54 protein-coding genes and 2 pseudogenes (1 of these 56 only partly in view) are annotated in these 55,878 nt (G+C 56.0%); 25 read left to right on the forward strand and 31 right to left on the reverse strand.

Going from position 1 to position 55,878, the window contains the following annotated elements; translation table 11 throughout:
* Window positions 1-299: 299 nt before the first annotated feature.
* Window positions 300-665 (reverse strand): helix-turn-helix transcriptional regulator, encoded by a 366-nt coding sequence (locus ACR0LI_RS17510; RefSeq protein WP_480718980.1) that lies wholly within the window; start codon window positions 663-665, stop codon window positions 300-302.
* 42 nt (window positions 666-707) lie between these two features.
* Window positions 708-1,370: pseudogene (locus ACR0LI_RS17515) on the reverse strand (AraC family transcriptional regulator ligand-binding domain-containing protein); the annotation flags it as partial.
* A 93-nt stretch (window positions 1,371-1,463) separates the two neighbouring features.
* On the opposite strand from ACR0LI_RS17515, the gene ACR0LI_RS17520 reads away from it, so the two are divergent.
* The 4 genes from ACR0LI_RS17520 to ACR0LI_RS17535 all read left to right on the forward strand — a co-directional run bounded on the left by ACR0LI_RS17520 (window position 1,464) and on the right by ACR0LI_RS17535 (window position 6,267).
* Window positions 1,464-2,492 (forward strand): DUF1214 domain-containing protein, encoded by a 1,029-nt coding sequence (locus tag ACR0LI_RS17520; RefSeq protein ID WP_209834791.1) that lies wholly within the window; start codon window positions 1,464-1,466, stop codon window positions 2,490-2,492.
* Between the two features lie 227 nt (window positions 2,493-2,719).
* A complete protein-coding gene (locus ACR0LI_RS17525; RefSeq protein ID WP_480488402.1) occupies window positions 2,720-3,793 on the forward strand; it encodes an alpha/beta hydrolase in 1,074 nt (357 codons plus the stop codon).
* Window positions 3,794-3,864: 71 nt separating this feature from the next.
* Window positions 3,865-5,127: an MFS transporter gene (locus tag ACR0LI_RS17530; protein ID WP_480718946.1), complete on the forward strand. Its 1,263-nt coding sequence runs from the start codon at window positions 3,865-3,867 to the stop codon at window positions 5,125-5,127.
* A gap of 15 nt (window positions 5,128-5,142) precedes the next feature.
* Window positions 5,143-6,267 carry a calcium:cation antiporter gene (locus tag ACR0LI_RS17535; protein WP_171724798.1) on the forward strand — a complete coding sequence of 375 codons (1,125 nt, stop codon included), beginning with the start codon at window positions 5,143-5,145 and terminating at the stop codon, window positions 6,265-6,267.
* Between the two features lie 177 nt (window positions 6,268-6,444).
* Here ACR0LI_RS17535 and ACR0LI_RS17540 read toward each other — a convergent pair whose 3' ends face one another.
* Window positions 6,445-6,561, reverse strand: coding sequence for a LuxR C-terminal-related transcriptional regulator (locus tag ACR0LI_RS17540; RefSeq protein ID WP_480718981.1), 117 nt, complete (start codon window positions 6,559-6,561; stop codon window positions 6,445-6,447).
* A 1,008-nt stretch (window positions 6,562-7,569) separates the two neighbouring features.
* Between ACR0LI_RS17540 and ACR0LI_RS17545 the strand changes: the two genes are divergently transcribed.
* Together ACR0LI_RS17545 and ACR0LI_RS17550 are read left to right on the forward strand one after the other, a co-directional pair.
* Window positions 7,570-7,947, forward strand: coding sequence for a SnoaL-like domain-containing protein (locus ACR0LI_RS17545; RefSeq protein ID WP_171724799.1), 378 nt, complete (start codon window positions 7,570-7,572; stop codon window positions 7,945-7,947).
* An 88-nt stretch (window positions 7,948-8,035) separates the two neighbouring features.
* Window positions 8,036-8,881, forward strand: coding sequence for a universal stress protein (locus ACR0LI_RS17550; protein WP_480718947.1), 846 nt, complete (start codon window positions 8,036-8,038; stop codon window positions 8,879-8,881).
* 99 nt (window positions 8,882-8,980) lie between these two features.
* Here the strand turns inward: ACR0LI_RS17550 and ACR0LI_RS17555 are convergent, their stop codons facing one another.
* On the reverse strand, window positions 8,981-9,526 hold the full coding sequence (locus ACR0LI_RS17555; RefSeq protein ID WP_171724801.1) for a flavodoxin domain-containing protein: 546 nt from the start codon (window positions 9,524-9,526) through the stop codon (window positions 8,981-8,983).
* Window positions 9,527-9,862: 336 nt separating this feature from the next.
* Window positions 9,863-11,167 (reverse strand): ferredoxin reductase family protein, encoded by a 1,305-nt coding sequence (locus tag ACR0LI_RS17560; RefSeq protein ID WP_480718948.1) that lies wholly within the window; start codon window positions 11,165-11,167, stop codon window positions 9,863-9,865.
* Between the two features lie 364 nt (window positions 11,168-11,531).
* On the opposite strand from ACR0LI_RS17560, the gene ACR0LI_RS17565 reads away from it, so the two are divergent.
* Window positions 11,532-11,951: an Hsp20/alpha crystallin family protein gene (locus ACR0LI_RS17565; RefSeq protein ID WP_170697089.1), complete on the forward strand. Its 420-nt coding sequence runs from the start codon at window positions 11,532-11,534 to the stop codon at window positions 11,949-11,951.
* A 220-nt stretch (window positions 11,952-12,171) separates the two neighbouring features.
* Entirely contained in the window at window positions 12,172-13,764 is a 1,593-nt protein-coding gene (locus ACR0LI_RS17570) for a trypsin-like peptidase domain-containing protein (RefSeq protein WP_171724803.1), read from the forward strand.
* Here the strand turns inward: ACR0LI_RS17570 and ACR0LI_RS17575 are convergent, their stop codons facing one another.
* Both ACR0LI_RS17575 and ACR0LI_RS17580 read right to left on the reverse strand, forming a co-directional pair.
* Entirely contained in the window at window positions 13,765-15,381 is a 1,617-nt protein-coding gene (locus ACR0LI_RS17575) for an MFS transporter (protein ID WP_171724804.1), read from the reverse strand. It abuts the gene before it with no gap.
* Between the two features lie 43 nt (window positions 15,382-15,424).
* Window positions 15,425-16,645, reverse strand: coding sequence for an APC family permease (locus tag ACR0LI_RS17580; RefSeq protein ID WP_171724805.1), 1,221 nt, complete (start codon window positions 16,643-16,645; stop codon window positions 15,425-15,427).
* A 437-nt stretch (window positions 16,646-17,082) separates the two neighbouring features.
* Here ACR0LI_RS17580 and ACR0LI_RS17585 point away from each other — a divergent pair, with 437 nt between their 5' ends.
* Both ACR0LI_RS17585 and ACR0LI_RS17590 read left to right on the forward strand, forming a co-directional pair.
* A complete protein-coding gene (locus ACR0LI_RS17585; protein WP_171724806.1) occupies window positions 17,083-18,687 on the forward strand; it encodes a Na/Pi cotransporter family protein in 1,605 nt (534 codons plus the stop codon).
* A 160-nt stretch (window positions 18,688-18,847) separates the two neighbouring features.
* On the forward strand, window positions 18,848-19,255 hold the full coding sequence (locus ACR0LI_RS17590) for a c-type cytochrome (protein WP_171724807.1): 408 nt from the start codon (window positions 18,848-18,850) through the stop codon (window positions 19,253-19,255).
* On the opposite strand, the gene ACR0LI_RS17595 is transcribed toward ACR0LI_RS17590, so the two are convergent.
* Entirely contained in the window at window positions 19,256-20,428 is a 1,173-nt protein-coding gene (locus tag ACR0LI_RS17595; protein WP_171724808.1) for a cation:proton antiporter, read from the reverse strand.
* Window positions 20,429-20,628: 200 nt separating this feature from the next.
* Here ACR0LI_RS17595 and ACR0LI_RS17600 point away from each other — a divergent pair, with 200 nt between their 5' ends.
* The gene (locus ACR0LI_RS17600; RefSeq protein ID WP_171724809.1) at window positions 20,629-21,078 is read left to right on the forward strand and encodes a phasin family protein; all 450 of its coding nucleotides are present in this window, start codon (window positions 20,629-20,631) and stop codon (window positions 21,076-21,078) included.
* Window positions 21,079-21,135: 57 nt separating this feature from the next.
* The gene (locus tag ACR0LI_RS17605) at window positions 21,136-21,543 is read left to right on the forward strand and encodes a universal stress protein (RefSeq protein WP_171724810.1); all 408 of its coding nucleotides are present in this window, start codon (window positions 21,136-21,138) and stop codon (window positions 21,541-21,543) included.
* Between the two features lie 561 nt (window positions 21,544-22,104).
* Here the strand turns inward: ACR0LI_RS17605 and ACR0LI_RS17610 are convergent.
* The 4 genes and pseudogenes from ACR0LI_RS17610 to ACR0LI_RS17625 all read right to left on the reverse strand — a co-directional run bounded on the left by ACR0LI_RS17610 (window position 22,105) and on the right by ACR0LI_RS17625 (window position 24,813).
* A pseudogene (locus tag ACR0LI_RS17610) lies at window positions 22,105-23,252 on the reverse strand (IS3 family transposase).
* Window positions 23,253-23,346: 94 nt separating this feature from the next.
* Window positions 23,347-23,661: a DUF1244 domain-containing protein gene (locus ACR0LI_RS17615; RefSeq protein WP_152456994.1), complete on the reverse strand. Its 315-nt coding sequence runs from the start codon at window positions 23,659-23,661 to the stop codon at window positions 23,347-23,349.
* An 87-nt stretch (window positions 23,662-23,748) separates the two neighbouring features.
* Window positions 23,749-23,988, reverse strand: coding sequence for a DUF6868 family protein (locus tag ACR0LI_RS17620; RefSeq protein ID WP_171637671.1), 240 nt, complete (start codon window positions 23,986-23,988; stop codon window positions 23,749-23,751).
* A gap of 87 nt (window positions 23,989-24,075) precedes the next feature.
* The gene (locus tag ACR0LI_RS17625; RefSeq protein ID WP_171724811.1) at window positions 24,076-24,813 is read right to left on the reverse strand and encodes an N-formylglutamate amidohydrolase; all 738 of its coding nucleotides are present in this window, start codon (window positions 24,811-24,813) and stop codon (window positions 24,076-24,078) included.
* A gap of 142 nt (window positions 24,814-24,955) precedes the next feature.
* Here ACR0LI_RS17625 and pyk point away from each other — a divergent pair, with 142 nt between their 5' ends.
* Window positions 24,956-26,401 (forward strand): pyruvate kinase, encoded by a 1,446-nt coding sequence (pyk, locus tag ACR0LI_RS17630; RefSeq protein ID WP_171637669.1) that lies wholly within the window; start codon window positions 24,956-24,958, stop codon window positions 26,399-26,401.
* Between the two features lie 12 nt (window positions 26,402-26,413).
* Here the strand turns inward: pyk and ACR0LI_RS17635 are convergent, their stop codons facing one another.
* On the reverse strand, window positions 26,414-26,875 hold the full coding sequence (locus ACR0LI_RS17635; RefSeq protein ID WP_245218193.1) for an Lrp/AsnC family transcriptional regulator: 462 nt from the start codon (window positions 26,873-26,875) through the stop codon (window positions 26,414-26,416).
* Window positions 26,876-27,073: 198 nt separating this feature from the next.
* Here ACR0LI_RS17635 and ACR0LI_RS17640 point away from each other — a divergent pair, with 198 nt between their 5' ends.
* From ACR0LI_RS17640 to ACR0LI_RS17660, 5 genes are all read left to right on the forward strand, one after another.
* Window positions 27,074-27,511 carry a universal stress protein gene (locus ACR0LI_RS17640; RefSeq protein WP_171724812.1) on the forward strand — a complete coding sequence of 146 codons (438 nt, stop codon included), beginning with the start codon at window positions 27,074-27,076 and terminating at the stop codon, window positions 27,509-27,511.
* 13 nt (window positions 27,512-27,524) lie between these two features.
* Window positions 27,525-29,075: an alanine/glycine:cation symporter family protein gene (locus ACR0LI_RS17645; RefSeq protein ID WP_171724813.1), complete on the forward strand. Its 1,551-nt coding sequence runs from the start codon at window positions 27,525-27,527 to the stop codon at window positions 29,073-29,075.
* A gap of 183 nt (window positions 29,076-29,258) precedes the next feature.
* Window positions 29,259-29,459: a 50S ribosomal protein L35 gene (gene rpmI / locus ACR0LI_RS17650; protein ID WP_010443552.1), complete on the forward strand. Its 201-nt coding sequence runs from the start codon at window positions 29,259-29,261 to the stop codon at window positions 29,457-29,459.
* A 14-nt stretch (window positions 29,460-29,473) separates the two neighbouring features.
* Window positions 29,474-29,839, forward strand: coding sequence for a 50S ribosomal protein L20 (rplT, locus tag ACR0LI_RS17655; protein WP_008756009.1), 366 nt, complete (start codon window positions 29,474-29,476; stop codon window positions 29,837-29,839).
* Window positions 29,840-29,965: 126 nt separating this feature from the next.
* Entirely contained in the window at window positions 29,966-31,141 is a 1,176-nt protein-coding gene (locus ACR0LI_RS17660) for a S41 family peptidase (protein ID WP_480621577.1), read from the forward strand.
* 90 nt (window positions 31,142-31,231) lie between these two features.
* Here the strand turns inward: ACR0LI_RS17660 and ACR0LI_RS17665 are convergent, their stop codons facing one another.
* Window positions 31,232-32,623: an aminotransferase family protein gene (locus ACR0LI_RS17665; protein ID WP_480718949.1), complete on the reverse strand. Its 1,392-nt coding sequence runs from the start codon at window positions 32,621-32,623 to the stop codon at window positions 31,232-31,234.
* Between the two features lie 221 nt (window positions 32,624-32,844).
* On the opposite strand from ACR0LI_RS17665, the gene ACR0LI_RS17670 reads away from it, so the two are divergent.
* Window positions 32,845-34,473 carry an acyl-CoA synthetase gene (locus ACR0LI_RS17670; RefSeq protein ID WP_480718950.1) on the forward strand — a complete coding sequence of 543 codons (1,629 nt, stop codon included), beginning with the start codon at window positions 32,845-32,847 and terminating at the stop codon, window positions 34,471-34,473.
* Here the strand turns inward: ACR0LI_RS17670 and ACR0LI_RS17675 are convergent.
* From ACR0LI_RS17675 to hmgA, 7 genes are all read right to left on the reverse strand, one after another.
* On the reverse strand, window positions 34,452-34,805 hold the full coding sequence (locus ACR0LI_RS17675) for a DOPA 4,5-dioxygenase family protein (RefSeq protein WP_152457005.1): 354 nt from the start codon (window positions 34,803-34,805) through the stop codon (window positions 34,452-34,454). The genes ACR0LI_RS17670 and ACR0LI_RS17675 overlap by 22 nt on opposite strands.
* Window positions 34,806-34,891: 86 nt before the next feature.
* Complete coding sequence (gene maiA, locus ACR0LI_RS17680; protein WP_171120367.1) at window positions 34,892-35,530, reverse strand: maleylacetoacetate isomerase; 639 nt, start codon at window positions 35,528-35,530, stop codon at window positions 34,892-34,894.
* A gap of 11 nt (window positions 35,531-35,541) precedes the next feature.
* Window positions 35,542-35,739 (reverse strand): DUF2783 domain-containing protein, encoded by a 198-nt coding sequence (locus tag ACR0LI_RS17685; RefSeq protein WP_171637661.1) that lies wholly within the window; start codon window positions 35,737-35,739, stop codon window positions 35,542-35,544.
* A 5-nt stretch (window positions 35,740-35,744) separates the two neighbouring features.
* Complete coding sequence (locus ACR0LI_RS17690) at window positions 35,745-37,355, reverse strand: FAD-dependent oxidoreductase (protein WP_171637659.1); 1,611 nt, start codon at window positions 37,353-37,355, stop codon at window positions 35,745-35,747.
* A 134-nt stretch (window positions 37,356-37,489) separates the two neighbouring features.
* Window positions 37,490-38,440 carry an MBL fold metallo-hydrolase gene (locus ACR0LI_RS17695; RefSeq protein ID WP_039541551.1) on the reverse strand — a complete coding sequence of 317 codons (951 nt, stop codon included), beginning with the start codon at window positions 38,438-38,440 and terminating at the stop codon, window positions 37,490-37,492.
* Window positions 38,441-38,450: 10 nt separating this feature from the next.
* Window positions 38,451-39,707 (reverse strand): fumarylacetoacetase, encoded by a 1,257-nt coding sequence (gene fahA / locus ACR0LI_RS17700; RefSeq protein ID WP_480718951.1) that lies wholly within the window; start codon window positions 39,705-39,707, stop codon window positions 38,451-38,453.
* A 218-nt stretch (window positions 39,708-39,925) separates the two neighbouring features.
* Window positions 39,926-41,281, reverse strand: coding sequence for a homogentisate 1,2-dioxygenase (gene hmgA, locus ACR0LI_RS17705; protein WP_171232726.1), 1,356 nt, complete (start codon window positions 41,279-41,281; stop codon window positions 39,926-39,928).
* A gap of 57 nt (window positions 41,282-41,338) precedes the next feature.
* Here hmgA and ACR0LI_RS17710 point away from each other — a divergent pair, with 57 nt between their 5' ends.
* The gene (locus ACR0LI_RS17710) at window positions 41,339-41,791 is read left to right on the forward strand and encodes a MarR family winged helix-turn-helix transcriptional regulator (RefSeq protein ID WP_480718952.1); all 453 of its coding nucleotides are present in this window, start codon (window positions 41,339-41,341) and stop codon (window positions 41,789-41,791) included.
* Between the two features lie 60 nt (window positions 41,792-41,851).
* Window positions 41,852-43,102, forward strand: a complete 1,251-nt coding sequence (locus ACR0LI_RS17715) for an adenylate/guanylate cyclase domain-containing protein (RefSeq protein WP_171637654.1) — start codon at window positions 41,852-41,854, stop codon at window positions 43,100-43,102.
* Window positions 43,103-43,110: 8 nt separating this feature from the next.
* On the opposite strand, the gene ACR0LI_RS17720 is transcribed toward ACR0LI_RS17715, so the two are convergent.
* Both ACR0LI_RS17720 and ACR0LI_RS17725 read right to left on the reverse strand, forming a co-directional pair.
* Window positions 43,111-43,341, reverse strand: a complete 231-nt coding sequence (locus tag ACR0LI_RS17720; RefSeq protein WP_171637652.1) for a hypothetical protein — start codon at window positions 43,339-43,341, stop codon at window positions 43,111-43,113.
* A gap of 46 nt (window positions 43,342-43,387) precedes the next feature.
* Window positions 43,388-45,442, reverse strand: a complete 2,055-nt coding sequence (locus ACR0LI_RS17725) for an alkyl/aryl-sulfatase (RefSeq protein ID WP_480718953.1) — start codon at window positions 45,440-45,442, stop codon at window positions 43,388-43,390.
* A gap of 350 nt (window positions 45,443-45,792) precedes the next feature.
* On the opposite strand from ACR0LI_RS17725, the gene ACR0LI_RS17730 reads away from it, so the two are divergent.
* Window positions 45,793-47,457: a tetratricopeptide repeat protein gene (locus ACR0LI_RS17730; protein WP_480718954.1), complete on the forward strand. Its 1,665-nt coding sequence runs from the start codon at window positions 45,793-45,795 to the stop codon at window positions 47,455-47,457.
* Between the two features lie 334 nt (window positions 47,458-47,791).
* Here ACR0LI_RS17730 and ACR0LI_RS17735 read toward each other — a convergent pair whose 3' ends face one another.
* The gene (locus tag ACR0LI_RS17735; protein ID WP_152457022.1) at window positions 47,792-48,601 is read right to left on the reverse strand and encodes a division plane positioning ATPase MipZ; all 810 of its coding nucleotides are present in this window, start codon (window positions 48,599-48,601) and stop codon (window positions 47,792-47,794) included.
* Window positions 48,602-48,818: 217 nt separating this feature from the next.
* Here ACR0LI_RS17735 and ACR0LI_RS17740 point away from each other — a divergent pair, with 217 nt between their 5' ends.
* Together ACR0LI_RS17740 and ACR0LI_RS17745 are read left to right on the forward strand one after the other, a co-directional pair.
* Window positions 48,819-49,706 (forward strand): AEC family transporter, encoded by an 888-nt coding sequence (locus tag ACR0LI_RS17740; RefSeq protein ID WP_171637648.1) that lies wholly within the window; start codon window positions 48,819-48,821, stop codon window positions 49,704-49,706.
* 77 nt (window positions 49,707-49,783) lie between these two features.
* Complete coding sequence (locus ACR0LI_RS17745; protein WP_171637646.1) at window positions 49,784-51,391, forward strand: MFS transporter; 1,608 nt, start codon at window positions 49,784-49,786, stop codon at window positions 51,389-51,391.
* Here ACR0LI_RS17745 and ACR0LI_RS17750 read toward each other — a convergent pair.
* The 3 genes from ACR0LI_RS17750 to rplS all read right to left on the reverse strand — a co-directional run bounded on the left by ACR0LI_RS17750 (window position 51,388) and on the right by rplS (window position 52,407).
* Window positions 51,388-51,615, reverse strand: a complete 228-nt coding sequence (locus ACR0LI_RS17750) for a hypothetical protein (RefSeq protein ID WP_171637644.1) — start codon at window positions 51,613-51,615, stop codon at window positions 51,388-51,390. The two genes, ACR0LI_RS17745 and ACR0LI_RS17750, sit on opposite strands and share 4 nt — an antisense overlap.
* Window positions 51,616-51,790: 175 nt before the next feature.
* Window positions 51,791-52,012, reverse strand: coding sequence for a 50S ribosomal protein L31 (gene rpmE / locus ACR0LI_RS17755; protein ID WP_050605278.1), 222 nt, complete (start codon window positions 52,010-52,012; stop codon window positions 51,791-51,793).
* Between the two features lie 11 nt (window positions 52,013-52,023).
* The gene (rplS, locus tag ACR0LI_RS17760; RefSeq protein ID WP_152457026.1) at window positions 52,024-52,407 is read right to left on the reverse strand and encodes a 50S ribosomal protein L19; all 384 of its coding nucleotides are present in this window, start codon (window positions 52,405-52,407) and stop codon (window positions 52,024-52,026) included.
* Window positions 52,408-52,777: 370 nt separating this feature from the next.
* Between rplS and ACR0LI_RS17765 the strand changes: the two genes are divergently transcribed.
* A complete protein-coding gene (locus ACR0LI_RS17765; protein ID WP_480492334.1) occupies window positions 52,778-53,578 on the forward strand; it encodes a glycoside hydrolase family 25 protein in 801 nt (266 codons plus the stop codon).
* An 88-nt stretch (window positions 53,579-53,666) separates the two neighbouring features.
* Here ACR0LI_RS17765 and ACR0LI_RS17770 read toward each other — a convergent pair whose 3' ends face one another.
* The 4 genes from ACR0LI_RS17770 to rimM all read right to left on the reverse strand — a co-directional run.
* The gene (locus tag ACR0LI_RS17770; RefSeq protein ID WP_480718955.1) at window positions 53,667-53,999 is read right to left on the reverse strand and encodes a hypothetical protein; all 333 of its coding nucleotides are present in this window, start codon (window positions 53,997-53,999) and stop codon (window positions 53,667-53,669) included.
* Between the two features lie 133 nt (window positions 54,000-54,132).
* On the reverse strand, window positions 54,133-54,942 hold the full coding sequence (trmD, locus tag ACR0LI_RS17775) for a tRNA (guanosine(37)-N1)-methyltransferase TrmD (RefSeq protein WP_171724822.1): 810 nt from the start codon (window positions 54,940-54,942) through the stop codon (window positions 54,133-54,135).
* Entirely contained in the window at window positions 54,939-55,754 is an 816-nt protein-coding gene (locus tag ACR0LI_RS17780; protein ID WP_480718956.1) for a hypothetical protein, read from the reverse strand. The genes trmD and ACR0LI_RS17780 overlap by 4 nt, the downstream gene beginning before the upstream one ends.
* Window positions 55,754-55,878, reverse strand: the 3' portion of a protein-coding gene (rimM, locus tag ACR0LI_RS17785) for a ribosome maturation factor RimM (protein WP_171120329.1). 379 nt of this gene lie beyond the right edge of the window; the window shows 125 of its 504 coding nt (coding positions 380-504); its start codon lies off the right edge, out of view — the gene reads right to left on this strand; its stop codon occupies window positions 55,754-55,756. The genes ACR0LI_RS17780 and rimM overlap by 1 nt, the downstream gene beginning before the upstream one ends.

Genomic DNA, 55,878 nt, shown 5'->3' on the forward strand with positions numbered 1-55,878 from the left:
TGTAGTGGATACATGCGCCTGCCGAGTGACCGGTCGCTTTGCCGCTAGAGCAGACATTGAACCCAATACACCGAATGACCGCACCGAGCCCTAAGTAGACCTTAGGGACCAGCACAGCATTCGTCGTGAACGGGCGGAAAATGGACCTTCGCTGCAGGATGGACTAATGTCCGCTTGCGGCTACCTAAAGTGACCTGCAATTGCAGGTCTGTGTGCTTTCACCACGCATTCCAAAGATCAAAGAGGAGCCGCAGCAACTGCAGACACAGACTTCGATGAATTAATCGCTATGCCGCAGCTTAGCTGAATGCGCGAGAACGGTACTGTGTCGGCGATTGTCCAAACCAGGTGCGGAACGCGCGCCGGAAGCTGTTGACCTCGGAGAAACCAAGATAAAAGGCGATTTGAGACAGGTTCAGGTCGTTTTCACTCAAGAGCATCTTTGCCCGACTAACTTGTTCGGACAGCGCGATCTCCTTGAACGTCACATCTTCGATCCGAAGCTGACGCTGCAATGTCCGAACCCCGACCCCAAGCGCCGCCGCGACATCGTCGACCGCGGCGCTGCCGTTGTTGAGTTGCATGCGAAGCGCTTGGCGTACCGTTTCGGCATGTGTGCGGGGCGGGCGGTTCAACCGCAACCTCTCTATGCCTGCAGCCGTCATTTGCACGCGTCCGCCTTCGTCAAGGCGGGTCGGCGTCTGAAGTTGCGACATCGGAATTGCGATCCCCGGAAAATCTGCATTGGCCCGGACTTCTGTGCCGAGCAATCGTGCAAATGCAACTTTCTGAAGCCTGTGCTCAGCCGGAAGTTCGACCCAATCTGGCACCCAGCTTGTCCCAAGGTAGGGACGCACAAGAGCGATTAGGATCGAAGGAATTTCCTGCTCAAGCAATTGAGCCCCGATGCTCTTTTCAAATTGCACCCCGAAACTGAATACCAGACAATTTCCGTCGGTTCGTGTGCGAATTTGGGTCCCTCGTTGGAGAAAGGGCAGCGCCCGGGCGGCACGTTGAAGGGCGATGTCCAACCGAGAAGCCCCAAGCGCATAGCTCGAAAACGGATCAGGCCGGTTGAGAGAAGAGTAGGCAAAGTCTTTCGCCATGATCGCCCCGAGATGGCGCTCTCCAATTTTGCCGGAAATCGTTTCCAGAAGCTGTGCATGATACCGTATCGGCAGCGGAACCGGAGGGCCTTCAAGCACCGTGCGGGTTAACCCAACATCTTTGAGCGCACGTTCAACGAGCCTTGGGGACGCCATCTGGTCCAGGGCGTCGAGTGTCGGGAGTAAACCCCTTGAGTTCTGCATCGGGTCGCACACGCGCTCACTATGTCGTCGATTGATCACTTTGAGAAGTGTTTGGCCCATCCCAACGCCATTCTTGGCCGCCTACCTGAGGAATGAGCCAAACAAAGCGACCGAAATTGGAACGGTAGCGCTCTGACCCCAAAGGAGATTGAAATGAAAACGGTATCCTCTTTCCTTGCCATCGTTGCCGCCGCAGGCCTTGCCGTGCCTGCTTTTGCGGAGGCCCCGGTGACGGTGAATGTGACCAATTTTGTGCGAGCTGAGACCGACATGTATCATCAGCGCATTGTTGATCTGGGTGGCTTTGGTGGGTTGATGCATATCCGCGAACCGGTACCACTGGATGCGCAGGATGTGATCCGCATGAACCGTGATACACTTTATTCCGGCGTCGTGATCAATCTGACCGAGCCCGCCTCGATTGTGCTGCCAGACTCCGAAGGGCGCTTTATGTCCATGCTGATTCTCAACCAGGATCACTATGTGGTTGGCGTTGTACATGACGCGGGCACCTATCATTTCACTGAAGAGGAGGTCGGCACGCGTTATATGTCGGTCCTGTTCAGGACGTTCGCAGACGAGAATGACCCATCAGACATTGCCCTGGCCAACACGCTTCAGGACGCCATTGAAGTACATCAGTCTGACGCCGGAAGCTTTGAGGTACCAAACTGGGACGCCGCCTCCCGTGATTTGACACGCGAACTGCTGCTTCCGTTGGCGCAAGGGCTCAGTGGTAACACGTTTGAGGTGTTTGGGACGGCCGACGCCGTAAATCCAATCTCGCATTTGGTCGGCGCGGCGGCCGGATGGGGCGGCAACCCACCTGCGGCGGCGGTTTATGACGGCCAATATCCGGTGTTGGGCGATGGCACAATTCCCCACATCCTGACTGTCGGCGACGTCCCTGTAGACGGTTTCTGGTCGGTCACAGTCTATGATGCGAGCGGTTACATGGTGCCCAACGACGCAGGGGCCTATTCGGTCAACAACGTGACTTCCGTTCCCAACGAGGACGGCACCGTGACCATACATTTCGGGGATTGTGAGGATGGTCGGGTGAACTGTTTGCCGATCATGGACGGGTGGAACTACGTCGTGCGCCTGTATCAGCCGGGTCCAGAGATCCTTGAAGATGGCTGGGCCTTCCCGATTGCCCTGCCCATTGATCAGACATCCTGATCAACGCTTCGCGTCATTGCCTCGGTCGGCGGTTGTCCGACCGGGGCTTTATTTTGCCACCTGCCTCCCTTGGTTTGCACATCACAGGTCTGCTTCAAGACAAAAGCCCCAAGCAGACGCCCTTTTGTCGTCAAATGATCACTTTCGGCGGTCGCAAGGTGCAAGGCGCGAAATTACCTCAGGTTCATCAAAGACAAACACGGACACCTAAAACGTAGGAGATTGAAATGAAACGTCGTTCCGTTCTGAAAACTGCCCTGACCACTGCTCTTGTTGCAGCGCTTTCGGTACCGGCCTTTGCCGCTGAACCCCCTGTGAAAACCGCGGCTGATGGCTTGCCGTTGGCAGAGCGCACGGTGCCTGTCCCAGTGGGCGTATCCCCAGAATTGGCCGAGTTGATTGGCTCGCGCGAGATCGTAGGAATGCCGGCGGTTCCGGAGACACTGGAAGAGTGGCTGTCTTTCCAAGCCCAATTTGATGCAGCGTCTGCGCAAGGGGCCGAGGCGATGTTGGCCAAAACCGGAGCCAATTTCAGTGTTGGTCAGATCGCGGGTGTTACGACATATCTCGTCACGCCTGAGGAAATCGACCCGCGTTGGGCCGACACCGTTTTTGTTCATGTTCATGGCGGCGCTTTCGTGTTCAACGGCGGCAAAGCGGCAATCATGGAGGCCGCTTGGTTGGCAAATGGGCTGGGTGTAGAGGTGATCTCTGTAGATTACCGTCGCCCGCCCCTACACCCGTTTCCGGCAGCAACCGATGACGTGATTGCGGTTTGGGGCGAGATCACTCAGAACTATGATCCAGCCAAAATCGCCATGTTTGGGACATCGGCGGGCGGCAACCTGACGCTTTCTACAACTCTGCAACTGCGGGACGCAGGTCTGCCGGTGCCGGGTGCGATCATGGCTGGCACGCCCGCCACCGATCTTGCCAATGTGTCTGACAGCTGGACAACCCTCGAAGGTCTTGATCCGCTTGGCCAGCATGAGGGCGTAATCGCGGGCACTTTTGAGCTGTATGCGGGCGGCAAAAACGCCGACGATCCGTATCTCTCTCCGGTCTATGGCGACCTTGAGGGGATGCCGCCTGCAATCTTCCTTAGTGGCACGCGGGATCTGTTGCTCAGCGATACAGTGCGGATGCACCGCGCCATGCGGGATGCGGATGTAGCCGCCGAACTGCACGTCTATGACGGTCAGGCGCACGGCGACTACATCGCAGGTTTCATGGTCGATGCCCCGGAATCGCAGGATGCTTTGCGCGAGCTGAACGCCTTCTTTGACCTTCATCTGAAGTAAGCCCACGGCCCAAGGCAATCGACACAGTTGCCTTGGGCGTCCAACCCCGAATTTTTCTCAAAGGTGCGCATATGCCCAGTTTCAGCGCTCAAATTCACACTCTCAAATATCTCTTCATTGCTGTTGCCGCGATCCAACTGGTGACCGCGGCGTCCGGCACAATTGTCGCCCTGTATTTCGCGGAAACCGGTGCTTCGCAGGAAATCGCCGCGCTTGCACCGGCGGCCTACTCGCTGGGGTTCCTGATTGGCTGCTTTTACATCGCTGGTTGGATCACCAGTATTGGCCACATCCGCGCCTTTTCGGCGGCCGCCGCTATTTGTACGGCTGCGGCTTTGCTCTTTTCGGTCACAGATCACGAACCCACCCTTTTGTTTGTGCGGCTTATGACAGGCATCGCCACAGCCGGGCTGTTTGCCATCGGCGACGCTTGGATCAGCGAAACTGTGGATGGGACGTCGCGCGGGCGCCTGCTTGCGGTGTTTGCCATCATTCTGGGCCTGATGTCGGTGTTGAGCCAGGTTATCGTGATCGTGACTCCAGACGATTTGAACCAGTCTTTTGTGTTGGTGTCTTTGCTGTACTGTCTCGCTATCGTCGTGATTGCAGCCGCGCCAAGCACGCCACCGGAAGGCAAAGAGCGGGCCAATGTGCGTGTAAAAGCCCTTTTCATAGATGCCCCCACAGCTGCCTTTGGCGCGCTCGCTGTTGGCATAGTCTCCACGGTTTTCATGAATGTTGTGCCATATCGGGCGGCGACCATGGGCGTCGACGCCGTGGACGTAGCGATCGCAATGGGCGCGGTCTACGTCGGGCGTATCCTGTTTCTCTACCCGCTGGGGCTTGCCTCTGACCGGATGGACCGCCGGAAGGTCATTCTGGTCGCCTCCGCTGCGGCAACCTTCGCGCTCTTGATCTTCGCATTCTTTTCGACCGGAGACGGTGTGCAGTATGCGAGCACGGTGGGAACACCTCTTTATCGTCTGCTGTTAGCCGGTCTGGTTCTGTTGGGTGGTTCGATGCTCACGCTTTACTCGCTCTTGCTCACGCACGCGATGGACCGGACAGTACCCGTCTACGTTGCATCGAGTGCGGTGACCATGCTGTTTGTGTTCACCATTGGCGGCATTATCGGCCCACTCCTGACAAGCGTTGTCTCGGCTGTGTTTGGCGACCTGGCCATGAACTGGATGCTCGCCATCGTGATGGCCGCTTTCACAGCCTTGGTTGTTGTGCGGATCAAAACGGTCGCACCTGCAGCAAAAGCTGAACAAACCAACTTTAAGGCGGCAGAGACCACCAGTCTCAAATCTGCACCAACCCAGAAACGCTAAGGCAGGAGACCCAAAATGACTTTTTCTACTTCAAACATCCTGCGCGCGGAGAAAGCGACGGTACTGATCTGGTTGGTGTTTGTCGCATTGACCTTCGCCGGTGATCTGATCAAGCCCGCCGCCATGGGCTCTGGCATGTCCTGGCTGCTGCTGGGCGGTATCTTTGGCGTGATGTTGGCTGCGGTGTTTCGTGTGGTGCATCACGCGGAATGTCTGGCCGTCATCTTCGGTGAGCCTTATGGCACACTGATCCTGACGCTCTCGGTGATCGGCATCGAGGTGGCGCTTATCACAGCGGTTATGTTGACCGGGGACAACAACCCGACACTGGCGCGGGACACTATGTTCTCGGTGCTGATGATCGTGATGAACGGGCTGGTTGGATTGAGCCTCCTGATTGGCGGCCTGCGCCATGGGCTGCAAGTGTTCAACCTCTCGGGAGCCAATGCCTATCTCGTGGTCCTGCTTCCCGTCGCCATCGTAAGCCTTGTGCTGCCAAGCTTCACCACATCTGCACCCGGCGGTGGCCTCTCTGCCCTGCAAACAGTGTTTATGATCGGGATGTCGGTTGTGCTCTATGGCATTTTCCTCGTCTATCAGACCGCCGGCAAACCAGAAATCTTCCGCCAGCCCGCAGATGAACTGCCAACCACAGCAGGATCGGACGCGCACCATCTCGAAACCAAAAGTGTTGGCTTTCACGTGGTCTGGCTGGTTCTGGCAATGCTGCCACTGGTTCTGATGTCCAAAAAGCTCGCGCTGTTTGTCGACTTCAAACTTCTGGAATTTGGCGCGCCCGTTGCGCTTGGCGGTTTCCTCGTGGCTGCTATGATCCTGACCCCCGAAGCGCTGGCTGCTCTGGACGCAGCGCGCGCCAACAAGCTGCAACGGGCCGTCAACATCTGCCTTGGCTCAGCACTGGCCACAATCGGCCTGACAGTGCCCGCAGTTCTGATCGCTGCGCATTTTGTCGGCCTTCCGATTGAGCTCGGCTTGGGAGGCGCTGAGATCGTGCTACTGGCTCTGACCCTTGGGATCAGCATTCTGACCTTCGTAGGAACCCGCACAAATGCGCTTCAGGGCGTCGTGCATCTGGCCGCCTTTATGGCCTACGTGTTCCTGATTTTCGACGGGTCGTGACGGAGCCAAAACCTCTCTATCCATTTGGGAAGCCACGTTTCAGTGGCTTTCCAATCTCCTTCCCGCGAGCGACGCAAAAGCCGACATTGTCATTGGGTTTTGCCAACGACGGCTTTAGGCCGTATTCAACAGATTCCGGCAATCGGAATAATTTTGTAGCCTGTCAACTTCCCACGACTAAATTTGCTTTGATGCCAGGTATCGCGTGGCAGCGGAAAACAACTCGGCCTGTGAACTTACGCCGAGCTTGGAATACGCATTGTGGCGGTGCACTTTGACAGTACCTTCGGTGATCCATCAAGGCAGTACCGTTTGCTCAGAAAGCGCTGGTTGAAACGAGGCGACCCCCTCAAAGGTTGCACACAAACAAAAGAACAGGAAGAGAACAATTTGGTTAGGTTCTGTGTCGAGCCGCTGACCCGAACCGCCTGCGCTATTGGTGGGCTGCGGCGTTTCGGGTCAGCTAAAGTTTGTACAACTTGCGGCCGCGCGAAACACAAAGATCCCCAAAAAAAAGCAGATCAATACACTTAGTCAGCAAGAGCGCAAAATCGGACGTTCCGGGCCGGGATGGGTCTCCCCGTCTCCGTTGCGCCCGGTTTATACTTGCTGCTTTCCCTGGCAAACGATCAAGAAAAGCGGTGACCACGGTACGTTCACGACCGGCCTCCAATTGTGAACTATGGTTCGGGGACTACCCCATCCCGCACCGACGCGGCTCCTTCTGGCCCGGTGCAGAAACGCGACTACGGAACCCACCGGTCGACGGACGTCTTCAGACACTCGTCGAACCGGGGACCGCCGAGACCGTACGCGGTCAAAGCGGGGCAGGTGAGAAGCCTGCGGGGAAGCGGCTGGCCTCCGACAAAAGGCATCGCGCGGATACGAACCTGAAAGCGAAGGGCCTTCTCCCGCAAGACCGGGGGGAAGGAGCGGGGGCCGGATATTGTCTGGCAAGCAAGGGCGAAGATGTGTTTTTGGTAAAAACGGCCGTGGCAATCGCCTCAGCACTTCCTCTTGTATACCATTACATCTCCATGGCAGCTTTAGGTTGCAACCAGCCGCCAATGCACGGTCGCGCTGACTAAAAACCAAATAGCAACTGCGACACTAGCGTGCTGACGCTGTCCGCCTTTCCTGCAGATTGATGCGAATGTGGCGCTGTATTAAGTGTGTTACTTCTGGCTGAGCAGAGTTGAGTACGAATCGGCCTCATTGCATTTCCCCTTGTGCTCATTGATCCTTGTCAAGATTTGAGCGGGCAAGAAGTGGTACAGTCAACGGTAATTCAGGGGGGGGCTCATGGAAGAGTTGATTGAAATCGGAAGATCATTCGTCCAGGCCATGCGTGAGCGCAGGGGCCTTGGAAGTGTTGATGAGATCTATGCCGAAAACGCGCAGTCGATAGAGGCGGTTGTGCCTCCGGTTCGACAATTCCGCGTTACAAAGGGTCGAGAAGCCATCAAGGGAAAAAGAGAGGATTGGTTGGCGTCGCATGAAATCCAAGAACTAGAAGTGGATGGGCCCTACGTCCACCCACCCAACCGCTTTGGAGTACGCTTCAGAGCTGAAGTGCTTCAGAAGGCTACGGGTGAGCGTATGACCCTGCGCGAGATCGCAGTGTATTCGGTGGCGGACGGCAAGATTGTGCTGGAAGAGTTCTTCATGCTGCCGAAGTAAGAAGAGCGATCAACAACATTGTCTCTTAGTTGGTTTAATCCGTGCGCACGGCTCTCGGGCAAATTGAAATTCCGGACGGAGGTCGGGAATGCAACACAGAACAGTGGCATATTTCGTAGGAATTGATACTGACGACGCGTCGATTTTGGAATGCGCTGAAACTTCCCGTAACCAGAACAGTCACTTGAATTGCGTGTTGATCGCGGACTTACCCAACCTGCCTTACCTAAAGTATGGATCAAACAGGTTCGTTGAGGCGGGTCTTCCTTCAAACTGGTTGGATGTTCTTAACAGAAAAAATGCCGCCTTGAAGTCCCGCGCCACAGAAGTTGAAGCGCTCCTGGTCGGGCAGGGCGTATCTGCAAATGTAATTGCCTTTATGGGATCTGGAGCAGAGTTGAAGCATCTTGTGGCTGGCCAAGCCAATCGCTCTGATATCGCCTTTCTAGACGCTGAGTTGCGAAAAGATCCCGATTTGTTTCATAAGATCGCCTACGGAGTATTGTTCCATTCGCCGGTAGCCCTGATGATAAACGGAGATCCGTTTGCCCAACGCGACTGCATTTTTTTGGCATGGAATGATAGCCTGCCTGCGTCTAGGGTTGCGCATTTAGCTTTACCCATTCTTCTGGCGGCCAACGAAGTTGTGATTGGGTGTTTTGATTTGCCGTCGCCTGATGACGTAGAAGGTCAAGTGCCCGGAACTGATCTAGCTGGATGGCTTAGCCATCACGGTTGCACCGTGACCGTGTCGCAGTTCCCGTGCGGCGGGAATTCAATTGAACACTGCATTCAGGAACGCGCACGAGAACTGGGGGCCGACCTCGTTGTTATGGGCGCTTACGGGCATTCCCATTTGCGTCAGTCGGTATTTGGGGGAACGACGCAAGCAATGTTGGAGCAGACAAGTTTACCAGTGCTATTCGGACACTGATGAAGAAAACTGGCGATTGTGGCTTGCTGGGATAGGTGGCTCTATGCGTTCATCGGGTAATGCGGGAACAGCCAGTTGTTATTGGGTACTCGCTTGAGGTTAAAGTCGATTTGCCCGACCGGTTCCGCCAAGAAAATCTATCACAATTGACGTCAGTTCATCCCAGTCAGTAAACTCCCGTACCCCATCTTGTGGATCGATTTTTCGACCAAGCAAGACAACGTGCTTAAGGATCTCCCTCTCAAAATACCCGTAGTTTTCCGGCTTCACGGCGCCTGCGACCAACGCCGTCGCACTTGGTTCAAAACCTGTTCGCATAAGCATTTCGTTGAGATAGTCGCGCGCTTCTTCTCGACCTGACGCGAAAGCAGCTTTTAGACCGATGGAAAGCACGAGAGACTTTCGTTTCCTTAGGGTATCTCTATTTGAGGCGACAAAAGCCTCGAATGACTCGGGGTGCCTACGCTCGTGGACAGGGGCCAGAAGAACAACCTTGACCACATCGTCAATCGATACATGGCCGGGCATTTCATCGGTATTGATCAGTTTTGTGTTGAAACCGGCATTCTTCGCGACACCGCTGATGAAGCGCGCAATCTTTTCTGTCTGGCCTTCGACTGTAGCAAAGACGATGAGTACGGTCATTCCGATCCTCCCATAAATCGGTCTGAATAGATTGCTGATTATGAATAAGTCGCGCGCGTTGCCCTTGATCTCCATCAAAGGCGCTAATTGGGAGCGTATCGGAAGAGTTGTGGTACGATTTTGCTGTCCACCCGCAGCATTATTTAAGGAAGTTAGTGACGACCTACACCTCGAAGCAAATCGACCTTTTTGGCTGACAATTTTTGAAACTGGCCTTGGCTCAATGGCTTGTGTTGCTACCTTAAAGAAAAGGCCAAGACAGCGACGAGGATTATTAAACTGATGCACCACACCGTGACCTTCACTTGTTGGCGTGCGGGCAGGTTTCTGAGCAGTCTAATCATAGTCAAACCTTTCAGACAAAATCCGGTGTGACGCGGTGCCCCGCTCAATCAGATGATCTTCGACGGTGTCCATCATAGCAGGGGGGCCGCAAAGAACGAAAAGCCAGCTTTCATATTGCTCAGACGACAAATTGCGGTCCAACAGAGGACCGTCGATTAAGCCTGTCTCTCCGGACCAATCCTTTGGCGGTTCGGATAGAACAAATACTGTGTCTTCTTTGGATAACTCCTGGCGAAAAGCAATCTGCTCCTCCACCCGGTTACCATAGACAAGCTTGAGATCGTGCTGTGTTCCACTCAGTCGAACTTGACGCATAATGCTCAACATGGGCGCGATCCCGACACCACCTGCGATCAGAACAATGCCTTTCTCAGGGCGGTGGCTGATCGACAGATTCCCGTGTGGGGCATCCAGATAGACTGGGGTTTGCGGAGCGATCTGTCCGAGACTGCATGTGAAATCCCCAAGTTCCTTTATTAGAAATGAAACTTCGGGGCCTTCGGCTGGTGCTGAACTAATCGAGAATGGGTTCTCCTGCAGCGAAAAAGCACTGTGGCCGACATTTAGCCAGGCAAACTGCCCTGCTTCGAAGGTTAGTCCGCTATGACCATCTGGCTTGATGCGCAACTCCCATTGCCTCGGTGTTAGTCGAGACACAGACGTGACGCGCCATGGCCTTTTCCTCTGACGTAAAGGCCGAACGAGATAGACATACAGCACAGTTCCAACTGCAATACTGGTCAGGGTAAGCCAGATATACGTCAAAAGTGGATGCCCACCGTAGCGCCCAGCAAAGACCGTGTGATGCAACAGCAGGAAGGCAATCACCAAGGCTCCCAGCCCGTGAAAGAGGCGCCATGTCTCGTACTTGAAATCAAGGGATTTACGCGCAATTGCCGAGGCGACCAGAATGAACAGTAAAAAATATGCGCCGATGCCCGATACCAGCGTAGAAAAGTCGGTCGAAATCGTAAGTTGGTTTGTTTCATCCCACGGTCGGCGTCCGCCAGACGGCGTACCCTGATACAGAAGCGGGTGTATCAGCGCAAAGCCGAGTGCTGTACGCGCCATCAACTGATGCACCCGCATGGTTACATCCATACCCAGACCGGAAGAGATGAACCTGAACCGCCCAGACAGCAGGAACTCGACTAAGATTATTGAAAAAGCAAGCATTCCAAGCCCGGACGCGAGCTCTTGATGAAATGATCGCGGTGGCCATCCCAGAGACCAAGAAAAACCCAAGGGTGCCAAGATCAGCAAAACGTAAATCAGCGCCAGATAAGGCCATTTCATACGGTTTTGCTCCACTGTGCTAAAGGTAGGCAACTCGGGCTCATTTAGAATAAACGCTAAGCTGACCTAGGGTTCCGATCAAGACTACTGAGATTGGTGTTAACTCCAGCACGATCTGGCAAGTCTGTTGGACGACGGTTCCCGTTTCTGTTCGTTCAACCGGTGCGAGCGATCTGGCGATGGATGAGGTTGTATGCTTGCGCAAGATCAAGGTCCTTGACCGCCTTTTCTGTCACAATGTTGCGCGCGTGAAATCAGACCAAAGGAGGAGGCTCAAAAAATGCTAGAAGACAAAAAATCCCCGCAATTTTTCACTGGAACGCATCCCCTCTCCGACAACTTTCGGCGTGAAATGGAAACCCTGATGTCGCGTTTTTTCGGGGGAGGATCACCTTTCCTACCAATGGAAACGGCTGCGCAACGCACGGGTTTTCCGTCTCTTGACATGACAGGTGCGATTTCACCGGCAATCGATGTCCAAGAAACGGATTCTGCGATTGTCCTGACGGCTGAATTGCCAGGGCTCGAAGAGGATGATGTGGAAATTGAAATCAAGGATCGCAGGCTAATCCTGCGCGGTCAGAAGAAGATTGCGCATGATGAAACGGGCGATCTACGTGTCAGCGAAAGAAGCTATGGCAGTTTTTCCAGAGCCATGTCGCTGCCAGACACTGTTGAAATCGACAAGATTTCCGCAACATTCGACAAAGGCGTTCTGCATATCGAAATGCCGAAGACTGAGCCTCAGGATCCCAGCCGTAAGATCAAGGTATCGTCGAAATAGACGGTCTGTTGGCTCGATACGGGGCTTGAAAATGCCAAAGCAGAGGGCCGATCATGGATCGGCCTTCTTTGAGCTGCGGCCTGATAGATGTTTTTTGGTTGAATCCGGGCGGACATCGCAAGTGTTTGTATAAATGCGTTTTATGTACATTCGCACCAAGCCATGGGTTTGTTGTTGCAGCGTGGTAGAATGCCCTCACGCGTTTGGATAGGGGGTCACAATGCGAAATCCAGAAGCGAGTAGCATTACATCCTCCGGGACTGGTGGTGAAGGTGAGGTGCGGGCATTTCTGGAGAGCCTGACAGGTCCATCGCGCGGAAACGTGAACTGGCTTGTCGATAAAACCCTAACTGTTTCAGTTGACGATGAAAGGGTGCTAAGCCTTCGTCCTAGGGATGACCTGCCTCCCCATAATAACGATGTTGCCACCCTACAATGGGCTGACGAAGGTTACACGGTAACCGCGTCAGCAGGGCGCAATGTGTGGGTAAACGGGCAAAATGCTTCATCGGTGTCTCTTAGGCACGGCGACATGATCGAGTTCGGCGAAAAGGGCCCTATGTCTCGATACAGGTTGTGCGATCACTCATTTCCCGCGCACCATACGGTCGAAGATATCTTTAGTGACGCATATGCCTACGCCCGAGCGAGCCGCCGACCTTTCGCTAAAAAGATGTCTGGTGCCCTGCGTGATAGTGGGCGGCGGCTTGCGTCTCAGACCACGATATTGTTCAGGATCACAGTTCTTGCGACGCTTTTTGTGATCGCGGGGTTTGGGTACCTGCTTTACCAAAACGACCGGCGCTTGGCGGATAGTATCGAACAGGAGTCCCGCAAGATCGAAGCGGTCGCGGTTATGCTCGCTCAGACGCGAAAAGATGCACTTACGCCTGATGACTTGGCTTCGTTGCGTGACGCTTTTGAGAACCAGGTTTTGTCGACTGAGCAGCGTCTTGGAACCTTGGAGCAACGGGCGGGGGCACCCACGCGGGTGATAGCTGCCTCCACTCGATCTGTAGCTTTCCTTCAGGGAGCTTATGGATTGCGCCACGTGGAAAGCGGGAAGATATTACGGCACGTTTTGGGACCTAACGGAGAAAACCTGAAGACCCCGTTTGGCCAGCCTTGGATCGAACCGGACGGGACCGGCGAACCTGCAGAATTTCAGTTCACCGGAACAGGGTTTTTGATTGCTGGGGTGCCATTGATGGCCACCAACCGCCATGTCGCTTTGCCCTGGACCTCGGTGAACCGAGAGAAAGCGCTGAGCGACGCTGGTCTTGAGCCAGAGATGTTGAGGCTGCTGGCCTATTTGCCTGATCAGACGGAACCAATAGAGGCGCGTTTGGTCCGGTTTAGTGAAGCCGCAGACTTGGCGATTTTGGCAGTTGAGCCAAGCCGCGTTCAGGACCTCGGAATTCCGTTGGCGGATGCCACGTCGCGCGTCGGTGAAGAGCTTTATCTGTTGGGATATCCAACGGGTTTGAAAGCTTTGATCGCGCAGGCTGGGCCGGGCTTTCTAGAGGAACTGGAGGCAGAAGGAACGTTGAACTTTTGGTCGATTGCGTCCCGGCTTTCTACTCAAAGCAAGATTCACCCGTTGGCAAGCCGGGGGATAATTGCGAGGACAAGTGGGAACGCCATCGTCTATGACGCTGAGACCACGACCGGTGGAAGCGGGGGGCCAGCATTGAACCGGCGGGGTGAGGTCGTTGCCATCAATGCTGCGATCCTGCCCGAGTTTGGTGGCTCAAACATCGGCGTCCCGGTTTCACATCTCAGAGCACTGCTGGCAGAGCTCGAAAACCTGTGATCATTCGCTCGTTCGGAAGCGCGATTTTTGAACAAAGAACACAGTGGCCAGTGGAACGATCACTGAGATCAGGGCCGCGGAGATCAGCAAGTACCCAAGTTGACTGTAGTCCGCGGTTGAAGTGACCTCACTGGTCTCAGGGTTGGTGATAGCGCGTGTGACGACGTATGTCTGGTTGAGGTACTTGGTGCTAAGGCTGCTGGCCGACAATGCCATGTTTGTGAATGATGCCATCACCGCAAAAAAAGTCGCTTTCAACTGAACGGGTGCATTGCGGGCGATCCAAGCCAACATCGGGACCATAGCGATCTGTCCAAGCGGCGATTCAACGGCTGTATCAAGAATGGCAATGAACCTTGCGTCGACAACTCCGCCGGTACGCGCGGCTGTCCATTCATGCACGCCGTAATAGAGGGCAAGGTTGGGCAGGGCTAGAACGCCCGCAGCGATTGTCAGCAATACGACCACATGCGCAATCGAGCGATTGGCCATAAACGGTCGGAGAACAATTAACCCCAGCAGCGCCAGCAGCGAAGTCAACAAAGCCAAGATTGCTAAGAATTGCTCATCGAACTCTAGTTCATCGATTTCAAACCAGGTCAGGCCTGCTCCCGGCAGAGGAACGGCACGGAAAACAAAAATGATTGTCGCTGTCCCAATTAAGGCTTTGGCTTGGGCTGGTTCCAACTCCTTCAGCAGACGCGACATGAGGTAAAGGATCACCGTCAGGGAAACCGCAAAAACGGTCTCTTGTGCGAATGCGAAATCTGCGGTTCCCAGCACGATGCTGAGCACAACGAATGCAAGGCCGCCGAGCAATATGGACCATTTGACTTCGGTGGCTTCATCCGGCGTATGTGGCGGGTGGCCGCGCTTAATAAGCTGACGCTGGATAAAGCTGTGAAGAACGACTCCACTAACGGACAACACCGGGATGGTCAGAGCTATCAGATATACTTGGCCATAAAGCGCAAGGCGTTCGGATTCTTGCAGTTCTTCGGTTCCAGAGAAAATCCAGATGTTTACAGCCGCAACCGCCGCAAACCCGGAAATGATCGAAACTCTGCCCAAGGTCTGCATCGTTGTGTGCTGTGCACGAGTTTCTTCCGGCGAAAATGGTGCGCCGTTCTGGTCAACCTTTGGCACCGCCTCAACCGTCATGGCGTCGGCAACGACGTCCTGAATTGCATAGCCCGAAGGCGCCAAGAGCAAGGCAACAACATACCAGTCTTCCAGCGGCATGAAACTGGACATCTGCGCAGGTGCGGTCACGAGCCCGTACATGGTGAGCAAAGACAACGTGATCAAGGACGCGCCGAACAAGATCAGCAGGGACTTCCAGCGCCAAAACAGGTCCACGACATGACCAAGCGGCATTTTGAGTATCCACGGGATACCAGCCCAAAATGCTAGCCCTGCAACGAAAGAGGCGGATAAATCGAGGTAGTCTTTTAGGAAAAAAGCACCAACGACCGAGGTCAGGCCGGACACGCCGGCCGCAAAATAGACCATCAATGGCGGCAGATAGGACCATTGCAGCTGCTGAACCAGATCCACAAACGTTCTATGCCACCAGGCCGAAAGTTTTGATCCTATGGAAGTTTGGTCAGTCGTCATATGCCATGGCAGCTCGTTGAGGCTTTTGGGTCGTTTTGTCTAGTTAGAGAAATCCAGATCCGAAAAGCAATGCACTGGTGATCACGCCAAGGATCGGTACCACAAGAGGAACGCGGAAGTGCTTGGCGGCCTCGTCCGGCTGCATCTTCAGCAGGATCAGCGAAATGTTGACAAGCACAAAGACGCCCAAAACGATCTGGGATGTGCGCTCTGCCAGAGTACCAATCGGTATAGTTTGAGTAAGCAGTACGATGATCGCCACGACCAGCAAAGTAGCAACTAATGGTGTCTGCGTTGCTTTAGGGACTATCGCCAGAACCTTCGGCAAATGGTCACGGTCAGCTAGTCCGTAGATCACCCGCGAGGCCATAATCATCTGGATCAGTACTCCATTGACTGTCGCCACAATGGCGACCGCGGAAAAGCCCTGTTTAATCACCTCAGGGGCGTTTGAAAACACAAGCGCGAGGGGTGCTGCGGACGTCGAAAGGACATCGATCGGAACAACAAGTAGAACCGTCATTGAGGTTCCTAGATACAACACGGTCGCTAGAATGAGCGTTAGCAAAATCGCTTTTGGGATGGTGCGCACAGGGTCTTTAACCTCTTCCGCGACATTGGCCATGTCCTCGAAGCCAACAAATGCAAAGAAGGCAAGAAGTGATGCAGCGAAAATGCCTTTCCACGCGTCGAGTTCAAGCGGGGGAAGCATCGAACTGATCCCGTATCCCTGCGGATCTTGGATCGACATGCCCCAGCCAATCACAAAAAGAAGACCTGCGATCTCGATGATCGTGATGACAGCCGCAACAAAGACCGATTCAGTGATCCCCCAAAGCGCGATTAGACCCATGATCAAAACAACACTGATAGTCAAAATAGGGATCGCAAAACCGGTCAAAGCGTGAAGGTATGATGCTGCGCCAATTGCAACGGCAGAAGCGGAGATAACGCCCGAGGCTGCCACCGCAAGACCAACGAAAACCGCCACCCAGTTTTTCCGAAATCCCGCCTCAACGTAGGCTGCTTCACCTGCGCTGACAGGAAATCGAGTTGCGAGTTCCGCATACGAAAGCGCGGTGAGTGATACGACGAGCGCAGCTACAACGAACGACAGCGCCGCAAACGGTCCGGCAATGTCTGCTGTTGCACCGACTAAAACGTAAATGCCCGCTCCGACCGTTACCCCAAGGCCATAAAGCGTGAGCAACGGGGTAGTAAGGGCCCGTCTGAGTTTCTGTTCGTTTGGATCAACAGAGTTCATAAGTGATTTCCGCCAACTGCCCATTCCGAACGTCGTCAGTGGCGTCCTTCTCTTTTTGTCTCGATTGGCGCAGCGGCTTAATCCTATGGTCAAAGCCGCACCGAATGCCTTGTGTCTCAACGTCTGGGCGCATTGGGCGCCAATCAACTAACTGGGGGCTCGCCATCACTCCTGCCGAGCCCCCGTGGGTGGAACTTCCACTCCTTCAAAATTCCATTCACCTTTGTGTTTACTTGGGGACAGGACGGTGAACGTAGAATATGTTGAAACATTCGAATTTCACTATGTAATTCATGTTGGTGCTTTGATCTATGTCAATCAACTCGCGGCGTCGGGTCTGCGAGTCTGAATGCAAACCAACTGTCGTTTGTCGTCGGACTTAAATGCAAAGCAAACATGTTAGGCGGTGTGAGATTTAGGGTGGAAAGCAATTCGTGATGTTCTGGAACCTGTTACCAGCCTTGGGCGGCATCGGCCTGTTCCTTGTCGGAATGCTGTTGATGACGGACGGATTGAAGGCTTTGGCAGGGGCGCGACTGCGAGATATTTTGGGCCGGTTCACGTCGACACCGTTTACCGGGGCCGTAACAGGCGCGGTCACGACAGCTGCAATCCAGTCTTCCAGTGCGACCACCGTTGCGGCCGTCGGATTTGTCGCGTCTGGTCTGCTCACGTTTCCCCAAGCGCTTGGGATCATCTTTGGGGCCAATATCGGAACGACCATGACAGGTTGGCTCGTCGCGCTCTTGGGGTTCAGGCTAGACTTGGGGCAAGTGATGTTGCCAGTTGTTTTTATTGGGGCTTTGCTGGCGCTTTCGGGAAGAAAAGCGGTTTCCGGCCTTGGGCTGGCGTTGGCCGGGTTCAGTTTGATTTTCATTGGGATCGAGCAACTCAAGTCCGGGCTTGACGCGTTTCGCGGCGTAGTTACTCCTGCCGATTTTCCGCCAGATACATTGCTAGGCAGGCTGAAGCTTGTATTGATCGGCGTCCTTATCACGATGGTGACGCAGTCTTCGAGTGCTGGTGTTGCAACGGCGTTGGCTGCGTTAAGCGCCGGTGCTGTGAACTTCCCTCAAGCGGCGGCTCTCGTCATTGGAATGGACGTGGGGACAACCGTCACCGCTGTTCTGGCCACCTTTGGCGGGGGCACGATGGCGCGCCGCACCGGTTTTGCTCATGTAATCTACAACGTGATGACAGGGGCAATGGCATTTTTCCTGCTGGGGCCGTTTACTGCGGTCTTTGTAAGCGGGACGGGGGCTGAAAACTCTCTGACTGCGCTTGTCGCGTTCCATAGTTTCTTCAACGCCATAGGCGTGGCGCTGATCCTGCCGTTCGCGAAACCCTTCGCCAGATTTGTCGAGGCGCTCGTACCCGACAGAGGGGCTGAGTTAACGAGATCTTTGGATCCTCTCGTCCTCGGGATGCCGGAAATAGCTGTGGACGCAGCAAAAGTTGCAGTCGAACACATTGTAAGGGCCGAAGTGGCGCACCTTCGGTCATGTATCGGGGCATCTCAGCCAAGCGGACCCGATTATGGACGGGACAGCATTGAGACTGCTGTATCTGAAGCGCGCTCGTACCTAGACAAGATAGAACTGCCCAGCAGGTCCGACGCAGAGATATCCAGCATCAAGGGTATGTACCATGTGCTCGATCATCTTGATCGGCTGCTTTACCGGTGTAGCCAAGATGATCGGATAGGCGAGTTGCCGAAAGACCCGCGCTTGAAACGGCTTGCTTCAGTGGCGATTGCAGCGACTGATGGCTATTTGGAAATCAACAATCCAGCGCAGTGTGAAATCACGCTGAATCGCGTTCGCCGTTTTCTGCGACGACAGAGGAAACTTCGCAGAGACTTGCTAATCTCCGACGCTGCGACTGACAGTCTGCCGGACGACGTGGTCTGGGCTCGCTTGGATGCCCTCAGATGGTTACATCGCGTGTCCTATCACCTCTGGCGAATTCGTTGGCATTTGAACGCATTGGAAGGAGTGCCGTCTAAGCGCAAGGGTGGTGAGGTCAATGACGAAGTGGCGTAGTTGGATGCCTGCCTGGATTAGATTAGGCGCGTGCTCAATCGCTATTCGACTGAAACGCCAATGTTCCCGCTGGTGCGGACAACATGAGCAAGGTCAAAGACGTTCCTTAGCTATACTGTTTAATGGGATCTTCATTTGTGGCAGCGATTTGGAGGAGAATATGCAGGTTTATCGAGGGATTTTACTGGCACTGTTAGTCACGGGGCCTGCACTAGCGCAGGAAGTCAGCGTCAGTGAGGGAAGTGATTTGTACCGGACGTATTGCTGGCAATGTCACGGCTTCGAAGCGACCGGAGACGGGCCAATGGCCGAAATGCTGGCTATTCGAACACCCGACCTTACCAAATTGGCGGGCGAAAACGACGGTGTGTTTCCGATAGTTCGCATAGCTGAACAGATTGATGGTCGTTCACAATTGCTCGCCCATGGGGGCGAAATGCCAATCTTTGGCACGGTGTTTGAGACAGACCAACAAATCGCGGTGGCTCTGCCTAATGGGCAACCTATGATGGTAGGCCTGCCGTTGGCGAATTTGCTCGCCTTTCTTGAATCGATCCAGTCTGAATAGTTACTGACCAATCTGCTCATCGGTGTCAGCCGTTCGTCTGATTGACATGAGAGTCAATGGCGGCCCCAACACCTCGAAGGCCACAGTACTGGCTAGAGTAAAGGCCATGATCGACGAGGCCCAATGTGGAAATTGCTCTCCGGCGACGAGGGCCATTCCTACCGCGACACCGGCCTGTGGTAACAAAGCTGGGCCGTACCAGCGGGTCTGACGGCTAGGCAGGCCGCCAAGTCTCGCTCCGCAATAACCCCCGACGAGGCGGGCGACGGCGCGCAAGAATAGGAAAAGAGCACCAGCCCAGCCCATCAAGCCGAAGGCTTCAATATCCAGCGTGGCGCCAGCTAGTAGGAAGAACAAAATCATGAACGGCCACTGAATGTGCTCGATCTCATGAAAAGTTCGGTCGTGATGGCGGGCAAGATTCCCAATAACTGCGCCCGCAACCATGCCTGCTACCAAGAATGAAACCTCCAGCCAAAGCGCGAGGCCCGCTGTAAGAAAGACGATACCCATTGCTTCTGCCTGCATTGGCTCTCCCGGCTTCAAGCGACCGGTGAGGTAAGCGGATGGCACGCCTAGCGCGGAACCCAACAAAATAGCCCCTCCGAAATCCCACATCGCTGTGGTCGTGATGGTGGCCCAACCGTCCGAATGACCGGCCAGAACCAATGCGACGCTGAAAACGATCAGACCCCAAGCGTCATCAATTGCGACTATGCCCTTTAATGTCTCGGTGAAGCTGTTGGACACCCCAGATTGTTTGATCACGTCTGTCATGGCGGCCGGAGCAGTAGCCGTAGAAATTGCCGCCAGCACCAACGCCAACCCGAAGGGTACGCCAATTGCGGTCAATCCAGCAGACACAATAACAAGGGTTGCAACCACGATTGAAATCGAAATCGTCAGAATGGCTCGGCCATGCCGTACCAGGTTCTCGCATGTCAAAGATCCTCCAAGAAGGAACGCGACCATCGTCAAGGCTACAATGGATATCTCGTCGAACCACATTGCAATGTCGAGTGGGATCAACCCCATTCCGGCGTTCCCGGCGATCAGACCGAGGAAAAGTAAGGTTGTAACACGAGGAAGATGCGTGGCCCGGCCAAGTTGGTCGGCCGCCAATCCGGCAAGGAAGAGGACACCAAGGGTAATCAGAAAGCCGGCAATGTGCATAGAAAACCAAGCGTTAAGTTCTTGTCTAGACTACTCTAACTCCAACACTGCCCTCTAGGAACCGATGTCGGAGAGAATGCGAGTGTCCCGTTGTAGCCTATGCCGAGGGTACTAAAAATAAGGGATATTGATCTGTATTAAGGCGAAAGCGCGCCGTAGGTGGCACAATAACTCATTCGGTAGATGAGGAGGAGTTTTCGATGTCGACAAAGAAACCCAACACAAATAACCCGACCTCACTTTTGGATGTTTTCAAGCAAATGCAGCCGCCCATGTCTGGCAATCCGGCCTTCGGTGCCCAGATCGAACAATTTTGGGACGCGCAAGAAAAATTGCTCGAAGAAACAGAGGCCTTTGCGCAGCATTGGTTCGAACGGCGTCATGAGGCGGTCCGGACGGCTCTACAAGCTGCACGCAATGTGTCTTCCGCGAACCCGTCCGATCCATCGAAAGCTCTTCAGAGCATGGCGGAATGGCAGCGCCATTCGGCTGAGCGGTTGGTTGCTGACGCGCAGGAATGGTTCGAAACCGTGTCCCGTTGTGCATCTTATGTCGCTGAAACCGAAGCTGAAGCTGTTGAGAAAACAGTTGATGATGTTGTAGCCGCTACAAAGAGCGCGGGGAAATCTTCAAAGTCTGAGCCTGTGTAGGTTTCCTGCTGCCGAGGAACCAAATTGAAGTCATCGGTGCAGTAGATAGGAGGTCAAATGTACAAGAATATCCTGATCCCGGTTGCTCTGGACCAAGAATACGACACACAAGCGTCGTTTGAGGCCGCGCGCCAATTGGCTGATGCGGACGCTGTATTTACCGTGATACACGTCCAAGAGCCAATTCCGGCTTACGTGGGGTCTCAGATTCCCAGCGAAGTACTTGCCAATACGCGGCATGAAATCCTAGAAAACCTGCATCAGACTGCTTCTGAAATTCCAGGCGCGAAGGCTCGGCTCATCTCTGGGCACGCGGGTAGGGCTATTGTCGACTTCGCAAATGAGAGCGACGCGGATTGCATCGTCTTGGCTTCGCACAAGCCTGGTTTTGAGGACATATTTTTAGGTTCCACTGCGAACAGAGTCGTGCACCACGCCAGGTGCTCGGTTCATGTAATTCGTTGATCCAAAGTTAGCGGTGTGACTTCCTTTTCGAGTGGCCCTATACTTAGTGAGCCAAATCAGATCGAGAGAATTGACAGCTGAGCCAAAGAACCCTTGGACTGTAGCTATACTTTTTGCAATTTTTGCAGCTTACCTGCGGTTTCGAATTTATTAGAACGCTGGATTACTTTATTGCGAAGAACAGTTTCTGGTTGGTCGCTGGGAGACTTTCGACACTTGGGTTGCCTCGGAGCCTCAGATTGTGCTCTTAGATGTAGTCTACTTGGCTTTTCTTCGAAGCACGGTTGTTCGATGAAGGCCAAATCCCGCTCCCGCAACCAACTTTAGCGAACAGTCGTCGGAATCAAGGCCCGCCTCATCAGCGGGTTTTGCTTTTTTGGGCATAGTGATCAAAGCGCCCTGCATGTCCAGGATGCGGTTCTTGGCTCCATGGTCGTATGAAACAACAACCCGATTCAGCAGTTCGTTCAACTCAGAAGTTCGTGCAACTCATCGCTCGTTCTGTAAGTTGCTCTGATACCCAACCTTCTGCCACTTGGGCATAGAGTCTTCCACCTTGTCTCAGCATGGCGGGCTGGTATCGCCATGTGGGTTTGCCAGCATTGCCGGTGGGATGTTCCCGATGGTGCTGTGCGGTCTTTCTTCGTTGTCGTATCTACGCCATTCCTCCATCTTTTCGCAAGCATCTGCCAGCGACAGGAACCAATGCGTGTTCAGGCATTCTGCCCTGAACTTTGAGTTGAACGCTTCGATGAAAGCATTGTCGGTCGGTTTGCCAGGGCGGGAGAAGTCGAGCGTAACACCGTTGTGGTAGGCCCATAGATCCAAAAGTCCCGAGAGATGAAATCGCTGCCGTTGTCCCCCCGTATCGTCGCTGGGAATCCGATCTGCCGACACACTCGATCCAGCGTGACAACAACGTTTTCGCCCTTTTAGCTGAACCTTGGGGCAATGACGGGTGAGACGCGCGAGAACGTATCGACCACGGTCAGAATACGTAGCTTGCGGCCAGTCGCAAGCTGATCATGAACGAAGTCCCTTTCGGCAGATTGCACTTGCGCAATCGCCTATCGGGCAAGGCATGACCCACACATCATTGGGCCTCACGGCATCCGAACGATCCTCTTTCAGCTTGGCTTTCACCCGCCGTTTTGGTGATTTGTTCCGTAATTGCAGCCTCATTGCGTGGTAAATCCTGTGGACTTTCTTGATGTTGGCTGGCCAACCCTCCGGGCGCAACAGATAGTGCACACGCCTGTATCCATAGCGAACACGGGTCTCGCAGATCTCCTTGATACGCCGATTCAGGACGGCCGGATCGGTGCGCCGGGAAACATACTGGCAGGTCGATCTGTCGAACCGCAACACCTTGCAGGCGCGTTTGACAGACACTCGCCAGTCTTCCCGAACACCGTCGATAAGCTGGCGCTTCCGATCCGGCCTCAGAGCTTTCGCTTGATGACGTCCTGCAACATCTCCCGATCCAGCGTCAGTTCGGCCACGATGCGTTTCAGACGGCCGTTCTCGCCTTCAAGCTTTCGCAACCGCCGCATGTCGGATGGCAACATCCCCGCATACTTCTTCTTCCATTTGAAGTAGATTGCCGAGCTGATCCCAGCTTCTCAGCACACTTCGGCAACCGTCTTGCCTTCTTCGACCTGCGTCAAAACAAACGCCTTCTGTGCGTCCGTAAATCTCGCTGCTTTCATCGCTTCCGATCCCGCTCCAACGAGGGATTCGTCGCGGAATACTCTAATCACAAAAGGCCGGCAAATCAGGTTTCAGAGCATGAGCTCTGAGCTGTCAGTCTTTCGTGCCGACGTTTTCTTCGAACGCAACCTTGAAGGCGGCCTGTTTCTCGGGGCTGGCCTCGGTTTGATATTTCGATTTCCATTCATCCATCGTCATGCCGTAGAAAATCTCGCGGGCTTCATCCTTGCCCAGTTCGATTCCCTTTTCGTTTGCCGCTTCCTGATACCAGCGCGACAGGCAGTTGCGACAAAACCCGGCGAGGTTCATCATGTCGATGTTCTGAACGTCCGTGCGGTCTTCCATCAGGTGCTTTTGCAACCGGCGAAATGCGGCAGCCTGAAGTTCAATTTCGGTTTGCTTGTCCATGATCTGGCTCCGGATGGCGATTGAGTTGCTTCTGACCTAACAATCCAGTGGACCCGTTACAAGAAACGGACGTGCCGAAGCGCCTTTTCACATCAGTTTCAAAGCCAGCCACGGCACGATGCAGAAAACCAGCGTCAGGATTTTGTAGTTCGCAAGATACCTGAAATAGGCGCGTTTCACATCCGGGCGTTCCATCCGAAACATCCTGCCGTGAATGCCGGCAATCCAATCCTGCAAAAGCAGAACCATTAGGGTGGTAAACAGAAGCACCGCGATATTGAGCACGGCCATCCAACCAAAAAACATCGTCAAAAACTCTTGTGTCATGATGACCCCCTTTCCCCGTTGATATGGGAAATGAAGGCCGTGCTCACAACAGCGTGATGCGCGGAAAAGCATGCGCAGGACTTGCGGTCAAAGGTCGCTGGCTTCCAATGCGTCCTGCAGGATTACCGCCAACCGCTCGGCCCATTCCCTTTGACCCGTATGGTCTGCGATCAAGTCGTTGCGCAGCTCGATCAGTGCGTTGGGGCGTCCGAACGCGGTACAGTGTTTGTCGATCGCATCCCCCGGCAGAACTCCGGTATACGGCTCGTTGACGCCAACGCACAGATCTTCCTCGGCCTGAAGCCTTTCGATCAGCGGGCCAGAGAACCGCTCGTCCGAGGTGTGCAGCACGCCAATGTGCCATGGGCGGGGCTCACGACCGCGCAGCTGGCGCGTAAAGGAATGCATCGAAACAATCACAGCATGGGGCAGGGCCGCCATTTGTGCCAGTGCCTCGTGGTAAGGGCGGTAGCACATATTCAGGCGACGCTCGCGTTCGTCATCATCTGCATGGCGATTTCCGGGGATGATTGACCCGTCATAGAGCTTCATCAACAGCGTGGGATCGTCTTCACCCCGGTTAGGGTCGATGACCAACCGCGAGAAGTTGGCGGCAATCACCGGTGCGTTCAGGATCTCGCCCAAGTGTTTAGACACCTCATACGCGCCCACATCATAGGCGATGTGGCGTTCCATATCCTCGCGCGGCAGGCCGAGGTCGCCACCATTTACGTCTGGGGGAACAGTGTTGGTTGCATGGTCGCATGTAATCAGCCAGCGAGACGGGCGATCCGCACCGTGGACGAAAAATGGAGTGTATGTCATGAGCCTGTCATCTTGTTTGCCGCAGATGTAGGGCAGTTGCTTTGGAAAGGGAATTGCGCAATAAGCATCGAAATGATGTTTGCGGTAACATTTCGCGAAATCTGATCTGCAAACTTGAGATGACGTAAGGAGGTCTATGCCAATGCGACGCCTGAGAAATGTGAAAATCGTGGCGACGCTGGGGCCAGCGTCAAATGACTATGACACAATTCGTGCCCTGCACGAGGCTGGCGCGGATGTCTTTCGTCTGAACATGAGCCATGGCAGCCATGATGAGATCCGCGAACGGCACAAGATCATTCGGCAGGTGGAAAAGGATCTGGACAGCCCGATTGCCATTCTGGCCGACCTTCAGGGGCCCAAGCTGCGCGTTGGTGTCTTTGCCAATGAAGCAGAGGAGCTGGAAGAAGGTGCGTCCTTCCGGCTCGACCTCGACCCTGCTGCGGGCGACACCAAACGTGTCTGCCTGCCGCATCCCGAGATTTTTGCGGCGCTTGAGCCGGGCGCGCGCCTGCTGGTGAATGACGGCAAGATCCGACTGATCGTTCAGGACTGTGGGCAGGATTTTGCAAATTGCACGGTCGAGGTGGGTGGCACGATCTCGAACCGCAAGGGTGTCAACGTTCCTGATGTGGTGCTGCCGCTGGCGGCTTTGTCGGCCAAGGACCGAGAGGATCTGGAGTTTGTCTGCCAACTGGGTGTGGACTGGTTGGCGCTGAGCTTCGTGCAGCGCGCCAAGGACGTTTTCGAGGCTCGCGCGCTTGCGGATGGTCGCGCAGCGATCCTGTCCAAGATTGAAAAGCCTGCGGCAGTTGAGGCGTTTGACGACATCCTTGATGCGTCGGACGGGATCATGGTGGCACGCGGCGACCTGGGTGTGGAACTGCCCGTGTCTGCCGTGCCTCCGATCCAGAAACGACTGGTCCGTAAATGCCGTGGGGCAGCCAAGCCCGTCATCGTCGCCACACAGATGCTGGAAAGCATGATCGAAAGCCCGATGCCGACCCGTGCCGAAGTGTCGGACGTTGCGACGGCGATCTACGAAGGCACTGATGCCATCATGCTCAGCGCGGAATCGGCTGCCGGTGCCTATCCGATCGAAGCGGTGCAGACGATGAACAAGGTTGCCATCGAAGTCGAAGCCGACCCGACGTATACACAGATCATCGCAGCCTCGCGTACCGCCAAGGGAACCACCGTTGCGGACGGGATCGTTGCCGCCGCGCGTGAAATAGCCGAGAAAACCGATATCAAAGCGATCTGCTGCTTTACGCAAAGTGGCACGACAGCCGCATTGACCGCGCGCGAACGTCCCGGTGTTCCGATTATCGCGATGACGTCGCTGATGGGAACGGCGCGCAGACTCTGCCTGAGCTGGGGTTGCAACTGCGTCATGACGCCCGAGCTTGAACGGTTCAAAAGCGCGGTTGTAAACGCAGCGCGCGCCGCAAGGGCAGGGGGCTTTGCAACTGAAACTGACCAGATCGTTGTCACCGCCGGGGTGCCGTTCAACGTACCGGGTACCACCAACATTCTGCGCGTGGCACCTTGTGACGAGCGACTGATCTACAGCACGGATCCCGAATAACCAGAACGGGTATCAAAGCCCGGACACCCGTTGACCAACCGGCTCTTTCACGGCCTCCATGACCGTGAATGAGCTGGTTTGGTGAATCCCGGGCAGCTTGTTGATTTTCTCGCCCAGTATCATCCGGAAATGCGCGATATCGCGGGTGCGGACAGTCAAAAGATAATCGAACGACCCTGCCACCATCAGGCAGCTTTCGATTTCCGGCACATCGCGTACGGCCTCGTTGAATTTTTCCAGGGATTGCTCGGCCGTTGCGGTCAACGACACCTGTACGACGGTCAGAAGGGCCAGGCCCATTCTCTCTTTGTCGACGATGGCGCTATAGCCCTTGATATAGCCGTTCTTTTCCAGCCGTTTCACACGTTCGGAACAGGGCGTATTCGTAAGGTTTACGCGCGCCGCAAGCTCAACTATTGAGAGCCGGCCATTGGCCTCAAGCTCGTGCAGGATGCGTTGATCGATATTGTCCAATTCTCTACTAATCAGTAAAACTTCCTGTTATTTTAGTGCAAAACGACAATTTCCACTGAATATAGACCAAAAAAATCCCCAATTCCTAGTGAAAATTCCTGATACTTACCAAAGGGTGGTCTTATTGAAAGTTCCAAGTTCCGGCTGCCCTGCCGGGGGCACGGGCCTCGGCCAAATGAAAAATAATGGAGGAACGACATGACAACAAAGATTGTCATAGGACTCGACGGGACAGAGACCGGTGAGCGCGTGATTGCCTTTGCCAAGGATTTGGCAAAGTTGATCGGGTCGTGTGAACTGGTGGTCGCTTATGTGATCGAATGGTCCCCTTACACCTTTCAGACACCGGAAGAAAACGCACAGCGTCACAAGCGACGGGAAGAAGAGGTTGATCTGGCGACGTCACGTATCGTGACACCTGCCGTTGAGGCCCTCAGAGAGGCTGGTTTTGAAGCGCACGGTGTTGTTCGCCACGGCGACGTGGCCGAGACCTTGAACGCCATTACAATGGAAATGGGCGGCTCGCAGATCGTTGTCGGCCGGTCTTCGGCGGACGGGATCAAGAAACGTATCTTCGGCAGCTCGACCCAGAACCTTGTGATGCATGCCGATGTTCCGGTCACGGTTGTGAACTGAAGGGAGGGACAAAATGAGAATGCTCAAACAACTCGGCGCCTCGATGGCAGCCGCCATTGTCGCCAGCCCTGCCTTTGCGCAAGATGCTCCGGGGCTTGATGAAAAAATCAATCAGACATTCGCTGATCTGACCGGTCCATTCGTCAGCTTCATCTTCGCGCCATTCCCCGGGACCAGCTTCCCATGGATCGTGATGTGGCTGGTGATCGCTGCGACGGTCTTCACGCTGTATTTTGCTTTTGTGCAGATGCGGTTTTTTGGCCACGCAATCAGTCTTGTCAAAGGTGACTATTCCGACCCCAATGATGCAGGCGAGGTCAGCCATTTTCAGGCTCTGGCCACGGCGCTGTCCGGAACAGTCGGTCTGGGGAATATCGCGGGTGTTGCCGTCGCCGTCGGCATCGGCGGACCGGGCGCAACCTTCTGGATGATCCTGGCCGGTCTTCTGGGGATGGCGTCGAAATTCACCGAATGTACGCTGGGCGTGAAATACCGCAACGAGTACGAAGATGGCACCGTTTCGGGTGGCCCGATGTACTATATGTCCAAAGGGTTCAACGAACTGGGCTTGCCGGGCGGCAAGATCCTTGCGGTTTTGTTCTCGATCTTCTGTATCCTTGGCGCGCTGGGTGGGGGCAACATGTTCCAGGCCAATCAGGCGCATCAGCAGATCGCGGGAATCGTGGGTGACTATCCGGGCTGGATTACCGGGCTGGTCTTCGCAGCGGTTGTTTTCATGGTCATCGTCGGCGGCTTGAAGTCTATCGCACGGGTGACCGAGAAGGTGGTGCCGTTCATGGGCGTTCTCTACGTTCTGACCGCTCTGGTCATCATCTTGATGAATGCGGATATGATCGGCTGGGCCTTTGGTCAGATCTTCGCCGGCGCCTTCACCGGTCTGGGTGTTGCAGGCGGCATGGTCGGGGCGTTGATCCAGGGCTTCAAACGTGCGGCGTTTTCGAACGAAGCGGGTGTTGGCTCGGCAGCGATTGCGCACTCGGCTGTTCGGACCAAGGAACCGATCACGGAAGGCTTCGTTTCCTTGCTGGAACCGTTCATCGACACAGTGGTGATCTGCACAATGACCGCTCTGGTCATCATCATCACCCAGCAATTGATCATCGATCCGGAAACCGGAAACTACATGCTGAATGAGGCCGGCACGGCGATTGCCACTGTTGACGGCAACTCGGGTGTCAGCCTGACTTCTGCCGCCTTCGGCAGCGCGTTCGGTTTCTTCCCGTATATCCTGGCGGTTGCGGTGATCCTGTTTGCCTTCTCGACCATGATCAGCTGGTCCTACTATGGCCTCAAGGCCTGGACCTACCTGTTTGGTGAGGGTCACACCAAAGAGCTGGTGTTCAAGATCATCTTCTGCATCTTCGTCGTCATCGGTGCCGCAGCCAACCTTGGCCCGGTCATCGACTTCTCGGATGCGGCGATCTTTGCGATGGCGGTGGTCAACGTCTTTGCGCTCTACTTCCTGATGAAAGTGGTGCGTCAGGAGCTGGCTTCGTATTCCGAGCGCCTGAAAACCGGTGAAATCCGGAAATTCGAACACTAAACCCAATCACTGGGGCGGCCTTTGTCGCCCCAGTGCCCGATCAGCCGGCAAAAAGCGCAGAATCTGATCCAAACCCCCTTGCCAGTATGACCGAACTTGCGTAAACGGCGCTTCTGATCGCGTGACCGGCCGAGATGGCATGCCGAGTCGCGTCTGGAACCGAACCCGAAAAAGGAGACGGAAATGCCTAAGATGAAGACCAAGTCGAGCGCCAAAAAGCGCTTCAAGGTGACTGCGACCGGTAAGGTCCTTGCTGGCCAGGCCGGCAAACGGCACGGCATGATCAAGCGGACCAAGAAATTCATCCGCGACGCCCGTGGCAACACCACCCTGTCCGCCCCCGACGCCAAGATCGTCAAGGGCTACATGCCCTACGACCGCTAAGAGGAGATTAAGAGATGTCCCGCGTTAAAGGTGGAACCGTAACTCACGCCCGTCACAAGAAGGTCATCAAGGCCGCCAAAGGTTACTATGGCCGCCGCAAGAGCACCTTCAAGGTTGCCCGTCAGGCCGTCGACAAGGCGAACCAGTATGCAACCCGCGACCGTAAGAACCGCAAGCGCAACTTCCGCGCGCTGTGGATCCAGCGTATCAATGCTGCTGTCCGTTCGCATGACGAAGCACTGACATATTCCCGCTTCATCAATGGCCTGAACCTGGCCGGTATCGAAGTGGACCGCAAAGTTCTGGCTGATTTGGCCGTGCACGAACCGGAAGCGTTCGGCGCGATCGTCGCCAAAGCTCAGGCCGCTCTGGCTGCCTGATCCTCTTTCGAGAGACAGTGAAAGAAAGGCCGTCCCATTTGGGGCGGCTTTTTTGTTTTCCATGGATTGGACGTCGGTGTTAAGCACACTCTGGACATCGTCCGGCAGTCGTGCGCACCTTAAACTATGTCGCTGGTACAAGACTTTGAGCAAGTTTTAGAAACTGCCTTGCCACGTGATCCCAGCTTTCGGCGGATCGAACAGACGGCGATAGACAGTTGCATTAGTGATGCCCGAAGATACGCTTCAGAAGGTCTAAAAGAGGCCTTTCTGTTTTCAACAATGCGCCTACTGGCACTTCCCGACAACGGGCACACACGGCTGATTCCGAATGATGCCATCTCGGTGCTCCCGCTGAGATTCGTGAGCATCGGAACTGCCATCCAGTTAGTTGGTAAGGCACCAGAAACAACTGCGCCCAGAGGAAAGCTGGTTGCAGTCAACGGTACACCGTTAAGCCGAATCGAAGCCGCTTCAGGAACATTTCTGGCAGGAACGCGCCAAAGGAAACGGGTAATCGGATCGATTATACTGGTGTGGCCCTATGCTTTGGCTCGTCTCGGTTTTTCCTCAAAAGACGAAACGACCGAGTATCGCGTGCAAGACGAGAACGGTCAGATATCCGAATTCAAAGTGGAAAACAGTCATACGGTTCCTGCATCAACGCTCTACCCGAGAAACGAGCATGGCCGGGCCGATCCGGCTTGGACACCCGAGAGACTTGTGGAGACTAAGGGCTGGCGGGGACTTGGGCTTTCGATACTGTTGCCCAGTTTTCTCGATTCAGGAGAAGGTGCGCTGCCGAAAGCCATCTCAGGTGCAGCAGAACAAGTACGCGTTTGCTCGGAAAAAACGCTCTTGATTGATATTCGTGGAAACACCGGTGGCGACTTTCTTAAAACGATGCCCTTGATCGACGCCATCTCTGAAAACGCAAGCAGGCAGGTTGTTGTGCTTGTCGATAAATTCACGTTTTCGGCTGCGATAGTTTTTGTCGCCATCCTCAAACATCGATTGGGACCTAGGCTCAAGCTCATAGGGGAAGAAATGGGTGACGGGTTGACGTTTTTTGCCGAGGGAGGTTCGCTCGATTTGCCCACCAGCGGGGCGGTCGTTCGATACTCATCGGCTTTTCACGATTGGGAGAGCGGAACCAGCGATGAAACCACACCAGCCGAGATCGCGCGGCAACTAGTTCCGGCTGGACCACTGGATTTGGATTGGGAATTGATCAACGAACCTACCGCTGAAGATGCAAACGGCGCGTTCTATCAACGAATTCTCAGAAGTCTGAGAAATTAGAGGAATGGCAGGAAAGTCCGCGTAGATGCCATGCGAGCGAAAAAACCGGCGCATTTTAGCGCCGGTTTTCATAGGTTCCGTTAAGGTAACTTATCCGAACACACGCCCCAGCGCGCCATCGACCGCGTCGGTGATCTGGTCGATGTCATCCGCCGTGGCGATCAGGGCGGGCGAGAAGCACAGCGTGTTGTTGCGGCTTGGGATCGAGCGGTTGGTGACGCCGATGATCACGCCCTGGTTCATACAGTCGGCCACAACCGCCTGCGCCAGTTTCTCGTCCACCGGCTCTTTAGAACCACGGTCTGCGACCAGCTCGGCACCCAGGAACAGGCCCTTGCCGCGCACGTCGCCAATAACCTTGTGCTTTTCCATCAGCGCCTGAAGGTTGCCCATCATGCGGTCACCCATGGCCGCGCAATTGCCCAGCAGGTTTTCATCCTCGATGATGCGCATGTTTTCGATCGCAGCCGCCGGACCGGCAGTGCAGCCACCAAAGGTCGAGATGTCGCGGAAATAGCTCATCGGGTCCGAAGCATTCTCCTTGAACATGTCAAAGACTTCCTCGGTGGTGACCATGCAGGCAATCGCGGCATAGCCCGAGGCGACGCCTTTGGCCATGGTCACGAAATCCGGCTTGATGCCGTATTGCTGATAACCGAACCATGTGCCGGTGCGGCCCACGCCGCAGACAACCTCGTCGATATGCAGCAGCACGTCGTATTTCTTGCAGATCTCCTGCACGCGCTGCCAGTATCCTTCGGGCGCTTCGATCACGCCGCCACCTGCGGTCACTGGCTCAAGGCACAGCGCGCCAACGGTGTCGGGACCTTCGCGCAGGATGACCTGTTCGATCTGATCTGCGGCCCATTCGCCGAAGTTCTCTTCCGGTGCGCCATCCAGCTCGTGCTTGCGGTATTCCATGCAGTGCGGCACGCGGACGAAATCAGGTGCAAAAGGTCCGTATTGAGCGGTGCGCTCGTCCTGACCGCCTGCCGACATGGTTGCCAGAGTCGAACCGTGATAGTCGCGGTCGCGATACAGAATCTTGGTCTTCTTGCCGCCGTACTTCTTGTGCGCGATCTGGCGCACCATCTTGAACGCCTTCTCGTTCGCTTCAGAGCCCGAATTGGTGTAATACACGCGGCTCATGCCGGGCATCTTGTCGATCAGTTTTTCAGCGAAGATGGAGCCGGGGATCGAGCCTGCGGTATTGGCGAAATAGCACAGTTTCATCAGCTGGTCGTAAACGGCCTTGCAAATCGATTCGCGGCCATAGCCGACGTTCACAGTCCAGACGCCGCCGGAAACCGCATCCAGATGCTCTTTGCCTTTCTGGTCCCAGACGCGCATGCCTTTGCCTTCGACAATGATGCGGGGATCATTGGTTTCAAAGGGTTTATGCTGAATCAGATGGTGCCAGATATGGGCGCGGTCGGCTTCGACCACGCGGGAAAGATCGTTTTCGTTGAACGTGCCGTCCATGACAAGTCCTTTCAGTGAGGTGCGGTGCACGGGGTGCGGAGATGGCGTGCCCCGGCATATGTTTAAGATACTTCAGATCACCGCGAATGGCCGGATCTAAGTAGGGCCAGATCGCACCATCCCGTATTGCCAGTCAATAAGGGGACCGTAATACTACGGATTTGTCAGAGCACCAAGTTTATGCTCAAGTCGCGCAAACCGAGTGCAGGGAGGATCAGCAGTTGGCAGCGACCAATATCTATGAGCGTCATTTGGACAAATGCCGGGCGAATTACACACCCTTGTCGCCCCTCTCCTTCATTGAGCGCACGGCGCAGGTTTATCCCGATTACTCGTCGGTCGTTTATGGTGAGCGGCGGTATACCTGGGCTGAAACCTATGCCCGGTGCCGCCGGCTGGCGGGGGCCCTGAATGCGCGGGGTATCGGAAAGGGAGATACCGTATCAATTATCGCCGCAAACATCCCCGAGATGTACGAAGCGCATTTTGGTGTGCCCATGGCGGGCGCCGTTTTGAATGCCATCAACACGCGTCTGGATGCTTCGATAGTCGCTTTCATCCTGAACCACGCCGAAACCAAGGCGTTGTTGGTTGACCCCGAGTTTTCCGGCGTCGTGAAGGAGGCGCTGGAGCAGGTTGATCATGATATTCTGGTAATCGACATCGAGGATCCCAGCTTTGAAGGCGGTGAAAGGCTTGGCAGCCTGACCTATGACGCCCTGATATCAGGGGGCGACCTGGAATTTGATTGGTCACTGCCCGAGGACGAATGGGACGCGATCACCCTGAACTATACGTCCGGCACAACGGGCAATCCCAAGGGCGTGGTTTATCACCACCGCGGCGCCACCCTGAATGCACAATCGGATTTGCTGGACTGGGACATGCCCAAGCATTCGATCTATCTGTGGACCTTGCCGATGTTTCACTGCAACGGCTGGTGCTTCCCCTGGGCCATGGCCGCCAATGCGGGCGTGTCCGTCTGTCTGCGCGCCGTGCGTGCCGAGCCGATCTATGCGGCATTCCGCGACGAGAAGGTCACCCATTTCTGCGGTGCTCCTATCGTTTTGAACATGCTGGCCCACGCGCCGGATGAACTGAAAGACTTTGACCATCAGATCAAGGTGATGACCGCTGGTGCTCCGCCGCCGGCCGCCGTGATCGAAGCGATGGAGGCGATGGGGGTCGAAGTCACGCACGTTTATGGCCTGACCGAGACTTACGGGCCCTCGGTCGTTTGTGCCTGGAAGGATGAATGGAACGACAAGGGACCCGAAGACCGTGCTGCCCTTAAAGTACGGCAGGGCGTGCGGTATACGGCACTGTCTGGCCTGATGGTGGCCGATCCCGAAACGATGGAGCCCGTGCCCGCGGATGGCGAAACCATGGGCGAGATCTTTATGCAGGGCAACGTGGTGATGAAAGGGTATCTCAAGAACCCTGATGCCACCGATGGGGCCTTCAAGGGCGGCTGGTTTGCATCCGGCGATTTGGGCGTCATGCATCCGGATGGCTATATCGCGCTCAAAGACCGGTCCAAGGACATCATCATTTCAGGTGGCGAGAACATCTCCTCCGTCGAGGTCGAGGGCATTCTCTACAAACACCCGGCAGTAATGGAAGCGGCGGTTGTGGCCCGGCCAGACGAGAAATGGGGCGAAACCCCCTGTGCCTTTGTCGAGCTGAAGCCTGGTACAACCGCGACCGAGGCAGAGCTGATTGCCTTTTGCCGGGACAACATGGCCCATTTCAAAGCGCCCAAGACCGTGGTGTTTGGCACCCTGCCGAAGACTTCAACCGGCAAGGTGCAGAAATTCGTTCTGCGGGATCAGGCGCGGGCGCTGGGCTGAAGCGTGTCAAAGATCGACAGGTCCAGATCCAGCATTTCACCCATCCAAATCGCGCGATCGCGGTGATCGGCCAGATGGTCGCCGGTTTCCGGGTGGGTGAAAACGGTAAGACCTCGCCGGTTCAGCATCAACCACGGAGTGACCTGATCGAAGGCATCAGCGGCAAAGCTCAACTGGCAGCTCCAGCGCGGGTGGGGGCCAACATTGCGGCTATGCATGCGCCCCATCCGGACGGGGAACAGACGGGCGGCCTCTTCGCAGACCTGTTGCGCCGTGTGCTGCGTATCGGCGTCGAAATAGACATGGGCGTGGTATCCGGTGATCTCGGGCATCAGAACCTCTTTTGCTTTGATGAAACAAAGCTAAGTCCGATTGCGACGAACGCCTAGGCACACCGGCACACAGGACCTGTGCAAGCTTATTGGGGTGCGTGCCTGTCAGGATGCGCCGCGACAAATGCGGGGTGATCGGCACAGGCCTTTTCGACACCCAGCAGACGCGGCATGTCCGACAAGTCGACCTTCCACCGGCGTGCATTGTAGATCTGCGGGATCAGGCAGATGTCGGCGAGGCCGGGCTGTGAACCAACGCAATAGGGGGTTTGTTCAAACTCACCCAACATGGTCTCGAAGGCCTGCAACCCCGGCCGGATGAAGTGCCGCATCCACTCTCCGGGCATGTCGGTCGGATCTTTGCTGAGGGTGGTCGCATGGCGAGCAACTGAAAGGTTGCAAACAGGGTGAATGTCCACCGCAATCGCATAGGCCAGCGCCTGCACGCGCGCGCGCCCTGCTGCATCGTCGGGCAGAAGGTTCAATTCACGTGTCTTGTCCAGATAGTCGAGAATGGCCAGAGACTGAGTCAGCCGCTGCCCGTCAATATCCAGCACCGGAACCAACCCTTGTGGATTTCGCGCAATATGTGCATCGCCCTTGTGTTCGCCGCCCACCAGGTCGACGACAACCGCGCGATAGTCGATCCCGGCCAGATTCAGGGCGATCCGCACCCGATAGCTGGCCGAGGACCGCCAATAGTCATAAAGGACGGTTTTGCTCACATTCGAATCCGTCACGTGTCGGCCAGGGTGGCGGCGCGAATAGCGTCAGACAACACCGCCTTGTCGCCGATGTGATTGGCCAGCACCAGAACCAGTCGGGCGTTCAGCGCGTCACTGTCGGCTTTTTCAAGCCCTTCATGCGCGGCCAGCAGCTCGGCATAGAAGTCGTCAGCATCGTCGATATTCGGGGAAAGGATCAGGTCAGACATCTCGCTCACTCCTTACCACAGGCTCTGCGGATTGCATGGCGGAAACTGTTTTCTTCATAACTGTCCCGGCGCGCCGCCACGTGCTGATCAGGACGGATCAGATAAACCGCGCTGGTTGCGTCGCCCAGATAGCGACGTTTCAGCGCCAGGGTCTGGTCATCCTTGACCGACAGCGCCAACCGCGTGACCTCGACCCCGTCTTCTTCCAGCACCTCCGGGGCATCCGCGTCAATCGTCAAAAGGGTGAATTTGCCTGCCAGTTTGGGCAACAGGAACGCATCACCCAGCGGCGCGTCCGGGCAGGCCGAGCCGGGGCGCGTTTCGGCTGGGCCATCCAGCGCGTCGGCAGAATTCAGGGTCGAGCCGTCATAGGTGCAAGGTTGACTCAGGCGTCCCGAATTCACCAACGGACGCGCAAATTCGTACTTCTCGCTGAGGTCCAGAACCGCATCCCGCAGAACCCGCGACATTTCGGATTTCGGCGTGATGAAATCGGTGGAGCGGCTGGATTTCTGGATGTTCTCATCAGCCCCGTGCACGCGTTCCGCGTTGTAGCTGTCCAGCAGGCTTTCGGGGGCTTTCCCATCCAGCACCAGTTTCAGTTTCCAGCACAGGTTGTCAGTGTCTTGCAGGCCGGAATTGGCACCGCGCGCGCCAAAGGGGCTGACCTGGTGCGCGCTGTCGCCTGCGAATAGGACACGCCCTTTGCGGAAGCTCTCCATGCGGCGACACTGGAACGTATAGATCGAGACCCACTCCAGCTGAAACTCGACGTCATCGCCCAGCATCGCCTTGAGGCGCGGGATCACATTCTCGGGGCGCTTTTCGCGTTCCTTGTCGATGTCCCAACCCAGTTGCAGGTCAATACGCCAGACATTGTCGGGTTGTTTGTGCAAAAGCGCGGATTGCCCGCGATTGAACGGCGGGTCAAACCAGAACCAGCGTTCCGAGGGGAAATCGGCATCCATGATCACGTCCGCGATCAGGAAATTGTCTTCGAAAACACGCCCTTCGAAATCGATGCCCAGCATGCGCCGGGTGGGGGACGCGGCACCATCGCAGGCGATCAGCCATTCGGCCTCGAGTGTATAAGGGCCTTCGGGGGTTTCGACCTCCAGCCGAACGTGATCTTCGTGCGTACCGATTGCGTCAACCTTGTTGCGCCCGCGAATTTCAATCGGTGCGCCTTCTGTCTGCAACTCGCGCACGCGTTCCACAAAGAAGTTTTCAAAATGGTATTGCTGCAAGTTTATGAAGGCCGGGTTGGCATAACCTTCGTCCGGCTGAAGGTTGAAATCATAGACCTGACGGTCGTCGAAAAAGACCTTGCCCCGGTCCCACAGCACACCTTTGTCGACCAATTGCTGGCCGCAACCCAGCCGGTCTGCGATTTCCAGCGTGCGCTGAGAAAAACAGATGGCGCGGCTGCCGAAGCTGACTTTGTCATTCTCGTCCAGAACCACAACTTCGACCCCTTGCTGGGCCAGATCGATGGCGGCGGCCAGACCAACCGGCCCCGCACCGATAACGATCACCTTGCGCCTGACGGGCGTCGGGCTGTCCTGATCCGGGCTGCGTTCATATCCGTATAGCGGCGTTTCAAAGATCTTGTTCATGGGCTCCCCCCGAAACAGATGCACCGATGTGCTGCATGTCCTGTCCCCCGACGACGGGCGCCGGAGGTCTTAGATTATGGTTTCATCGAATCCCGCCGCAAAAAACGATCTGGATCAAACTCGACCGTTTTTCGTCAGCCTTGCAGGGCTTCCCACATCTCGAGGTCGCGCTGGGCGGTCCAGATGCGGGGCGTGTCAATGCCGCGCGCCTCGTCATAGGCGCGGGCCACGTTGAACGGCAGGCAGTGCTCGTAGATTGCGTAGTCGGCGAACTTCGGATCGCATTCAGCGCGGACTGCGTCCCAGGCCTCTTTCAGGGACCCGCCGCGCGCGGCAACCTTCGCCGCCGGCCGGTATGTGCTTTCGACAAAATCGCGGGTGTTCTCGATGGCCGCATTCACCATGTCCTTGCCAACCAGCGCGTCACCGCGCCCCGGTGCGATGGCGTCGACGTCGAACCACTTGATCTCGTCCAGCGTGTCGCCCCAATCGCTAAAATGACCGTCGCCGCAATAGCAGGCCGAGTGATATTCGACGATATCGCCGGTGAACATCACGTTCTGATCCGGCACATGGATGACGATATCGCCAGCTGTATGCGCGCGGCCCAGATGCATCAGGTCGATCCGGCGGTTTCCCAGATACACCGTCATCGTATCGCTGAAGGTGGTGGTGGGCCATGTCAGGCCAGGGATGCTTTCATGCCCTTCAAAGAGGCGCGGGAAGCGCTGGAATTCGCTGTCCCAGTCTTCTTGACCCCGCTCGACGACCATGGCGCGGGCCATATCCGACATCAGGATCTGCTGCGCGCCGAATGCGCTTGCGCCCAGAACACGCACTGCGTGGTAGTGGGTCAGGGCCACATGCGTGATCGGTTTGTCGGTGACGGAACGCACGCATTCGATTACCTTATTTGCCAGACGCGGAGTCGCCTGCGCCTCGACAATCATCACGCTGTCGTCGCCGATGATTACACCCGAATTCGGGTCGCCTTCGGCGGTAAAGGCATAAAGCCCTTCTCCGACTTCAGTAAAGCTGATCTTTTTTTCCGACATGTCCCCCTGGGACGCGAATGCCTTGGCCATGGTGGGTTCCTTATCGTGAATATGGGTTTTCAAGAGCGGGCAAAACGGTGCCGACACATTCACCGAAGCCGATCGTGTAGCCGTCGCCACGAGCTGCGCCGGTAAGGGTCAACGTGTCGCCATCGTCGATGAAGCTGCGGGTTTCACCGCTGTCCAATGTCAGAGGTTCCTTGCCGCCCCAGCTAAGCTCCAGCAACGAGCCACGTTCAGGTTTGGTTGGCCCGGAAATGGTCCCCGATCCCAGCAGGTCGCCCGCGTTCATGGGGCATCCTGATGTGGTGTGATGCGCCAATTGCTGCGCAGCGGAATAGTACATCTGGTTGTAATTGGTCCGGGCAATCGTCGTGGCGGGTTGCCCGGCAGGTGCCATGGTGACCGCCAGATCGATGTCATAGAGCATCGGGCCGCAATCCTTGAGGTGATCCAGAAGCTCGAACTCGCGGGGTGGCGTGTCACAGCGGAATGGCTCGAGCGCCGCCTTGGTCACGATCCACGGGCTGATCGAGGTTGCCGTGGCCTTTGCCTGAAACGGGCCCAGCGGCTGATATTCCCATGCCTGGATGTCGCGCGCGGACCAGTCATTCAGAAGCACGTAACCGAAGATATTGTCATCCGCTTCCTGCACGGTGATCGGACCATCCGAGGGCGTTCCGACAATCGCGCCCATCTCAAGCTCGATGTCAAAACGGCGACTGGGCAGGAAGGCGGGCAAGTCCTGATCGGGGGCTTTCAACTGACCCCAGGGGCGGCGAATATCCGTGCCTGATACCACGACCGAAGATGCGCGGCCGTTGTAACCAATGGGAATGTGCAGCCAGTTCGGTGGCAGGGCGTTTTCCGGCCCCCGGAACATGGTGCCCACGTTGAAGGCATGGTTTCGGCCTGCGTAGAAATCGGTGTATTCGCTGACCGCAAAGGGCAGATGCATTTCCGCATCTTCTTGTTTGACAAGCAGCGGTTCGACCTTGGCTTGTTCATCTGAACCCTCGGCCAGCAGGCTGATCAGCCGCTCACGCAGGGCCGCCCAGACGGCTGGGCCTTCCTCCATGAGAGGGTTCCAGAACGGCATGTCGAACAGCGGCTCATCGCTCAGGGTGATCAACCCCTCGGCTTCGGCGGCGGTGACGTCGAGGATCATGTCACCGATGGCCACACCACAGCGGGGATCATCACCTTCGGTCGAGAAGACACCATAAGGCAAATTGTTCAGTGGGAACGGATGTGTCGCGTCATTGGCCGACGCCACCCACGAAGTCATCAAAGGCATATCTTGCCCCTATTTTGTTGTGTTCTAAGAGGTTCGAGAAGATTTTAGCTTTGGAACGGCGATAGCAAAAGCACGAAGCCGCCGCGGTTGTGGCATGTCATATGCACGAGGCGTCACTGCACACCGGTTGCCGAGGCACGTTGGCTCGGCAACCGGTTCAACTCCGGCATGTTCAGCGCGGGCAGGACGACGGCAATGAAACTGAACCGATGGGTGGCTCATTTCTTGCCCGGCGTTCCGTCGAACTTCTTCTCAAGCGATGTCCAGCAGTCGATATAGTCATCCTGCAACGGCGCTTCGGTGGCGGCAAACGAGGTCAGGTGCTGCGGGAAGCGGGTTTCGAACATGAACGACATTGTCTGGTCCAGCTTGTCCGGCCCCAGGTTCGAGTATGACGCCTTGTCGAAGGCCTCCCTGTCGGGGCCGTGTGGGATCATCATGTTGTGTAGGCTTGTGCCGCCGGGAACAAAGCCCTGCGGTTTCGCGTCGTACTGGCCGTAGATGTTGCCCATCAGCTCGGACATGATGTTCTTGTGGTACCACGGCGGGCGGAACGTGTCTTCCATCACCATCCAGCGTTCACGGAACAGGACAAAGTCGATATTGGCCGTACCGGGCTGGCCGGACGGAGCCGTCAGAACAGTAAAGATCGACGGGTCGGGGTGGTCAAACAGGATCGCGCCGACGGGGCAATAGTTGCGCAGGTCGTATTTGTAGGGCGCATAGTTGCCGTGCCATGCCACGACATCCAGCGGGCTGTGGCCGATCTTGGTTGTGTGGAATTGCCCGCACCATTTGATTGTCACGGTAGAAGGGGTTTCACGATCCTCATAAGCGGCCACCGGCGCCTTGAAGTCGCGCGGGTTGGCCATGCAGTTGGCACCGATTGGTCCGCGACCCGGCAGTTCAAACTTCTGACCGTAATTCTCGCAGACAAAGCCGCGCGCAGGGCCTTCCAGTACCTCGACCCGGTACAGCAAACCGCGTGGAATGATAGCGATCTCCTTGGGTTCCAGGTCGATGATTCCCAATTCCGTCGCAAATCGCAGGCGTCCTTCCTGTGGCACAACCAGCAATTCGGAATCAGCCGAAAAGAAATAGTCATCCACCATGGATTCCGTGACCAGATAGATGTGGCTTGCCATGCCGACCTGCGTGTTCACGTCACCTGCGGTCGTCATGGTCCGCATACCCGTCATCCAGTTCAGACCTTCATCGGAATGCGGGATAGGATCCCAGCGGTATTGTCCAAGGCTGATTACATCCGGATCAATGCAGGGGGCCGATTTCCAGTAGGGAAGATCGATTTTTTCATAACGGTGTGAGTGCTTTACCGATGGGCGAATTCGATAGCACCAGGTGCGCTCGGGCGGGTTGGCGGTAAAGGCGGTGCCGCTCAGCTGCTCTCCGTAAAGACCATAGTTGCACCGTTGCGGGCTGTTCATGCCTTGCGGCAGGGCCTCGGGCAGGGCCTCGGTTTCAAAGTCATTTCCAAAGCCAGGCATATAGCCTGCATGAGTTCCGACAGGCGTCGCAGCCTGTGTCAGCGTATGCGGATCAGTCGGACGATTCATTGCGTTTTCCTCCGTTTGCTGCTTGTCGGGTAATAGTTGATTTTGTAACTAACAAGCATGACACACGATGAATCCGAAAAAAATGATGACTTTTATCTGCAAAATTTTCTGCCCTTCCTGCTGAATCAGGCGGCCGAACGGGCTTCGCTAGAGTTTCAGGCAGTTTACAAGGGCCGCTATGGGATGCTCAGAACCGAATGGCGGGTATTGTTCCATCTGGGTTTGTTTGGCGAGATGACCGCCAAAGAAATCGGCGAGCGCGCCAGAATGCACAAAACCAAAATCAGCCGTGCTGTCGCCAAGCTGGAACAGCGTCGATACCTGAAACGCTCACGGGACGAAGCGGATCGGCGGGCGGAATGGTTGACACTAACACCAGCAGGGCAAGCTGTGTATCGTGACCTGCGCGGCGTAGCTGCCAATTACGATGCGAAACTGTCAGGCCTGTTCAAACCGGAAGAGGCCGCGTTATTGCGACAAATGCTGCAAAGGTTGGCTGGTTTGGACTGACCTATGGCAATTGACGCGGCCTGCCCCCAAATGGGGATCATACTTGATACGGACAACAAAATGACATTGCCAGATTCCGCTTCAGTTTTCTCACATTCCCTGATCGAATGGCTGGTCAGCAAGGGGCTGGAGGGCGCCGGGCAAGAAGAGCTGTTGGAAGGGTTTTGTGCCCGATTGGTGGAAATGGGTATTCCGTTGATGCGCTTTCATGCGGCGCAGTCGACTCTGCATCCGGTTTACGGAGGTACCGGTTACAGCTGGTACAACGGCGCGGGCGGTGAATCCGAGAAATTTGAGTTCACGGAAACGCCCAGCGAAGTTTGGCAGCAAAGCCCACTCTATACGCTGCTGAACGGTGATCTGGATGAAATCCGGGTCAAACTGGTCGACCATAATGAACCCAGCCGCTTTCCCTTGTTGAATGATCTGCGTGAAATCGGAGCGACCGATTATTATGCCACCGGCCTGTCATATGAAGGGGCCAGACAACTGCGCCCCGACGGTACGAAAAAGGTCAGCGATGGTGTTCTGATGTCCTGGACCAGCGACGCACCGAACGGATTCGAAGACAGCGATCTGAACCAAATACAAACTGTACTGCCGCATCTGGGGCTGGCGCTCAAATCCGCCAAGAACCAGGAACTGGCCAAGGATTTGATGCGGGTTTATCTGGGGCGGGATGCCGGTCGCCGGGTTCTGTCGGGTGAAATTCGGCGTGGGTCTTTGCAGCAAATCGACGCTGTGATCTGGAATTTCGACCTCGAAGGCTTCACCACGCTGTCCGAAGACCTGCCGGGGCATGAGATCATCGACATGCTGAACGACTATCTGGCCGTCGCCGTGGGTGTGGTGCATGACAAGGGCGGCAACATCCTGAAATTCATGGGTGACGGCCTGATGGCAATGTTCGATGTCGGAGAGATCGACGAAGACGCCCGTGCCGCGCTTGAGGCCGTGCCCTTATTGCAGTCCCGCATGGATGAACTGAACGCAAGGCGCCGCGCGCAGGGTCTGCCGGTGGCCAACTATACGCTGGCCTTGCATTCGGGCGAGATTCTCTATGGCAATATCGGGTCCGAGACCCGGCTGGACTTCACGGTGATCGGCCCGGCTGTCAACCAGGCCGCCCGCATTGCGGGAATGCACCGGTCTTTGGGTCAGAGGATCCTGATCTCGGATGATGTCGCCCGCGCTGCACAGCCCTGCGCGCAGGAGCTTGTCTCGGTCGGTCGCTACATGCTGCGCGGGGTGAATGAACCAAAAGAGCTGTTTACGGTGTACAGCCCCGGCGGGCCATCGGAAACCAATTGAAACTGCGGCTATTCCTTCCAGCGGTGCCGAAGCTGAAAGACGTGATGGAACGCCTTTAACCCGCCGGGATTGATCGGATAATCGCGTATGTTGTGGATTTGAGCCAGTATCTGGTTCGAACCCAGATCCACCGATGCTGCACCGGGGACAAGCGACAGAACCTCACATAATTCTGATATCTGCCGGAAAAGGTGACCCAAGCCGGTTTTGGGTTTTGCCAGCTTTATTCCTGCTGCCATGAATCCATGCCGACTTGGGTCTTGCCAGTTTCAATCCATGTAGAACTCAGCCTCCGTTTGAGTTCGCCAGCGGCGGTTGAGCAAAGTCATTGGCTGGCGCTGTCAGGTCCGCGGCTCCGGTTCCGGGCATCAACTCGAACCCAAGATCAAACTGGTCCAGAGTCGAAGCCAATTGCGACACAACATCGGTGTTGCCCTCGGATTGAGCGGTTTCGTCCGCCAGCATATCGACAAGCTTGCTCTCTCCGGTCATGACTTTCTCCAGATCCGCTCTGTTCAAGGCGATCGACAGGTCTGCGTCGGGTGCCTTTCGATCAACGATGTGGGTCAGCGTGGCGTTGCTCATCTCGACGACGATGTTTTCATCCCGGTCCGGAATCGACAGGTTGATCGTGAATTCCATACCCGCCGCCTTTTCGCTGTTGACGCGGATGGCTATGAAATCAAGCCACATTGAGGTTTCCATCGCCCGGATCGTGTCAGGGCCGGTGGTTTCGATAGTTGCACCTTGCGGGATGCCGTTGCGCAATTCGTAAGCGGCACCAAGGAACGAGTTGCGAACCGAAGGGCTTTCTTTTTGATAGCCGATCTGCTCGAACGCATCAGCCAGCAGGTCCTTGGCTTGCTGATTTTCCGGTTCGGCATAGACCAGTTTGTTCAGGATCTCGGTTGCGTGCAAGTATTGCCCTGCGTCAATCAAGCCCTGCCCCTTGGACAGGATCGGATCGGCACCGCCCATCATCTCGACATACAGTGGTGCGCTGTCCTGGGGCGACAGAGGCGTCAAGGTGGTCGGGTTCGCATCCCAATACCCAAGATACCGGTTGATCACTGCCCGGCTGTTATGTTCGACCGAGCCGTGATAGCTGCGCGCAGCCCATTGCTGCCGAAGACTTTCGGGGACCTCATAGACATTATGGACCTCATTGATGGTCACACCCTTGTTAGCCAGATTCAACACTCCGTTGTTGAGGTTGGCGTAGGTGTCGCGCTGTGCACGCATGACCTCTTGAATGCGATCATTGCCGAAACGCGGCCAGGAATGCGAAGCGAACATCAACTCAGCTTCCTGCCCGAACTCATAAAGCGCGTCATTGATATGCTTCGACCAGCTGAGCGCATCGCGGACCAGCGCGCCGCGCAGGGTATAGATGTTGTGGATCGTGCCGGTGATGTTTTCCGCAGCCCAGAACGCCTTGAGGTCGGGGAAATAGGTGTTCATCTCGGCAGGGGCTTCGGTGCCAGGCGTATTCTGGAAGATCATGCGCACACCGTCGATGGTGATCTCTTCATAATCGTCCGAGACATAGCGGGTCGGCTCGATCAAGCCGGTGGTTCCGGCCGAGATGTTCTTGCCGATCGACTGATCCACATGACCATGCGGATCGCGCGGCAGCAAAACACCGTATTGGAAGAACAGACGGCGGTTCATCACGTTTCCTGCATAGACGTTCTCGGACACTGCATGTTCCATGAACCCTTCGGGTGCGATGACCTCGACCCCATTGGCCACATCTTCATCCGTGATGACACCACGGACACCGCCGTAATGGTCGGCATGTGAGTGCGAATAGACAACCGCCTTGACCGGCAACTCGCCTACCGTGTCATTCAACAGTTTCAACGCCGCCGCCGCCGTTTCCTTCGATGCCAGTGGATCGAAGATGATCCAGCCGGTCTCGCCGCGGATGAACGAGATGTTCGACAGATCGAAGCCGCGCACCTGATAGATCTTGCCTTCCAGAATCTCGTAAAGACCATAGTTCATGTTCAGGATCGCCTGACGTTGCAGCGATGGATGGATCGAGTCGAAATCCTGCCCTTCTTCCAACAGGAAGTCATAGCTGCCGATGTCCCACGCGACAGTGCCGTCTTCGGTCTTGATTTGGCGATAATCCGGAACGGCGATCAGACCTTTGCGGCTTTCTTCAAAATCGCGCTGATCGTCAAATGGTAGAGAGTCGCGCATCTGCTCCTGAAATTCGACCGTGAATTTCGATGGCATCTTGCCCTTGGGGTCAAAGTGATCCTGCGCGACCGCGGCACCAGCCGTCAAAATCGAAAGCGCGGTAGAGAAAAAAAGTGTATGTCGGCGTGCCATGTTCAAACGGTTCCTGTCGAGTTGAATGCAAATAACGAAAGCGACAAGGAAGCAGCAATAAAATCACACCACTAGGGAAAATCAGACCGTCCGCACGGGACGGTAGCTGTTTTGAACACAAATGCCACTTCCTTGAGGCTCCGGCGCCTGCCTGCGTGGCAAACTGCACGTTCCTGCTAACCTGAGAAAAAGATCAGTGAAGTGCGAACATGTTGCCACCCGAGTTCAATCCCATGTATGAACGTTCCCGTAGCTCTCTGAGTGCTTAATTTATAGGAACTTTTTACGGGACCGGGACTCTTCAGTTGGGCTTTTCGGAAAATGACATTCGGGCGCAGTTGCACCGCCTTTTGAAGCATCAAGATTTCACCGCCACACCCCAGCGCCGCGCTTTTCTGTCTTATATCGTGGATGAGTATCTGGCCGGGCGCGCGGACCAAATCAAAGGCGTGTCCATCGCCATGTCCGTTTTCGGCCGGGATGAAACCTTCGATCAGCAAATTGATCCGATTGTCAGGCTTGAAGCGAGGCGACTGCGTCAAGATATAGACGGCTACTATGCTGGACCCGGCCGATCAGATCCCATTCGATTGACCATTCCCAAGGGCGGCTATGCCCCAAGGTTTGAAAGCGTTGCCCCCCCGGCGGAACCAGTACCGGCACAGCCTGCGCCCCCTCATGTTTCCGGCTTCGGCCCCCGGCGATTTTTCAGGGCTGGGTTGGCTGTTTTCGGGACTTTGGTGCTTTGCGCCTTGATCTGGGTTTCTTTTTTTGCGTCGTCCACAAAAACGGCTCAGCTCTCGGTTCAACCGTTGCCGCAGGGTCCTGTGGTTGCGGTACTGCCATTCGACACTCTGGGTGAGGGGCCAAGCTATTTCGCCGATGGCATTACACAGCAACTGACCAGCGAGCTGGTCCGGTTTCGTGATATTTGGGTTCTCCCTTTGGGCAGCGTGCGGAGGTTTTCGCAAGGGGGCACGGATTCACAAGCTTTGCGCGCAGAGTTCGACGCGGATTTCGCGCTGGAAGGCAGTGTCATGGACATGGGCGACACGGTAGAATTGTCTGCCCGTCTCATAGACCTCAAGAGCCAGCGCTACATCTGGGTTCACGAATACAAGGTTGGCAGCTCACCCAGTGACATCTATGCCGCGCAAGACATGGTCATACAGGATGTGATCGGAAAACTTGCGGGTAAATACGGTGTTCTTACGCAAGACGCGATGAAGAAGGCGGCGCGCACCCCGCCCGGAAACCGTGATGCCCTTGACTGCGTGTTGAGTTACTACAGCTATCAGGTCACAATCGATCTTGATCGGCACCACGCAATCAAGGCCTGTATCCTGAGAGCGCTTGAACAAAACCCCGACTATGCCGAAGCGTGGGCAGTACTGTCCAACCTGTATCTTCAACAAGTCCGGTTTAGTCTTGGCGGAGACCGCCAAGATCTTTTTGCCGCCGCGGATGCGGCTGCGCGTCGGGCGGTGGAGATTGATCCAAATTTGGCTGCCGGGCATTTGATGCTGGCCAACATGCGCTTTGTTCTTGGCGATATTCAGGGGTTTCGCCAGGCGGGTCAGGTCGCAATTGATCTGAGCCCGAATGACACGGCTGTTCTGGCGCATTACGGAATGAGATTGGCCTTCAGTGGCGAATGGGACGAAGGGCTGACCTTCGTGGAACGGGCCATCGCCCTGAACCCGGTCCATCCGCACTGGTATCGTTTTCCGCGTGTCATTTATGAGTTCGATCAGGGAAACCACCAGCGGGCCCTGACAATTCTGGATCAAATCGACATGCCGAACTTCTTTTGGACGCATCTGTGGGGGGCTGCCTTGAATGGTGAGTTGGGGAATCAAGAAGCGGCCCAGGCGTCATTGAATGAACTGCGGGCGCTACAGCCAAATTTCGCATCAAAGGCGCGGGACATTTTTTCAATCTGGCAATTCGATGACTCGTTTCAGAGGAAACTGATGAACAGTCTTCGTAAAGCCGGCCTGCAAGCCGAAGCTTGACGACATCTGACCGAAGGAAATCTTCGAAGCCGGGAATTCTGAATGCCGTCGCCCTCGAGCCGTGCCGAGGTGTCGGCGGCGGGCTCGACCGTCACGTCGCCGAAGATCAGCCGCAGCTGACCGCCCGGCTTTCACCGCATCCGGCCACCGACGAAGCCCGCTCTCGGAGATCCCTTCGCCATGCGATCCGGGAAATGCAGTCTGAGCATCCAACGCAAAACGTACTCTCCGTCATGAGATAGACATCGCCTCGCGGGCCGGTCGGGGCGAGCAGTGTGACGCTCAGCCGCCGCGCAGCTCACTTTGTCGGCATGGCGGTCGCCGGGACAGCTGATCAGAAATCAATCTCTACACCCGGCAGGTTCAGCTCTTTCATCATGTCACGCAATTCCTGCCGGGCGGCGATGTTCGAGATGTTCAGCTGTTTGACGCCTATGTCCTTCAGGTCCAACAGGGTCAGGCCGCGCGGGAACAGTTCGCGAAAGATAACCCTCTCGGAAAAGCCCGAGGCGACGCGGAAGCCGATGCGCTGGGACAGCATTTCGATCGCGCGTTGCATCTTTTCCTTGTTGACCATGCGCTGCGTACCGACCCGGTTGCGGACAACGACCCAGTCGATCGGCTTCAGCCCCGCCTGTGCCCGCAGTTGACGAGCGTTCCAGACCATTTCGGAATAGACGGACGGGCCAAGGATTTTTTCGCCCTTCGAGTCGATCCGCGCCAAAAGGTCGAAGTCAATGAAGCTGTCGTTCAACGGGGTGATCAGGGTGTCGGCCAGCGAATGCGCCACCTGACTCAGACGGGTGTGAGACCCCGGGCAGTCGATCAGAATAAAGTCGCTGTCGCTTTCCAGCTGGGATACGGCAGCAGACAGGCGATGGTCATAGATGTTCTCGCCCGGTTTCAACGTTGCGGCATCGATCTCGGGCAGGTCGTGATGGCGCGGGCTGGGAAGGGTCAGGTCCGAGCTCTTGAGGAAGTTGTTGCGGTTCTCGAAGTATCGTCCCAGACTGCGCTGACGCAGATCCAGATCCAACGTGCTGACCTTGTGTCCCAATCGGGCCAGCGCGGTCGCCACATGCATCGACACGGTCGATTTGCCTGCGCCACCCTTTTCGTTCCCGACCACAATGATATGTGCCATGCTTGTATTCCCAAGTCCCGCCGTGCTTCACTACACGTTGTTGTCAGCCACTATATGTTGTGTCGGCGGCGAAGGAAAGAACCTCAAGCGGCGCTTTCGGGCAATATCAGACTCCAATCGGGAAAACCCAACGCCGTGCACGGGTTACACAGGGCGCTTGCCATTGCAATGGCACTGATTCACTGTCGACAAACGGTTTCGGCAAGGAGTTTTTTGCTTGGAGCACCTGTTCCTGAATGTTTTGAACGTGGTTCTGCCTGTCCTGATCTGCGCTGGTATTGGCTATGTTCTTGCCGTGATTCAGGCGCCTTTCGACAACAAGGTCATTGGCGGGATCGTCTCAAAAGTCGGCTATCCGACATTGATCATTTCTCATCTGTCGAGCACCAAACTGGCCGTGGGCACGTTTCTTGACATGATGACCGCCGCTGCCCTTGCGGTGGCCGGTTTCGGGGTGTTGGGGTATGTCGGGCTCAAGGTTCTTCGCTTGCCGGTGAGGGCCTTTCTGACGCCGTTGATGCACGGGAATGTCGGCAACATCGGCCTGCCAATCACTTTGCTGGCGCTGGGCGATGCAGGTATGGCCTATACCATGGCGTTCGTGGTGGTTGTGCTGATCAGCATCTTCACCGTCGGCATGTGGATCCCGGCCGGAGAATTCTCGCCCAGGAAACTGGCGACGTCCCCGATTATATATGCCGTGGGCCTCGCCCTGATCCTGATGGCAACGGGGCAGAGCCTGCCGCAACCGGTCGCAAAGTCCTTTGACATCTTGGGTGGATTGTCCATCCCGCTCATGCTGCTGACCCTGGGGCATACGCTCGCGACGCTGCGTGTGAAAAGCCTGGGTCGCGCGGTTCTGCTAACGGCCCTGCATCTGGCGATGGCGGTTGCAATTGCCAGTGTTCTGATCTGGTTGTTTGGTTTCACGGGAACCGAGCGGGGTGCGCTGATCCTGTGTTGCCTGATGCCTTCTTCCGTGGCGACTTATCTGTTTATCGACCAGCATGTTCCGGAATACGGGCCGGATGTGGCGGGGTTCATTCTTGTCTCGACGCTCGGTACTGTGCTGGTGCTGCCCGTTGCGCTGTCTTACTGGATCTGACGCAACTCTATGCGCAGGGCCAGAAATCGTTAAACTGATGATGATTGTATTTAACATTCTTGGTCAGTGGGTGTTTTATGGCCGATGAGAGCTCGGCAAGTGTATCTCCGCAGTCCCGCGCCCGCGTGGTGCTGGCCATGACGGCCATCTGCATGATGGTCGTGGGGTTCAACACCACCGCTGTGTCCACCATATTGCCCAATCTCAGGGCCGAGTTCGATTTGACCCCGTCAGGTTTGCAATGGGTGATGGCCACGTATTCCGTGACCAGCGCCACACTTGTCTGCATCGTCAGCCGGCTGGGTGACATTACCGGCAAGATGGGCGTGTTCTTTTTTGGCATGATCGTCTTTGCAATCGGGTCTGCCTTTGCCCTGTTGGCGCAGGATGGGGCGATGCTGCTTATCGGGCGCGGCGCGCAAGGCGCGGGCGCGGCTGCTTTGTTCGGCACGTCCCTGTCACTGTTGACGGCGGCCACGCCTGAAGAGCAGCGCGCCAGCGTTACCGGCGTCTGGGGGGCGATTGTCGGTCTGGCGATCGGTGTCGGGCCCATCGTCGGTGGCGCTTTCGGCCACTATGTCAGCTGGCGCGCCGTCTTTGCAGCCGACCTGGTTCTGCTGGCTGTGGCCTTTGCCATCGGGCTGCATGTCAGCAAACGGAAATACGTTCCCGATACCCGCCTTGCCGGGGCAAAGTTCGATTATGCGGGGGCCGTTGCCATTCTGTTTTTCCTCGGGCCATTGTCCTTTGCGCTCAGCAACGGGGAAAGCGGCGGGTGGACTTCGCCTTTGACACTGGTGCCCCTGGTCGTGGCGGCCGTGTCGACAATTGCCCTTGTCATCGTATCCCGCCGCAGCGACGATCCTTTGATCGAGCTTCGGTACTTTCGCCATCCGCGTTATCTGATGGCTGCGGCGGGGATGTTCTTTACTGGCTTCACGCTGTTCTGCTTCTTCGTCTATTTCAATACATTCGTCCAATCGCCCGATGCCTTTGGGTATTCGTCCATCGGTGCGGGGCTGGCGATCATGCCGCTCAGCCTCAGCATGTTTTTGATATCGGCCACCGCACCCCGCTTTCTTGCCCCCTACAGCTTTCAATGGCCGATCGCCATTGGCCTGGGGGCGATGGCCTGCGGGTTCCTGCTGCTGATGGCAACAACGAACACAACGCAGTTTTCCGAAATCTGGTGGAAGCTGCTGATCGTCGGTGTCGGGTTGGGCATCTGCTTTTCGCTGTTGCCACGTCTGGGTCTGCGCCTGCTGCCCGAGCAGCATGTGGGGCAGGGTTCTGGGGTCATAAACGCCTGTCTCTACTTCGGAGCAACCCTTGGTGCCGTGGTGGGCGGTCTGGCTGAAGCGATTACCAGACGCCGAGGTCTGTCCGAGGTGATCGACGCGTTGCCTGCCGGGTCAACCCAGCGCGAGAATCTGGCCCATGCGCTGACACACGGAACGCCGAACCAGATACAGCAATTGATATCGGGGATGGATCCGACTGCGGGAGACACATTGGCGAAGGCCCTGCGGGATGTGCAGGACAACGCCTTTGACAATGCCATGTTAGTTGCCGCGATTGCGGCACTGGTCGGAATGACTCTGGCGCTGATGTTGTTGCGCGGGCCGGTTCCCCCTGTACACAGTGCGGCGGAATTGACCCGCAATCCGCGACAACCAAGCCCCTAACCGCCGAGGTAAACCCCTTTTTGCGGGCGAAAAAAGACCTTCTGATCGTGTAGCTTGCCCAGAAGTTCGTGAATGCGCCTCAACGTGTCTTCCCGGTCGGTCCTGCTGTCCTCTGGTTCATCCGAAGCAACATGTGACAACGAAGCGATCGAGTCGCGCAACGCCGTTTCAATCAGATCCATATCATCGACTGAAAGCTCGATCATGTCATTGTACTGGGGCATGTCCGGGTCTCCGTGGAAGCTGAGTGTTGGTTAACCGGAGTGTAGCATCCCTGGGCCTTTGCCAAAACGCATCTTGTTCGGTTAGTCCGGTTTCGCGTCCATAAGACACATGGAAGCTTCCAACAAAAAAGGCCGCCCCCAAGGGACGGCCTTTCGAAATCGAAACCGGTCAGACTTAGAAGCCCAGACCTTCGTATTTCTTTTTGAACTTCGACACGCGGCCGCCGGCGTCCATCAGGCGCGACGAACCACCAGTCCATGCAGGGTGCACGGAGGGGTCGATTTCCAGAGCCAGCTGGTCGCCTTCGGCGCCCCAGGTGGATTTCATCTGAACCACGGTGCCATCGGTCATTTTGACGTCGATGACGTGATAATCGGGATGGATGTCTTTTTTCATCTTTCCGTTCCTTACGCTTCGGCGCCAGCCTTGGGCTTGTAGTTCGTGACCTCTGCGATACGTGCGGATTTACCGCGGCGGGTGCGCAGATAGTACAGTTTGGCGCGACGAACGCGGCCACGGCGGACAACGGTGATGCTGTCGATGTTGGTCGAATACAGCGGGAACACACGCTCCACGCCTTCGCCGAACGAAATCTTGCGAACGGTGAACGAACCGGCAATGCCATTGCCGTTGTTGCGCGCGATGCAGACGCCTTCGTAGTTCTGCACACGGGTGCGCGACCCTTCGGTCACCTTATAGCCGACACGAATGGTGTCACCGGCCTTGAAGTCGGGGATGTCTTTCCCCAGGGCGGCAATCTGTTCCGCCTCAAGCTGTGCGATAAGATCCATCGCAGGTACTCCTATATGCTCGTGGTTGGCCCACGAAGTTTGGGCACGGCCTGAGAGCTCTTGGTCTTCACCGGGTCCTGCATGCAGCCCGCCAGAGGTCAGATCGAATGTTCCTTTGGTCTGGTTTGATCTGACACATCCCCGCCGAAGAAAGCCGGGCTTTAAGCCGATAATCAAACCAAAACACCGGAGTCGCAGAATGCGGCACCGGATTGCGGTCGTTTAAGGGTATTGAGTGCCGGGATCAAGAACAAATCGTATGGCGAAGCAGTGGGAATCCGCCTTTCGAAAATCCCACCGTTGCCACAGCGGTCAGATCAGGCATTCTGAAGGAAATTGAAAGAGCAGAAATTTCAGACAGGACCCCATGATGCGAATTGCACTTATGCTGACGATTGCAGCCGCTTTGCTTATGTCGTGCGGACGCGGCGGCCCGAAACCGCAGGTCGTGGAGCCCACGCCGGGCGTGGACAGGACGGCACCGTCCGTAATCTATCCTGATTTTGGGGACGCCGATCCGCATGAGTGGGAAGGCCGTCACCCCGGCTTGTATCCGATCCACGGGCTTGACGTCTCGCGCTGGCAGGGACCGATAGACTGGCCCACAGCCAAAGCTTCGGGCGTAAGCTTTGCATTTCTGAAAGCAACCGAAGGCGGCGATGTGGCGGATCCATTGTTCGACGACCACAGGCGCGGTGCTCAGGCAGCGGGCGTGCCGTGGGGGGCTTATCATTACTATTATTTCTGCCGATCGGCCCAGGAACAGGCGCGTTGGTTCATTCAGAACGTCCCGAAAGGGGCAGATCTGCCGCATGTTCTTGACATGGAGTGGACGCCGCATTCCAAGACCTGCACGTTGCGGCCCGATGGCAGAACCGTCCGCGCCGAAGCGCAGCGCTTTCTGGACATTCTCGAACGGCATTATGGCCGGCGTCCCATCGTCTATACGACAGTGGATTTCTTTGCGGATACGGATATCGGGCGTTTGCCCAAAACCGAGTTCTGGTTGCGATCCGTCGCAGGCCATCCGCGTCAGGTCTATCCCCGCACAGTCTGGCGGTTTTGGCAATACACCGGCACCGGGCTGGTGCCGGGGGTTCAGGGCAGGGTGGACATCAACACGTTCAACGGCACCCCAGAAACTTGGGCCAGCTGGAAAGCGCGCCGCTAGTTTTTGGCTGTTCCGTAGGTTTCGATAGTGCCGCCCCGACCAGGTGGTCCAGCCGCCGTTCGCGTTCATCACCAAAGGCGTTGCGCACTCAGAACGATTCACCCGCGGTCAGTTCGCGCCGCTCGAAACCGCGTGCGCGCAGGCAGCGATCAACCTGATCGATTTCGCCCTGATGACGCAGCTCGTCCTGAAATGGCGCGGTGACCGCAGGCCCGATGATAATGCCCCAAAGCAGGATATTGGTTGCATAACCGCCAATTACGGCGCTGTTGCCGCCCTCGTCAGTTTCCTGAGAGCAGGAATCAACGGCAACCTTCGCAGAGTGCAGATTGTGACCGGCTTGCGTCGGAACGGACATCCCAAGCGGTTTGGTGGTACAGGCGGAGACAACCAGTAACGTGCCAAGCAATAGCTTTTTCATAATGCCTTCTATTTCACTTCTTATTACCCAAAAACCAATGGGGCATGGAAGTGAATAAGTTTAGGTGTGTTCAACTTCAAATGGCATTCTGACAAACATCGAAACTGAGGCATCCCGGCCACAACGAGCGGGTCTAGTCCTGGGTTTCCGATGTGGCTTTGACATATTCCGCCCAGATATCAGGACGCCGTTCGCGCGTGATGTCTTCTGCCATTTTATGCCGCCATTCCGCGATCCGGCCATGATGGCCCGACATCAGAACCTCGGGGATCGGGCGCCCTTTCCAATCTGCGGGGCGGGTATACTGGGGGTGTTCCAGCAAACCCGAGGCAAAACTTTCTTCTTCTGTCGAAGCCTGATTTCCAAGCACTCCGGGAATCAGCCGTACCGTGGCATCGATCAGGGCTTGTGCCGCGATTTCGCCGCCGGTCATGACGAAATCACCCAACGATACCTCTTGAACGCCGTAATGTTCCAAAACGCGCTCGTCCACGCCTTCAAAACGACCGCACAGAAGGGTCATGCCGTCACAACGGGCAAGATTCTGCATCATGCGCTGGTCCATGCGACGCCCGCGCGGGCTGAGGTAGATCAGCGGCCAGTTTCCTTGAATGCCTGCCATCGCATGTTCGATCGCGTCACCCAGAACATCGGCCCGCAGAACCATGCCCGCGCCACCCCCGGCCGGGGTGTCATCAACATTGCGATGTTTGCCTATTCCGAACTGTCGCAGATCCACTGTTTCCAGTTGCCAAAGCCCTTCCTGCAAGGCCTTACCTGTCAGGCTTTCGCCCAGAACACCGGGGAAGGCGGACGGGAACAAAGTGATGATCTTGGCTTTCCAGACCCCGTGCAGATCAGGGCTCGGCGTCATCAGCTCGCGTGGTTTCAGGGAAGGACGGATCGCCTTGCGGCCGTGGGATCTGCTGGGTTTCTCTGTCATGTCTGGCGGGCCAGTTCGTTCTGTGCGGATTGAATCAGAGCTTTCTTCTGGGTGATCATGGCGGCGTCGTCCAGCGAGGATCGGTTCAGCGCCAGGATTTCCTTTAGCACATCGTCTGAAAATGTTGGCGTGCCATGTGCAGGCCCGACAAGCTGCGACGAAAGCTCGGGTGGCAGGTTCAAAAATTCGGCCAAGGGCGCACCTGCACCAAGGCGGTGGTTCTGCAACGCTTCCATCCACTCTGTTCTGACCGTAACGGATGGCAGCCGATTCCGGACGGCATCAGCGGTTTTCTGAAGGGATGGCAGATGGGCCAGGTCGGAAGAAAAGGCGTCCAAATCCTGCACCATGCGTGATTTCTGCAAGTCGTGTGCCCACAGGCTCCGCAGCCATTGATCGCGGGCGCGCAAGGATATGTAGATCGTGATGTCGGTTTCATGACCCAGAAACCGACGCCGCACGACGCTGACCAGAGTTTCCGCCAGTTCCGGTGCAGCACCGTATCCTTCTCGCTTGTTTCTGCTGGGGCGCAAGCCTGCGAAATTCTCTTCGCTTAGGATCAACCCCCGGCGTGTGCCGAAATCCAGATCGTCCAGAAACGCGTGCAGGTGGCTTCCAAAACCCGCCAATGTGGAATCCAGCCGGTAAAGCGAGTGACGCGTGGCGCTCTCGCTCAAGCCGCTGTTGCGCGTTTTGTAGGGCAGTACCAACGCGAAGCGTGGCCAGATCAGTTTCCGGTTTTCATGGAGGAAGGACTGTGCTGCGGTCATGCCTGTCTTGTGCAGGCCCAGATGCAGCAGGACTCGACGCATCAGATCAGGCCTTCGGGCGGGTCGGCCACGATACGGCCTTGTTCCAGATCCACCGTGGGTACAACTTGCATCGTGAAAGGCAGCAAAACCGTGGTTTTCAGGCCCGGCCCGTGCAATTCCAACA

This window comes from Ruegeria sp. CL7 (genome assembly GCF_056536445.1).

Excerpts from the sequence above, each read along its gene's own strand:
- ACR0LI_RS17510 (WP_480718980.1), bottom strand. The coding sequence starts at position 665 with ATGACGGCTGCAGGCATAGAGAGGTTGCGGTTGAACCGCCCGCCCCGC.
- ACR0LI_RS17520 (WP_209834791.1), top strand. The coding sequence starts at position 1,464 with ATGAAAACGGTATCCTCTTTCCTTGCCATCGTTGCCGCCGCAGGCCTT.
- ACR0LI_RS17525 (WP_480488402.1), top strand. The coding sequence starts at position 2,720 with ATGAAACGTCGTTCCGTTCTGAAAACTGCCCTGACCACTGCTCTTGTT.
- ACR0LI_RS17530 (WP_480718946.1), top strand. The coding sequence starts at position 3,865 with ATGCCCAGTTTCAGCGCTCAAATTCACACTCTCAAATATCTCTTCATT.
- ACR0LI_RS17535 (WP_171724798.1), top strand. The coding sequence starts at position 5,143 with ATGACTTTTTCTACTTCAAACATCCTGCGCGCGGAGAAAGCGACGGTA.
- ACR0LI_RS17545 (WP_171724799.1), top strand. The coding sequence starts at position 7,570 with ATGGAAGAGTTGATTGAAATCGGAAGATCATTCGTCCAGGCCATGCGT.
- ACR0LI_RS17550 (WP_480718947.1), top strand. The coding sequence starts at position 8,036 with ATGCAACACAGAACAGTGGCATATTTCGTAGGAATTGATACTGACGAC.
- ACR0LI_RS17555 (WP_171724801.1), bottom strand. The coding sequence starts at position 9,526 with ATGACCGTACTCATCGTCTTTGCTACAGTCGAAGGCCAGACAGAAAAG.
- ACR0LI_RS17560 (WP_480718948.1), bottom strand. The coding sequence starts at position 11,167 with ATGAAATGGCCTTATCTGGCGCTGATTTACGTTTTGCTGATCTTGGCA.
- ACR0LI_RS17565 (WP_170697089.1), top strand. The coding sequence starts at position 11,532 with ATGTCGCGTTTTTTCGGGGGAGGATCACCTTTCCTACCAATGGAAACG.
- ACR0LI_RS17570 (WP_171724803.1), top strand. The coding sequence starts at position 12,172 with ATGCGAAATCCAGAAGCGAGTAGCATTACATCCTCCGGGACTGGTGGT.
- ACR0LI_RS17575 (WP_171724804.1), bottom strand. The coding sequence starts at position 15,381 with ATGACGACTGACCAAACTTCCATAGGATCAAAACTTTCGGCCTGGTGG.
- ACR0LI_RS17580 (WP_171724805.1), bottom strand. The coding sequence starts at position 16,645 with ATGAACTCTGTTGATCCAAACGAACAGAAACTCAGACGGGCCCTTACT.
- ACR0LI_RS17585 (WP_171724806.1), top strand. The coding sequence starts at position 17,083 with ATGTTCTGGAACCTGTTACCAGCCTTGGGCGGCATCGGCCTGTTCCTT.
- ACR0LI_RS17590 (WP_171724807.1), top strand. The coding sequence starts at position 18,848 with ATGCAGGTTTATCGAGGGATTTTACTGGCACTGTTAGTCACGGGGCCT.
- ACR0LI_RS17595 (WP_171724808.1), bottom strand. The coding sequence starts at position 20,428 with ATGCACATTGCCGGCTTTCTGATTACCCTTGGTGTCCTCTTCCTTGCC.
- ACR0LI_RS17600 (WP_171724809.1), top strand. The coding sequence starts at position 20,629 with ATGTCGACAAAGAAACCCAACACAAATAACCCGACCTCACTTTTGGAT.
- ACR0LI_RS17605 (WP_171724810.1), top strand. The coding sequence starts at position 21,136 with ATGTACAAGAATATCCTGATCCCGGTTGCTCTGGACCAAGAATACGAC.
- ACR0LI_RS17615 (WP_152456994.1), bottom strand. The coding sequence starts at position 23,661 with ATGGACAAGCAAACCGAAATTGAACTTCAGGCTGCCGCATTTCGCCGG.
- ACR0LI_RS17620 (WP_171637671.1), bottom strand. The coding sequence starts at position 23,988 with ATGACACAAGAGTTTTTGACGATGTTTTTTGGTTGGATGGCCGTGCTC.
- ACR0LI_RS17625 (WP_171724811.1), bottom strand. The coding sequence starts at position 24,813 with ATGACATACACTCCATTTTTCGTCCACGGTGCGGATCGCCCGTCTCGC.
- pyk (WP_171637669.1), top strand. The coding sequence starts at position 24,956 with ATGCGACGCCTGAGAAATGTGAAAATCGTGGCGACGCTGGGGCCAGCG.
- ACR0LI_RS17640 (WP_171724812.1), top strand. The coding sequence starts at position 27,074 with ATGACAACAAAGATTGTCATAGGACTCGACGGGACAGAGACCGGTGAG.
- ACR0LI_RS17645 (WP_171724813.1), top strand. The coding sequence starts at position 27,525 with ATGAGAATGCTCAAACAACTCGGCGCCTCGATGGCAGCCGCCATTGTC.
- rpmI (WP_010443552.1), top strand. The coding sequence starts at position 29,259 with ATGCCTAAGATGAAGACCAAGTCGAGCGCCAAAAAGCGCTTCAAGGTG.
- rplT (WP_008756009.1), top strand. The coding sequence starts at position 29,474 with ATGTCCCGCGTTAAAGGTGGAACCGTAACTCACGCCCGTCACAAGAAG.
- ACR0LI_RS17660 (WP_480621577.1), top strand. The coding sequence starts at position 29,966 with ATGTCGCTGGTACAAGACTTTGAGCAAGTTTTAGAAACTGCCTTGCCA.
- ACR0LI_RS17665 (WP_480718949.1), bottom strand. The coding sequence starts at position 32,623 with ATGGACGGCACGTTCAACGAAAACGATCTTTCCCGCGTGGTCGAAGCC.
- ACR0LI_RS17675 (WP_152457005.1), bottom strand. The coding sequence starts at position 34,805 with ATGCCCGAGATCACCGGATACCACGCCCATGTCTATTTCGACGCCGAT.
- ACR0LI_RS17685 (WP_171637661.1), bottom strand. The coding sequence starts at position 35,739 with ATGTCTGACCTGATCCTTTCCCCGAATATCGACGATGCTGACGACTTC.
- ACR0LI_RS17690 (WP_171637659.1), bottom strand. The coding sequence starts at position 37,355 with ATGAACAAGATCTTTGAAACGCCGCTATACGGATATGAACGCAGCCCG.
- ACR0LI_RS17695 (WP_039541551.1), bottom strand. The coding sequence starts at position 38,440 with ATGGCCAAGGCATTCGCGTCCCAGGGGGACATGTCGGAAAAAAAGATC.
- fahA (WP_480718951.1), bottom strand. The coding sequence starts at position 39,707 with ATGCCTTTGATGACTTCGTGGGTGGCGTCGGCCAATGACGCGACACAT.
- hmgA (WP_171232726.1), bottom strand. The coding sequence starts at position 41,281 with ATGAATCGTCCGACTGATCCGCATACGCTGACACAGGCTGCGACGCCT.
- ACR0LI_RS17710 (WP_480718952.1), top strand. The coding sequence starts at position 41,339 with ATGACACACGATGAATCCGAAAAAAATGATGACTTTTATCTGCAAAAT.
- ACR0LI_RS17715 (WP_171637654.1), top strand. The coding sequence starts at position 41,852 with ATGACATTGCCAGATTCCGCTTCAGTTTTCTCACATTCCCTGATCGAA.
- ACR0LI_RS17720 (WP_171637652.1), bottom strand. The coding sequence starts at position 43,341 with ATGGCAGCAGGAATAAAGCTGGCAAAACCCAAAACCGGCTTGGGTCAC.
- ACR0LI_RS17725 (WP_480718953.1), bottom strand. The coding sequence starts at position 45,442 with ATGGCACGCCGACATACACTTTTTTTCTCTACCGCGCTTTCGATTTTG.
- ACR0LI_RS17735 (WP_152457022.1), bottom strand. The coding sequence starts at position 48,601 with ATGGCACATATCATTGTGGTCGGGAACGAAAAGGGTGGCGCAGGCAAA.
- ACR0LI_RS17745 (WP_171637646.1), top strand. The coding sequence starts at position 49,784 with ATGGCCGATGAGAGCTCGGCAAGTGTATCTCCGCAGTCCCGCGCCCGC.
- ACR0LI_RS17750 (WP_171637644.1), bottom strand. The coding sequence starts at position 51,615 with ATGCCCCAGTACAATGACATGATCGAGCTTTCAGTCGATGATATGGAT.
- rpmE (WP_050605278.1), bottom strand. The coding sequence starts at position 52,012 with ATGAAAAAAGACATCCATCCCGATTATCACGTCATCGACGTCAAAATG.
- rplS (WP_152457026.1), bottom strand. The coding sequence starts at position 52,407 with ATGGATCTTATCGCACAGCTTGAGGCGGAACAGATTGCCGCCCTGGGG.
- ACR0LI_RS17765 (WP_480492334.1), top strand. The coding sequence starts at position 52,778 with ATGCGAATTGCACTTATGCTGACGATTGCAGCCGCTTTGCTTATGTCG.
- ACR0LI_RS17770 (WP_480718955.1), bottom strand. The coding sequence starts at position 53,999 with ATGAAAAAGCTATTGCTTGGCACGTTACTGGTTGTCTCCGCCTGTACC.
- trmD (WP_171724822.1), bottom strand. The coding sequence starts at position 54,942 with ATGACAGAGAAACCCAGCAGATCCCACGGCCGCAAGGCGATCCGTCCT.
- ACR0LI_RS17780 (WP_480718956.1), bottom strand. The coding sequence starts at position 55,754 with ATGCGTCGAGTCCTGCTGCATCTGGGCCTGCACAAGACAGGCATGACC.